At 44.6% G+C, this 57671-nt stretch carries 56 protein-coding genes and 1 other annotated feature (1 of these 57 running past the window's edge); of the genes, 10 read left to right on the forward strand and 46 right to left on the reverse strand.

Features of this window, described 5'->3' with window-relative positions:
• Nucleotides 1-193: 193 nt before the first annotated feature.
• The 5 genes from QFZ77_RS32525 to cymR all read right to left on the reverse strand — a co-directional run bounded on the left by QFZ77_RS32525 (nucleotide 194) and on the right by cymR (nucleotide 3762).
• Nucleotides 194-1264, reverse strand: coding sequence for an AI-2E family transporter (locus QFZ77_RS32525; protein ID WP_307446463.1), 1071 nt, complete (start codon nucleotides 1262-1264; stop codon nucleotides 194-196).
• 159 nt (nucleotides 1265-1423) lie between these two features.
• Nucleotides 1424-1627: a hypothetical protein gene (locus tag QFZ77_RS32530; RefSeq protein ID WP_047676263.1), complete on the reverse strand. Its 204-nt coding sequence runs from the start codon at nucleotides 1625-1627 to the stop codon at nucleotides 1424-1426.
• Between the two features lie 7 nt (nucleotides 1628-1634).
• Nucleotides 1635-2156 (reverse strand): PRC-barrel domain-containing protein, encoded by a 522-nt coding sequence (locus QFZ77_RS32535; RefSeq protein WP_307446465.1) that lies wholly within the window; start codon nucleotides 2154-2156, stop codon nucleotides 1635-1637.
• 28 nt (nucleotides 2157-2184) lie between these two features.
• Complete coding sequence (locus QFZ77_RS32540; protein WP_307446468.1) at nucleotides 2185-3333, reverse strand: cysteine desulfurase family protein; 1149 nt, start codon at nucleotides 3331-3333, stop codon at nucleotides 2185-2187.
• 9 nt (nucleotides 3334-3342) lie between these two features.
• Nucleotides 3343-3762, reverse strand: a complete 420-nt coding sequence (cymR, locus tag QFZ77_RS32545) for a cysteine metabolism transcriptional regulator CymR (RefSeq protein ID WP_307446471.1) — start codon at nucleotides 3760-3762, stop codon at nucleotides 3343-3345.
• Nucleotides 3763-4073: 311 nt separating this feature from the next.
• On the opposite strand from cymR, the gene mnmA reads away from it, so the two are divergent.
• From mnmA to QFZ77_RS32560, 3 genes are all read left to right on the forward strand, one after another.
• Nucleotides 4074-5162: a tRNA 2-thiouridine(34) synthase MnmA gene (gene mnmA / locus QFZ77_RS32550; RefSeq protein WP_307446474.1), complete on the forward strand. Its 1089-nt coding sequence runs from the start codon at nucleotides 4074-4076 to the stop codon at nucleotides 5160-5162.
• 48 nt (nucleotides 5163-5210) lie between these two features.
• On the forward strand, nucleotides 5211-5894 hold the full coding sequence (locus QFZ77_RS32555) for an AlkZ-related protein (protein ID WP_307450027.1): 684 nt from the start codon (nucleotides 5211-5213) through the stop codon (nucleotides 5892-5894).
• A 157-nt stretch (nucleotides 5895-6051) separates the two neighbouring features.
• The gene (locus tag QFZ77_RS32560; protein WP_307446476.1) at nucleotides 6052-6417 is read left to right on the forward strand and encodes a DUF3889 domain-containing protein; all 366 of its coding nucleotides are present in this window, start codon (nucleotides 6052-6054) and stop codon (nucleotides 6415-6417) included.
• Here QFZ77_RS32560 and QFZ77_RS32565 read toward each other — a convergent pair.
• The 7 genes from QFZ77_RS32565 to QFZ77_RS32595 form a co-directional block, all read right to left on the reverse strand.
• On the reverse strand, nucleotides 6412-7731 hold the full coding sequence (locus tag QFZ77_RS32565; protein WP_307446479.1) for a replication-associated recombination protein A: 1320 nt from the start codon (nucleotides 7729-7731) through the stop codon (nucleotides 6412-6414). The genes QFZ77_RS32560 and QFZ77_RS32565 overlap by 6 nt on opposite strands.
• Before the next feature lie 129 nt (nucleotides 7732-7860).
• Complete coding sequence (locus tag QFZ77_RS32570; protein ID WP_307446481.1) at nucleotides 7861-9396, reverse strand: MFS transporter; 1536 nt, start codon at nucleotides 9394-9396, stop codon at nucleotides 7861-7863.
• Nucleotides 9389-9943 (reverse strand): PadR family transcriptional regulator, encoded by a 555-nt coding sequence (locus QFZ77_RS32575; RefSeq protein WP_057306112.1) that lies wholly within the window; start codon nucleotides 9941-9943, stop codon nucleotides 9389-9391. The genes QFZ77_RS32570 and QFZ77_RS32575 overlap by 8 nt, the downstream gene beginning before the upstream one ends.
• A gap of 520 nt (nucleotides 9944-10463) precedes the next feature.
• Nucleotides 10464-11219 carry a tRNA threonylcarbamoyladenosine dehydratase gene (locus QFZ77_RS32580; protein ID WP_307446488.1) on the reverse strand — a complete coding sequence of 252 codons (756 nt, stop codon included), beginning with the start codon at nucleotides 11217-11219 and terminating at the stop codon, nucleotides 10464-10466.
• A gap of 24 nt (nucleotides 11220-11243) precedes the next feature.
• Nucleotides 11244-13025: an aspartate--tRNA ligase gene (gene aspS / locus QFZ77_RS32585; RefSeq protein WP_307446491.1), complete on the reverse strand. Its 1782-nt coding sequence runs from the start codon at nucleotides 13023-13025 to the stop codon at nucleotides 11244-11246.
• 434 nt (nucleotides 13026-13459) lie between these two features.
• Nucleotides 13460-14725 carry a histidine--tRNA ligase gene (hisS, locus tag QFZ77_RS32590; protein WP_307446494.1) on the reverse strand — a complete coding sequence of 422 codons (1266 nt, stop codon included), beginning with the start codon at nucleotides 14723-14725 and terminating at the stop codon, nucleotides 13460-13462.
• Nucleotides 14726-15173: 448 nt separating this feature from the next.
• Nucleotides 15174-15479: a winged helix-turn-helix transcriptional regulator gene (locus tag QFZ77_RS32595; RefSeq protein WP_029196913.1), complete on the reverse strand. Its 306-nt coding sequence runs from the start codon at nucleotides 15477-15479 to the stop codon at nucleotides 15174-15176.
• 122 nt (nucleotides 15480-15601) lie between these two features.
• On the opposite strand from QFZ77_RS32595, the gene QFZ77_RS32600 reads away from it, so the two are divergent.
• Together QFZ77_RS32600 and QFZ77_RS32605 are read left to right on the forward strand one after the other, a co-directional pair.
• Nucleotides 15602-15994: a DoxX family protein gene (locus QFZ77_RS32600; RefSeq protein ID WP_307446503.1), complete on the forward strand. Its 393-nt coding sequence runs from the start codon at nucleotides 15602-15604 to the stop codon at nucleotides 15992-15994.
• A 290-nt stretch (nucleotides 15995-16284) separates the two neighbouring features.
• On the forward strand, nucleotides 16285-16578 hold the full coding sequence (locus tag QFZ77_RS32605; RefSeq protein WP_307446506.1) for a hypothetical protein: 294 nt from the start codon (nucleotides 16285-16287) through the stop codon (nucleotides 16576-16578).
• 105 nt (nucleotides 16579-16683) lie between these two features.
• Here QFZ77_RS32605 and QFZ77_RS32610 read toward each other — a convergent pair whose 3' ends face one another.
• The 10 genes from QFZ77_RS32610 to QFZ77_RS32655 form a co-directional block, all read right to left on the reverse strand.
• Nucleotides 16684-18630 carry an FAD-dependent oxidoreductase gene (locus QFZ77_RS32610; RefSeq protein WP_307446509.1) on the reverse strand — a complete coding sequence of 649 codons (1947 nt, stop codon included), beginning with the start codon at nucleotides 18628-18630 and terminating at the stop codon, nucleotides 16684-16686.
• A 205-nt stretch (nucleotides 18631-18835) separates the two neighbouring features.
• The gene (locus QFZ77_RS32615) at nucleotides 18836-19009 is read right to left on the reverse strand and encodes a hypothetical protein (RefSeq protein ID WP_154669611.1); all 174 of its coding nucleotides are present in this window, start codon (nucleotides 19007-19009) and stop codon (nucleotides 18836-18838) included.
• A gap of 74 nt (nucleotides 19010-19083) precedes the next feature.
• Complete coding sequence (gene dtd / locus QFZ77_RS32620; protein ID WP_307446514.1) at nucleotides 19084-19524, reverse strand: D-aminoacyl-tRNA deacylase; 441 nt, start codon at nucleotides 19522-19524, stop codon at nucleotides 19084-19086.
• Between the two features lie 34 nt (nucleotides 19525-19558).
• A complete protein-coding gene (locus QFZ77_RS32625; protein WP_307446517.1) occupies nucleotides 19559-21745 on the reverse strand; it encodes a RelA/SpoT family protein in 2187 nt (728 codons plus the stop codon).
• A gap of 193 nt (nucleotides 21746-21938) precedes the next feature.
• Nucleotides 21939-22451, reverse strand: coding sequence for an adenine phosphoribosyltransferase (locus QFZ77_RS32630; RefSeq protein ID WP_307446522.1), 513 nt, complete (start codon nucleotides 22449-22451; stop codon nucleotides 21939-21941).
• Nucleotides 22448-24895 carry a single-stranded-DNA-specific exonuclease RecJ gene (recJ, locus tag QFZ77_RS32635; RefSeq protein ID WP_307446525.1) on the reverse strand — a complete coding sequence of 816 codons (2448 nt, stop codon included), beginning with the start codon at nucleotides 24893-24895 and terminating at the stop codon, nucleotides 22448-22450. The genes QFZ77_RS32630 and recJ overlap by 4 nt, the downstream gene beginning before the upstream one ends.
• 109 nt (nucleotides 24896-25004) lie before the next feature.
• Nucleotides 25005-25958, reverse strand: a complete 954-nt coding sequence (locus tag QFZ77_RS32640) for a cation diffusion facilitator family transporter (RefSeq protein ID WP_307446528.1) — start codon at nucleotides 25956-25958, stop codon at nucleotides 25005-25007.
• A 65-nt stretch (nucleotides 25959-26023) separates the two neighbouring features.
• On the reverse strand, nucleotides 26024-26950 hold the full coding sequence (gene secF / locus QFZ77_RS32645) for a protein translocase subunit SecF (RefSeq protein ID WP_307446533.1): 927 nt from the start codon (nucleotides 26948-26950) through the stop codon (nucleotides 26024-26026).
• Entirely contained in the window at nucleotides 26940-28172 is a 1233-nt protein-coding gene (gene secD / locus QFZ77_RS32650) for a protein translocase subunit SecD (protein WP_307450032.1), read from the reverse strand. The genes secF and secD overlap by 11 nt, the downstream gene beginning before the upstream one ends.
• A 99-nt stretch (nucleotides 28173-28271) precedes the next feature.
• Complete coding sequence (locus tag QFZ77_RS32655) at nucleotides 28272-28622, reverse strand: post-transcriptional regulator (protein WP_307446539.1); 351 nt, start codon at nucleotides 28620-28622, stop codon at nucleotides 28272-28274.
• Between the two features lie 165 nt (nucleotides 28623-28787).
• Here QFZ77_RS32655 and spoVB point away from each other — a divergent pair, with 165 nt between their 5' ends.
• On the forward strand, nucleotides 28788-30353 hold the full coding sequence (gene spoVB, locus QFZ77_RS32660) for a stage V sporulation protein B (protein ID WP_307446541.1): 1566 nt from the start codon (nucleotides 28788-28790) through the stop codon (nucleotides 30351-30353).
• 8 nt (nucleotides 30354-30361) lie between these two features.
• Here spoVB and QFZ77_RS32665 read toward each other — a convergent pair whose 3' ends face one another.
• Nucleotides 30362-31042 (reverse strand): DUF421 domain-containing protein, encoded by a 681-nt coding sequence (locus tag QFZ77_RS32665; protein ID WP_307446544.1) that lies wholly within the window; start codon nucleotides 31040-31042, stop codon nucleotides 30362-30364.
• 109 nt (nucleotides 31043-31151) lie between these two features.
• Nucleotides 31152-32492 carry an ArsB/NhaD family transporter gene (locus tag QFZ77_RS32670; RefSeq protein ID WP_307446547.1) on the reverse strand — a complete coding sequence of 447 codons (1341 nt, stop codon included), beginning with the start codon at nucleotides 32490-32492 and terminating at the stop codon, nucleotides 31152-31154.
• A 109-nt stretch (nucleotides 32493-32601) separates the two neighbouring features.
• Between QFZ77_RS32670 and QFZ77_RS32675 the strand changes: the two genes are divergently transcribed.
• Both QFZ77_RS32675 and QFZ77_RS32680 read left to right on the forward strand, forming a co-directional pair.
• Nucleotides 32602-32982: a TIGR04086 family membrane protein gene (locus tag QFZ77_RS32675; RefSeq protein ID WP_307446552.1), complete on the forward strand. Its 381-nt coding sequence runs from the start codon at nucleotides 32602-32604 to the stop codon at nucleotides 32980-32982.
• Nucleotides 32983-33077: 95 nt separating this feature from the next.
• A complete protein-coding gene (locus QFZ77_RS32680) occupies nucleotides 33078-33914 on the forward strand; it encodes a phosphatase PAP2 family protein (protein ID WP_307446555.1) in 837 nt (278 codons plus the stop codon).
• A 71-nt stretch (nucleotides 33915-33985) separates the two neighbouring features.
• Here the strand turns inward: QFZ77_RS32680 and yajC are convergent, their stop codons facing one another.
• The 8 genes from yajC to QFZ77_RS32720 form a co-directional block, all read right to left on the reverse strand.
• On the reverse strand, nucleotides 33986-34294 hold the full coding sequence (gene yajC / locus QFZ77_RS32685) for a preprotein translocase subunit YajC (RefSeq protein WP_307446558.1): 309 nt from the start codon (nucleotides 34292-34294) through the stop codon (nucleotides 33986-33988).
• Between the two features lie 15 nt (nucleotides 34295-34309).
• Complete coding sequence (tgt, locus tag QFZ77_RS32690; RefSeq protein ID WP_307446561.1) at nucleotides 34310-35449, reverse strand: tRNA guanosine(34) transglycosylase Tgt; 1140 nt, start codon at nucleotides 35447-35449, stop codon at nucleotides 34310-34312.
• A 42-nt stretch (nucleotides 35450-35491) separates the two neighbouring features.
• A complete protein-coding gene (queA, locus tag QFZ77_RS32695) occupies nucleotides 35492-36577 on the reverse strand; it encodes a tRNA preQ1(34) S-adenosylmethionine ribosyltransferase-isomerase QueA (RefSeq protein ID WP_307446564.1) in 1086 nt (361 codons plus the stop codon).
• Nucleotides 36578-36586: 9 nt separating this feature from the next.
• The gene (locus tag QFZ77_RS32700; RefSeq protein ID WP_307446568.1) at nucleotides 36587-38785 is read right to left on the reverse strand and encodes a SpoIID/LytB domain-containing protein; all 2199 of its coding nucleotides are present in this window, start codon (nucleotides 38783-38785) and stop codon (nucleotides 36587-36589) included.
• 683 nt (nucleotides 38786-39468) lie between these two features.
• Complete coding sequence (gene ruvB / locus QFZ77_RS32705) at nucleotides 39469-40476, reverse strand: Holliday junction branch migration DNA helicase RuvB (protein WP_307446573.1); 1008 nt, start codon at nucleotides 40474-40476, stop codon at nucleotides 39469-39471.
• Nucleotides 40477-40586: 110 nt separating this feature from the next.
• Nucleotides 40587-41216 (reverse strand): Holliday junction branch migration protein RuvA, encoded by a 630-nt coding sequence (gene ruvA / locus QFZ77_RS32710; protein WP_307446575.1) that lies wholly within the window; start codon nucleotides 41214-41216, stop codon nucleotides 40587-40589.
• Entirely contained in the window at nucleotides 41213-41716 is a 504-nt protein-coding gene (gene ruvC, locus QFZ77_RS32715) for a crossover junction endodeoxyribonuclease RuvC (RefSeq protein ID WP_307446577.1), read from the reverse strand. Before ruvC ends, ruvA begins: the two co-directional genes overlap by 4 nt.
• 122 nt (nucleotides 41717-41838) lie before the next feature.
• Nucleotides 41839-42519, reverse strand: coding sequence for a BofC C-terminal domain-containing protein (locus QFZ77_RS32720; protein WP_307446581.1), 681 nt, complete (start codon nucleotides 42517-42519; stop codon nucleotides 41839-41841).
• Nucleotides 42520-43151: 632 nt separating this feature from the next.
• Here QFZ77_RS32720 and sigW point away from each other — a divergent pair.
• Entirely contained in the window at nucleotides 43152-43763 is a 612-nt protein-coding gene (gene sigW / locus QFZ77_RS32725) for an RNA polymerase sigma factor SigW (RefSeq protein WP_060648579.1), read from the forward strand.
• A 72-nt stretch (nucleotides 43764-43835) separates the two neighbouring features.
• Here the strand turns inward: sigW and QFZ77_RS32730 are convergent, their stop codons facing one another.
• The 5 genes from QFZ77_RS32730 to QFZ77_RS32750 form a co-directional block, all read right to left on the reverse strand.
• Complete coding sequence (locus QFZ77_RS32730; RefSeq protein ID WP_307446586.1) at nucleotides 43836-45149, reverse strand: LysM peptidoglycan-binding domain-containing protein; 1314 nt, start codon at nucleotides 45147-45149, stop codon at nucleotides 43836-43838.
• 229 nt (nucleotides 45150-45378) lie between these two features.
• Nucleotides 45379-46242: a prephenate dehydratase gene (gene pheA, locus QFZ77_RS32735; protein WP_307446589.1), complete on the reverse strand. Its 864-nt coding sequence runs from the start codon at nucleotides 46240-46242 to the stop codon at nucleotides 45379-45381.
• Entirely contained in the window at nucleotides 46239-47216 is a 978-nt protein-coding gene (gene thrB, locus QFZ77_RS32740; RefSeq protein WP_307446593.1) for a homoserine kinase, read from the reverse strand. Before thrB ends, pheA begins: the two co-directional genes overlap by 4 nt.
• 27 nt (nucleotides 47217-47243) lie before the next feature.
• On the reverse strand, nucleotides 47244-48530 hold the full coding sequence (locus QFZ77_RS32745) for a homoserine dehydrogenase (protein WP_307446596.1): 1287 nt from the start codon (nucleotides 48528-48530) through the stop codon (nucleotides 47244-47246).
• Nucleotides 48531-48561: 31 nt separating this feature from the next.
• Nucleotides 48562-49044 (reverse strand): ACT domain-containing protein, encoded by a 483-nt coding sequence (locus QFZ77_RS32750; protein WP_307446599.1) that lies wholly within the window; start codon nucleotides 49042-49044, stop codon nucleotides 48562-48564.
• A 168-nt stretch (nucleotides 49045-49212) separates the two neighbouring features.
• On the opposite strand from QFZ77_RS32750, the gene QFZ77_RS32755 reads away from it, so the two are divergent.
• Entirely contained in the window at nucleotides 49213-49722 is a 510-nt protein-coding gene (locus QFZ77_RS32755) for an NUDIX domain-containing protein (protein WP_307446602.1), read from the forward strand.
• Nucleotides 49723-49782: 60 nt separating this feature from the next.
• Here QFZ77_RS32755 and QFZ77_RS32760 read toward each other — a convergent pair whose 3' ends face one another.
• The 9 genes from QFZ77_RS32760 to QFZ77_RS32800 all read right to left on the reverse strand — a co-directional run.
• Nucleotides 49783-50571 (reverse strand): C40 family peptidase, encoded by a 789-nt coding sequence (locus QFZ77_RS32760; RefSeq protein WP_307446605.1) that lies wholly within the window; start codon nucleotides 50569-50571, stop codon nucleotides 49783-49785.
• A 229-nt stretch (nucleotides 50572-50800) separates the two neighbouring features.
• Nucleotides 50801-51874 (reverse strand): anthranilate phosphoribosyltransferase, encoded by a 1074-nt coding sequence (locus tag QFZ77_RS32765; protein ID WP_307446608.1) that lies wholly within the window; start codon nucleotides 51872-51874, stop codon nucleotides 50801-50803.
• A gap of 419 nt (nucleotides 51875-52293) precedes the next feature.
• Complete coding sequence (gene obgE, locus QFZ77_RS32770) at nucleotides 52294-53595, reverse strand: GTPase ObgE (protein WP_307446612.1); 1302 nt, start codon at nucleotides 53593-53595, stop codon at nucleotides 52294-52296.
• Nucleotides 53596-53647: 52 nt separating this feature from the next.
• On the reverse strand, nucleotides 53648-54403 hold the full coding sequence (locus tag QFZ77_RS32775; RefSeq protein ID WP_307446615.1) for a Spo0B domain-containing protein: 756 nt from the start codon (nucleotides 54401-54403) through the stop codon (nucleotides 53648-53650).
• 189 nt (nucleotides 54404-54592) lie between these two features.
• Nucleotides 54593-54904: a 50S ribosomal protein L27 gene (gene rpmA / locus QFZ77_RS32780; protein ID WP_029194675.1), complete on the reverse strand. Its 312-nt coding sequence runs from the start codon at nucleotides 54902-54904 to the stop codon at nucleotides 54593-54595.
• A gap of 4 nt (nucleotides 54905-54908) precedes the next feature.
• On the reverse strand, nucleotides 54909-55262 hold the full coding sequence (locus QFZ77_RS32785) for a ribosomal-processing cysteine protease Prp (RefSeq protein ID WP_029194674.1): 354 nt from the start codon (nucleotides 55260-55262) through the stop codon (nucleotides 54909-54911).
• An 11-nt stretch (nucleotides 55263-55273) separates the two neighbouring features.
• Nucleotides 55274-55585 carry a 50S ribosomal protein L21 gene (gene rplU / locus QFZ77_RS32790; protein ID WP_307446622.1) on the reverse strand — a complete coding sequence of 104 codons (312 nt, stop codon included), beginning with the start codon at nucleotides 55583-55585 and terminating at the stop codon, nucleotides 55274-55276.
• A 12-nt stretch (nucleotides 55586-55597) separates the two neighbouring features.
• Nucleotides 55598-55686, reverse strand: a sequence feature (ribosomal protein L21 leader region).
• Nucleotides 55687-55738: 52 nt separating this feature from the next.
• Nucleotides 55739-56902 (reverse strand): Rne/Rng family ribonuclease, encoded by a 1164-nt coding sequence (locus QFZ77_RS32795; protein ID WP_307446625.1) that lies wholly within the window; start codon nucleotides 56900-56902, stop codon nucleotides 55739-55741.
• A gap of 23 nt (nucleotides 56903-56925) precedes the next feature.
• A protein-coding gene (locus QFZ77_RS32800; RefSeq protein ID WP_307446629.1) for a M50 family metallopeptidase crosses the window boundary here: on the reverse strand, nucleotides 56926-57671 show its 3' portion. It continues 130 nt past the right edge of the window; only the last 746 of its 876 coding nucleotides appear in the window; its start codon lies beyond the right edge, outside the window; the stop codon is at nucleotides 56926-56928.

Raw genomic sequence — 57671 nt, forward strand, 5'->3', positions numbered from 1 at the left:
AGTTTAATGATAATGATTTTCATTATCGCACTAAGACATATCGCAAGAATTCGTATACTTATTCCGTAGCCCATTCGATGGTTTACGCATGGCCACACCTTTCATATCCTCAACCCTCGTGCAGAACCCCTCTGAACCATGATCCCGCAAGTCATGGCTCAGAGGGGTTCTGTGCGTCCACACAAATGAAACCTCATGTCGTGGGCTTATGAACATAGTGAAGGAAAACATGTTGTATGATAACCTTCATGACCGCAAAGAAAGGTACAGCCAATATTAACCCCACAATACCTGCGACTTCCCCACCTACAAGTAACGCGAAAATAATAAACAACGGATGCATATGAAGCGTTCTTCCTACCACCTGAGGGGAAATGACGTTGCCTTCGAGAATTTGCACAGCTAAATTAACGAGTGCGACGAACAATAACATTTTCAAAGAGATCGTTGAAGCCATAATGATTGCGGGAGCTGCTCCAAAAAAAGGCCCCAAGTAAGGAATAATATTAAATACCGCCACAACGCTGGCGAGCAGCAAGGCATATGGCATCCCAATAAGCCAATACCCCAAATAGGCAAGAACTCCTATAATCACGCAGACTAACAGTTGGCCCCGGATATAATTGCCAAGAGCAGTGTCAATATCAATGAGCAATTTGATTGTTCTTTTACGATGCTCACGCGGCACAATAGCCAGTGCTGTTTTCTCAATAATTTGAAAATCCTTTAAGATATAAAATGCAACGAACGGTACGATAAAAGCGATGAACAGCATATTTATGGTATTTCCAATCTGATTCATGTAGTTCGAGATAGCCATGGAAATGCTGTTTTCCAGCTTCGTAAGTGAATGATTAAATCCATTGCGCACGCTGTCGGGCAGCAGTTGATTTTGATTAAAGCCGTCTACTATCGACTGTGCACGCATAGCCATTTGCGGCATATGCTCATTCAGTTCCGCAATTTGGGACACAAACATCGGTGTCATATTCATGATAATAACGGTCAGAGAGGAGAGAAAGACACTATAAATAAGCAGTACTGCAATGGTTCTTGGTACTTTCCGTTGGTTAAGAATATTCACGATCGGGTTTAAAATGTACGAAATAATCACAGCTATAAAAAATGGCGTTAAAATGGCTTTGATAAAGGTAAATACACTAAACATTATAGGCTTTATTTTCAGCAGCATATACAAGCTGGCCAGGACAAGTAGGAGGTATACCAACCCGACAAACCATTTATTTTTCCAAAAACGTTCCATTCTCTTCACCTCTGTTAATCCTTATAAACATATGCTCATACAGTATATGTACAACCCGTCCAAATTAACCCGTTAAATCATGAGCTAAACAATAAAAAAACGCTACTTTTTAAGCGCCGCTGCGCTCAAAAAATAACGTTTCGTAATGTGTATTAACGATTAATTTGCATGTTCGTGGACATGAGGAATTTCTTCCTCAAAAAATAAATCATCCAGAGAACTCAACGTACCGTCTTCCTCTACTTGATACACGGACATTTTGTCTCCGTTAACACTGAGTTCAATAAAGCAACCCCAGCAGTAGAATTGATGGGAACCGATTTTTCCAATATCTTTGGAATTACAGTTTGGACAACGCATAATGTTCACCCTATTCTTCTTTGGATACGAAGAGTTCTTCTACTTCCTGAGCGCAATGTACAGGCACTATGATGGCATCTTCCCCTTTGGTTGCCGCCACCGGCATGGGAAGCCATCTACGCCCTTCCTTTAAATCAGAAATAAACCCTTCGGACAATTCATAACCTACTATTTGTTTACCCCAATTCTGGTTTAAATAAACATCTTCTACCACGCCTAATTTGTGCCCTCCCACCGTAATGACGGGAAGACCTTTGATTTTGCGGCTTCCTTCAAGAAAAGCATGGCACTCTTCCACATGCTCAAACTCGCGAATGACACTTTCGTTCGGTATGGTAATGGCATCTTCTCCGGCAGCAACGATTCCCTCCCATGGTATGTAACGTAAGGAGGAGAACCAATTCTTCACTTCGAGCATGATACCTCGTATGTTCCAATCAGGGCCTACCAACAAATCTTTAACTTGACCTATTTGTTTACCGGAATCTACCGTTAGAACGGGAAGTCCGATCAAATCATGCGCTTTGCGCAAGTTTAATTCCTCCTAGAACCACCCGGTACTATGTAGTACGCAACCGCTTGACAATGGTTGCAATTTTCTGGGCAGCTGTTTCGATTTGTTCTTTAGAATTCCCCATTCCAAAACTAAATCGAACCGCGGAGGCTGTAACATTTTCTGGGAGCTTCATGGCTTGTAATACGTGCGATACTTCAAGTGAACCTGACGTACATGCAGAACCGCTTGCAGCAGCCACTTCTTCTAAATCAAGATTCATGAGAAGTGTTTCTGTTGAGATACCTGGGAAGCTGATGTTCAGAATATGCGGGATACACTGTTCCTTGTGGCCATTAATCATAAAGCTATCACAGCCTAATTGCTGCTCCAGTATACTTATCATAAGCCCGCGAAACTCTGTGACTTTGGATTGCATGTTGTCCATCATCGGGAGAGTTACTTCCACAGCTTTGGCAAAGCCTGCGATTGCTGCTACATTCTCCGTACCTGCGCGGCGCTTTCTCTCCTGAGCACCGCCAAAGACGTGAGGTGTTAACCTCGTGTTCTTCGATACAAATAATGCGCCTGCACCTTTGGGTCCGTATATCTTATGAGCTGAGAAACTCATTAAATCAACAGGAAGTTCACGAATATTCAGCGGTAATTTACCTAAAGCCTGCACAGCATCTACATGAAAAGGAATTTGCCGACTCCGCGCTAAATGACCTACTTGCTCGATCGGTTGAATCGTACCCACTTCATTATTTACATACATGATGGAAATGAGAGCAGTGTCAGGACGAATAGCCGCTTCCACATCTTCTATTTGAATAAGACCGGTCGGACCTACTGGAAGGTAGGTCACCTCAAATCCGAGGCTCTCCAATCGCTCACAGGGATGCAAAACAGCATGATGTTCGATTTCCGTCGTAATGATATGCTTCTTGCCATCCTTGTTCGCATTCATGATCCCAAAGATCGCCATGTTATTGCTTTCGGTCCCTCCGCTTGTAAAAATAAGCTCAGCAGGTAAACAGCCTAGCGACTTCGCCATAGCGTCACGAAACCGATTGAGTGCTGTTCTAGTGGCTCTGCCGAAGCTGTGTGTACTCGAAGGATTACCAAAAAAGGCTGTATAGAATGGAAGCATCGCTTCCATTACTTCAGGATGCACGGGTGTTGTTGCTGCATGATCAAGATAAATAGGATTCATAGGACACCCTTAAATGTAAAACATATAGTTGTCGTTCTTGCCTTGGTCTTCGAAAGAAATCAAGTTCGCAAGTGTAGTAGAATCTAGCACATCCGCAATACTATCGCGAATACGAATCCACAGATCACGCTTAGCCGGATCATCTTCCTCCGTAAAGTCGACAGGACTAATCGGTCCTTCTAATACACGAATAACCTCGCCTGCTGTTACTGTTTCAGCGGATTTTGAGAGAATATATCCACCGTAAGCACCACGAATACTTTTGACCAATCCTGCATTGCGAAGCGGAGCTACAAGTTGTTCCAGATAATGCTCGGAAAGCTGATGCTTTTCGGCAATACTTTTGAGTGAAGTCGGTCCTTCACCAAATCGATTGGCCAGCTCCATCATGATCGTCAAACCATAGCGGCCTTTTGTAGAAATTTTCAAAGTTACACCTCATTCAACATTATATGCCATCAAGGAGTCTGATCGATATTGCTAAAACTTCTGTTTGCCTACCATCTATTTTATCCACGTTCAGACACTATGGTCTTCCCTATCTTGGTACACAGCGTTTCCATTTTTCGCAAAAACATTCCTAAACATCCGTATATCGTATATATGGTATCATAAATTCCTTGTTCTGTGGGGGAAAAACAATGACATTCTCATGAAATATTTTAATTTTGAACAATAGAGAGGTATAATAGTAAGAGTTTTAAAAAAAGTCTCACAAGATAGAAAAGAGGTTCACAGCTATGAGTAAAAAAACACGTGTCATTTTGGGAATGTCCGGAGGTGTCGATTCTTCGGTTGCTGCGCTGTTGCTTAAGGAACAGGGCTACGAGGTTATTGGCATTTTCATGAAAAATTGGGACGATACCGATGAGTTTGGCCATTGCACCGCAGAAGAAGATGCAGAGGATGTTAGAAGAGTGTGCGATCAGCTCGACATCCCTTTCTATACAGTTAATTTCGAAAAGCAATATTACGACAAAGTTTTCGCCTATTTCTTGGACGAGTACACCAAGGGCCGCACGCCGAATCCGGATGTGATGTGTAACCGAGAAATTAAATTCGGGGAATTGCTTCAAAAGGTCATAGACTTAGGTGGGGATTATATTGCAACAGGTCACTACGCACAAGTAAAAGAGCAAGATGGTGAATATGTACTATTGCGTGGTAATGATGCCAACAAAGATCAAACGTACTTCCTTAATGTGCTCAATCAGCAGCAGTTGTCCAAAGCCATGTTCCCGATTGGCCACCTACCGAAACCAAAGGTTCGTGAAATTGCTGAAGCAGCTGGTCTTGCCACTGCTAAGAAGAAAGACAGTACCGGAATTTGCTTCATCGGCGAGCGAGACTTTAAACAGTTCCTCAGCCAATACTTGCCTGCAAAGCCCGGCAATATGGTCGATATTCGTAACGGTGAAGTCAAAGGACGTCACGACGGTTTGATGTACTATACCCTGGGTCAAAGACAAGGACTTGGTATTGGCGGTTCAGGCTCTGGCGAGCCGTGGTTCGTTGTTGATAAAGATTTGGAAAACAATCAATTGCTTGTTGTTCAAGGTGAGCAGTATCCAGGACTATATTCTAAGGGCTTAACAGCCACAGATGTGAACTGGATCTCATCGAGCAAACCGGTGGGCGCGTATGCCTGTACAGCCAAATTCCGTTACCGTCAGCCAGACCAAGGCGTAGTTCTTACTTTTATGGAGGATGGGACATGTGAAGTTGTCTTCGACAAACCGCAAAAAGCCGTGACGCCAGGGCAATCTGTCGTTTTCTATGATGGAGACGTGTGTTTAGGCGGCGGAGTTATTGATAAGGTTCATAAGTAAGTTTAATTCGCGGATATTGGAACAGGAAGGATGAACGTTTTGGTCAAAGTGAATGATATTAGTAGGAAAGCTGCTGCTTATGAGGATGTTACGAAAATCGTGAAAGAGGTCGGTATTCTCCCACTCTCTTCGTTCATACCAGATCATCCTTCCCTTGAATCTATAACTGTGCACGAACAATGGCATACGGGGCTAGAGACAGATCCTTGGTTATGGCGAGATCGTCTGCCTGGCGACGGCATTGCCGCTTATGGGCGCTTTTTTGCAAAGAAGCCTCTATTGATTTCTGCTGAGCTCTTTCCATTGATTAAGAATTTGTTAGACGAGCCTTATTCTGTAGAAGAGCGTTATGCTGATGGAGAGCTTCCAAAATCCGCTGTCGAGCTTTTTCAAGCTGTTGAAGAGAACGAAGGCATTGATGTTAAGGAGCTTCGCTCCAAAATCGGGATGAAAGCCAAGGAGTCGAAAAACGAATTCGACCGTGCACTGATAGAACTACAAAGTAAGACAGATATCGTCATAGCTGGTATAAGCGAACGCCTGAATGCCAATGGCACCAAGAACGGCTGGAACAGCACCTGCTATATGACCGCCAAGCATTGGATGGAGCTTCATGGGATTAAGGCGAATACACTTCCAACCCTGGAAGCGAAGAGTCAACTCAGAATGCTGCTTCAAGAACGATTTAGTGCTGCCGCGGGTGTTTATTTAGGGAAGGTTTTTAAATTATAGAAATGAACAAAAATAGGAGCCCTGAGGTCTCCTATTTTTGTTTTCAGCACTGTCGCCAGCTAACATATAATCCGGTATCTTGTAGAAATTTACCGTTTACCTTTCAAGTATGCAGGCTTAATTCTAAGCACAGGATAATCGCGAAAGGTGTGATCGAATGGGTAGAATCTTAGCCGTGCTTCTCATTATTTGTTTTGGTTGGTCCGGAAGTTTGCAAGCATGGGCAGAGGCAAGTACAGCAGAAATTATAGTAGAATATATGCCAGAACAAGACCCCGAGTATGCCAAATGGAGCCGTCTTGCCTTTCAGGAGGCCGGGAAACTATACACTTTATTAGATTATAAATATTTAGGGCGTTCAACTATCGCGCCAGGCGTTGTACAGCAGCAGTTTCGCTTCTGGGTAAGACATCATGGTGTCGAATTTCCGCTGATTGTTTCGATTCGATACGATCCTGTTACAGAGAAGGTTTTCACAATCGATATGGAGCAAGAAAAAAGAGGGAACCTACCGATTTTATAAACCTGTAGGTGTCCCTCTTCTTTTATGTTGATTGAGCTTCATCTTTTCTTCTGTTCCCTGTTCACTAGCTGTGAAAATAATCTCATTTCGAATTTCGTCAGGTAAGTACTGCTGCTTCACATAGTGTCCCGGATAATTATGTGGATACATATAGCCTTTATGTCCGAGCTGTTCAGCACCTTTATAGTGCGTATCACGCAGATGAAGCGGTACATTCGCAGATTTCACTTGATCCATCAACTGTTCCGCACGTGAGATGGCCATCGGTATCGAATTTGACTTTGGACTCTCCACAGCGAATAAAATTGCCTGGGAAATGATGTACTTTGATTCCGGCCAACCAATCTTATGATAGGCGTCCATGGCCGTCACGGACTGCACCATCGCCTGCGGATTGGCGAGGCCGATATCTTCGCTGCAGGCGACGATTAGACGCCGCAGGAACGTCATGGGATCCATGCCGAGCTTCTCGACGGCATACAGGAACCAGAACAGCGCGGCGTCACTGGAGCCGCGTACACTCTTGTGAAAAGCGGACAAGACGTCGTATTGCGTCGACTCGTCCGCTTTCACGATGGGGCGGCGGATCGACTCTTCCGCCACCTCGAGCGTTATCTGAACCGTTCCATCCGGTTCAGGTGAAGTCGTTAGCGCTGCAAGCTCCAGCGCATTAAGTGAACGGCGGATGTCGCCACCCGCCATCCGCGCGATGTGCTCCAGCGCCTCCTCGTCTACGTGGAGGCGCATGAAGCCGAGCCCCTTCACGGGGTCGGCGATGGCTCTTCGCATGGCGATGAGCGCATGCTCCGCCATGAGGGGCTCGAGCTGAAACAGCGTCGAGCGCGACAGCAGAGCCCCGTTCACATGGTGAAACGGGTTCTCTGTCGTCGCACCGATGAAGATGAGGATGCCCTGCTCTACCGCAGGGAGCAGCGCATCCTGCCGCGAGGTGTTAAAGCGATGCACCTCGTCCAAGAACAAGGTCGTCTTACGACCGTACATCGCTTTATTGGTCTTCGCTAGCTCGATAATCTCTCGCACATCTTTGACCGAAGCATCTACGGCGTTCAGCTTCATGAACTCACCCTGTGTTCGGTTCGCTATAATGTTGGCCAGTGTTGTTTTGCCTGTGCCCGGAGGTCCATAGAGCAAGATTGAGGTCACTTGATCGGCCTCAATCGCTCGTCTGAGCAGCTTGCCTTTTCCTACGATTTGCTCCTGACCAATATATTCATCCAACGTTGTTGGCCGCATACGATCAGCTAGAAGCTTTCCTGTTGGTTCTTGTGAAGAAGCATATGTAAACAAGTCCATAAGTGGGTTATCCTTTACTTTGCATTGAAAGATATAAACTCTATTATAACCCGCATACGAAATCATGTCATGTTTTGTCAGTAAAAGATCCCCCTGATACGAAACCAGGAGGATCATTCTTGATACCATTTATACAGACTGAGGAGTTGCATTGTCATTCTGCGGCTCTGGATGCTGGACAGGTACTGTGAAGCGAAGCGGCCCTGCGATAAATGTAGCTGTTAATCCGATAATACCGAACATGATACTTAAGATAAAACCGTGGTTAATCGCTGTTCCAAGTGAATCTCGGAGAAAATCCATCGTTTCCTTGGGTACTGCAGCACTCGCACGGATCAATTGATCAGGATTTGCTACGGTTGCTAGCTGATTGAGAGGCAAATTGTGCTCTGCTGCGCCAGCTTGAATAAGCCTGTTATAGTTATTATTGACGATAGTCGCCATAATCGAAGCCCCGAGAACCCCTCCTATATTACGCCAAAAACCAATGATGGAGGAGCTGACTCCTATATATTTGTGATCTACGCTGAGAGCAACGGCATTCTGAGCAACACTCATTAACGGACCAATCGCCCCTACGCCAAGTATAACCATCAGGGTAATCATATACAGATTACTTGCGTCATGACTGACTACACTCAACAAATAGCTAATGACAATACCCGTAATCATACTGGACGCGATAACCGCACGGAAGCTAAAGAAACGTTGAAGAATACCGAACAAAACAGCTCCAACCATTAATGAAAACATCATCGGGGTCAAAAGCACATTTGAATTCGCCCGACCGAGCACGGCAGTTGAGAAAATAGGCAAGTAAGCAATTGCCGAGAACATGATTGCTCCTTGGCAAAGACAAGCTAACATCATGCCGAGAACCATTCGGTTTTTGAATAAGGGTAAAGGCAGCATGGGTTCTTGAGCCCTGCGTTCAACCCTAATGAACAGAAAGCCTACAACAACGGCAACAGCTATCAGACTAATAATTTGCCAGGACGCCCAAGTATAATCTTTACCACCGAACTCTAATGCGAGCATGAGTGAGACGGTAGAGATAACGAGTAACAGTGTCCCTAAATAATCAATTTTCGGACGACGAGTCGATCGAGTTTCCTTAAGAGCAAAAAGCAAAACAAAGAATGAGAGTATACCCAGCGGTAAATTAACATAGAAACACCAGCGCCAACCCCAAGATTCGGCGAGTAATGTACCGATTTGCGGTCCCGCTACGGATGATAGACCGAATATCCCTGCGAATACCCCTGACAGCTTAGCCCCCTGTTTGGGATCTGAAAAAAGCGTATAAATAATGGTGAAACTAATGGGGAAAATAGCTCCTGAACCTATCCCCTGAATCGCTCTATATATGATCAGCTGTGTCATATCCTGGGCTGTACCACAGAGTGCCGAACCGATCAAAAATATAGAAATTCCAATCAAATAAAAGAGCTTTCTGCCAAACATATCCGACAGCTTTCCGAAAACAAGCATCGTGCTCGTAGATGCAAGCATATACGCTGTGAATACCCAACTGATTTTATCAAAACCATTAATGTCGCCTATTATGTGACTTATTGCAGCAGCCGTAATTGTATTATCTAACGCAGACATCAATAGCCCTAGAGCCATTGCCAGTATTATAAAACCTGTTTTTTTATTACCCACTATCGTTTTGCCCCTTTTCCATTTTCAAATTACTCAAACGTTCTATTCCGGCCATTAATGTTCGCAGCGTACTTTCCATATTTTCGATACCAATCTGAATACAAATTTCCTGTGTCTGAGACATTAATGAATTTGACTTACCGTTCTCATACATTTTCCTCAAACGTTCAAGATCATCTTTCGTACTCGATACGCCATATTCCAAATATTCAATAATGACCTCGACCTCAATAAATTCACCAAAAAACAAGCGAGTCATCGCATCAGACTTGAACTCATTGGCTTGCATGGGACTATACATGTAGGCTTTGAAATGCTTTTGGCCTTCCTCCGTTATGGAATAGACATTCTTATTCGGTCTTCCCTCCTGAATCACACTTTCTTTCGTGATGAGACCTTCCTTCTCCATCTTGCTAAGCGTAGGATAAATCGTGCCAAAACTTGCATTGTAAAAATAAGAAAATACCGTCTCAAACATATGCTTGATGTCGTATCCCGATAGACTGCGCTTCATTAAAATACCTAAAATGACATCCTGACTAGTCATGCTGTAAATCCTCCTTTTTCTTGATTGTGCTTCTTAATTAACAATTTATCAGATTATATATATCGAATCAATATATATATAAACGATATATACTTTTTCGATATATGGACAGGTTCATCGTGTTTGATTAACCCTCATAAACAAGGACTTTATAAGGTGTGGGTTTCTTACCAACCATCTAGAAGCCTGAAAGGGAACAACGATGCCTTATTTCCTCTAAAACTGCATATTTCACGTTTTCGCTGAACGTGGATCCTCTATTTCCCAGTTTCGAGGTCTATAAACTGCCAAAAAACACCCAAATAGCGCACACATGTTCCGCATACTGGCCCAACACTGACATATTAGCCGAAATAGCGAATCCTCGTTCCCTCTAGCCTTAAATTAGCAGCAAATTTTGCCGATTCCACTCCTGTGAATCCTTTTGCTTCGTCCGTACTCGTAGGAAGTGCATAAATAGGATGCTCCAACCATTAGGCAAATAAAAAACGGATGCCCGCTTTCGAGGGCATCCGTTGTTCTATTTCTTCTTCAAACCAATTTCCAATAGTTCTTTCACAGCCACACTCACCATGATCAATCCTGCCACAGGCGGAACGAAGGCATTGCTCGCCGGTGGTTGTTTTGCCTTGCGAATTTCAGGTGCGTTCGCGGGAACGATTTGCTGCGTTACATCTTCGCGTGGTTTCATCGGCTCTTCGGTCGAAAATACGACCTTCACGCCTTTTTTGATCCCTTCCTTGCGCAATTTTTGACGCACTACACGTGCAATAGGATCCATGCTCGTTTTGGAGATATCCGCTACTTTGAACTGTGACGGATCCATTTTGTTGGCTGCTCCCATGCTGGAAACGATTGGAATCTTCCGTTCTAGACACTGCTTGATCAGATGGATTTTATAGGAGATGGTATCACTTGCATCCAACACGTAATCAATTGGATATGAGAATACTTCCTCGTACGTTTCCTCTGTGTAAAACATCCGGAGGGCGATGACATCGCATTCTGGATTAATTAATTTGATTCGATCGCGCATCAGATCAGCCTTTGGCTGACCAACCGTTGTCGTGAGCGCATGAATCTGACGGTTAATATTCGTGATGTCGACAACATCTTTGTCGATCAGAATAAGACGTCCAACCCCTGTACGTGCTAGTGCTTCAGCAGCGATTGAACCTACACCGCCGATGCCTAGTACGGCAACCGTGCTATTCTTCATGATTTCAAGCCCCTCAGGGCCAATCGCTAGTTCAGTTCGTGAAAATTGGTGAAGCATAGAAACACTTCCTCTTCTATGTTCTTAGGCTTTAGCAGCGGGCTGCTTAAGCGCTAAGCGAATCGACAGTTGTTCAAGCTGTTTGTCATCTACGGTACCCGGTGCGTCGGTTAACAAGTCTGTTGCACTTGCCGTTTTCGGGAATGCAATCGTTTCTCTGAGGTTCGTGCGGCCTGTGATCAGCATCACCAAACGGTCGAAACCAAAAGCGAATCCGCCATGCGGAGGTGTTCCATATTCAAAGGCTTCAAGTAGAAAGCCGAATTTCTCAGCAGCTTCTTCTTTGGAGAAGCCAAGCGCACCGAACATTTTCTCCTGTACTTCACGTTGGTAAATACGCATCGAGCCGCCGCCCACTTCATATCCGTTCAAGACAAGATCGTATGCTTGTGCACGAATTTGACCTGGGTCTGTATCGAAGTAATGAACATCTTCTTCATTAGGACGCGTGAACGGATGATGCTCAGCTACATAACGTTTGGCTTCTTCGTCGTACCCAAGAAGTGGGAAGTCCACAACCCAAGCATATTTGAACTTCGAGTCATCGATAAGGCCAAGCTCACGACCGATTTTCAGACGAAGGTTACCAAGTACATCAGCAACAACTTTTTTCTTATCAGCAGAGAATAGAAGCAAATCCCCTTCTTCTGCGCCTAAACGCTCTGTTAATGCAGCGATTTCGGCCTCATTGAAGAATTTCACGATAGGCCCTTTGAATTCGCCGTCTTTCACTTGAATCCAAGCTAAGCCTTTGGCGCCGTAACGTGCTGCGAACGGTAAGAGGTCATCGATCTCTTTACGACTCCATGTGCCGCAACCTTTAGCATTCAAAGCTTTTACTTGACCGCCGCCTTTAACGACGTTTGCAAACACTTGAACACCAGAAGTTTCAACGATATCAGAAACATCTTCGAGTTCTAGACCAAAACGTAGATCCGGTTTATCCGAACCATATTTCGCCATGGCATCCGCATACGTAATACGTTGGAATGGACGCGGGATTTCAACTTGAGCTGTTTCTTGCATTAATTTGACTACGAGTTCTTCCAAGATCTCAAGCAGTTGATCCTGAGAAATGAAGGAAGTCTCAATGTCGACTTGTGTAAATTCAGGTTGACGGTCTGCACGAAGATCCTCATCGCGGAAACAGCGTGCGATTTGGTAGTAACGCTCCAAACCACTAACCATCAACAATTGTTTAAAGATTTGCGGTGACTGCGGAAGCGCGAAAAATTCGCCCGGATGCACGCGGCTTGGCACCAAATAATCGCGAGCGCCTTCCGGTGTGCTTTTCGTCAAAATCGGTGTTTCAACTTCAACAAATCCTTGATCATCTAAGAAATTACGGAATACTTTGGACGCTTTGGAGCGAAGCATTAATGTTTTTTGCATTTCCGGACGACGCAGATCCAGATAACGATATTTCAAACGAACGGCTTCATCCACATCTACGCCGTCTTCGATGAAGAACGGAGGTGTTTTGGCTGCATTCATAATTTCGATTTCAGTTACCTGAATCTCTATTTCACCCGTTGTAATATTTTTGTTAACCGTTTCGGCATCACGTTCTACAACTTTCCCTTTAACAGCAAGCACGTACTCATTACGAGCGCGGTCAGCAATGGCAAGTGCATCCCCTGAGAAGTCTGGGTTAAATACAGTCTGCACAAGCCCGCTGCGGTCCCGCAGATCGATGAATAGAACGCCACCTAAGTCACGTCTTCTTTGCACCCAACCGTTTAGTGTTACTGTCTGTCCTACCTGAGCTTTAGTAAGCTGCCCACAATGATGTGTTTTGAGCATCATGATTATATTTCCTCCTAATATAGGGATCTTTGAGCGGAGCTCAAAATCTCTCCTTTGTTGGGATCTTTGAGCGGAGCTCAAAGTCTCTCCTTTGTTGGGATCTTTGAGCGGAGCTCAAAGTCTCTCCTTTGTTGGGATCTTTGAGCGGAGCTCAAAGTCTCTCCTTTGTTGGGATCTTTGAGCGGAGCTCAAAGTCTCTCCTTTGTTGGGATCTTTGAGCGGAGCTCAAAGTCTCTCCTTTGTTGGGATCTTTGAGCGGAGCTCAAAGTCTCTCCTTTGTTGGGATCTTTGAGCGGAGCTCAAAGTCTCTCCTTTGTTGGGATCTTTGAGCGGAGCTCAAAGTCTCTCCTTTGTTGGGATCTTTGAGCGGAGCTCAAAGTCTCTCCTTTGTTGGGATCTTTGAGCGGAGCTCAAAGTCTCTCCTTGTTGTCTATCTATTCGAAAAGTGTCTTTGCAGCGTTCGAGGCAAGATCGGCTAAACTCACAGTCAATTGACTGCCTGTATCCATCTTCTTCAAAGTAATTTCGCCACGCACCAATTCGTCATCTCCAAGAATCGCCACATAGGTGGCCTGAAAGCGGTCAGCTGATTTCATTTGAGCTTTCATTTTACGGCTTTGGTAATCCTTCTCCGCCTTCAACCCTTGAACTCTAAGCTGGTGCAGCAGCTTCGTTACTTCCTTCTCCGCCGCGTCTCCTAGACCGATCAAATATACATCGAGCGGCTCTGGCTTCGGAATTTCGACACCTTGTGCCTGCAATACGAGCAGAATACGCTCAAGGCCAAGCCCCAAACCAACTCCCGGCTGATCGGTGCCACGGCCGCCAATCTGCTCAACTAGACCATTGTACCGTCCGCCTCCGCCAATCGTATCAATAGCGCCGATTCCGGCTGCTTTGTACTCAAAAGCAGTATGCGTGTAGTAATCAAGACCGCGAACGAGGCGCGGATTAATCCGATACGGGATTTCCATCGCTGTTAAATGCTCTTGAACTAGAGCGAAATGCGATGTACACTCCTCATCCAAGTAATCTAAAATTTCTGGAGCTCCTTCGCCATACTTTTGGTCCACTTTGCAATCAAGAATACGCATCGGATTACGATCAAATCGGGACTGACAATCCTTACAAAGCAAATGCTTCACAGGTGCGAAAAACTCCTGCAGTTTCTCACGGTAAACCGTTCTAACCGCTGGTGTACCAACGGAATTAATTTCAACGGTTACTTCCTTAAGACCAATTTCTTTATAAAACGTATAACCAAGCGCAATCACTTCAGCATCAATGCTTGGATCAACGGACCCGAAAGCTTCAATACCGAATTGATGGAACTGGCGATATCTCCCAGCTTGCGGCTGCTCATAGCGGAACATTGGTCCTACGTAATAAAGCTTCGTTAAATCGGGAATCCCGTAAAGCTTATTCTCTACATAAGCCCTAACAACACCGGCTGTGCCTTCGGGACGAAGCGTCATGCTGCGGTCACCTTTGTCGAGAAAGGTGTACATTTCTTTACCCACGATATCTGTCGTTTCACCGACGCCTCTAATGAACAGATCGGTTTCCTCAAATATCGGCGTACGAATCTCTTTGTAATTAAACCTTTGGCACAAGTCTCTCGCTTTGCTCTCTAGGTACTGCCACTTCTCCACCTCACCGGGAAGAAGATCTTGTGTGCCTTTTGGCTTTTGTATGCTCATGCGCTCAACCTCCTATTATCTGTCGTTCCAGTCAAATAACAACAAAAAAATCTCTCACCCCCGACTGACGTCAGGGACGAGAGATTTGATTAACAAATTCACCCGTGGTACCACCCACATTTCAGAAATGCTGCTATCGTTTGCCAGTGGCAACGAAACAGAATTCTGCTCTTTACGGATAACGCCCGCTACACGCACAGCTGCTACTAGGCAAGTTGACATCAGCCAATATGCATTTCCCAGCCGGTCCTCGGGGAGGTCTTTTCGTTCGCTCATCATTAGGAAGCTTGCAGCCTAGACTTCCTTCTCTGCTTATGTGGGGGCGACTTACTTTGTCCCTTCAACGGATCACAAAAGTATCGAATTACATTATTGTTTATTGTAAACATTGGTAGATACAAAGTCAAGAGACAGAGGTACTAATCCTCCTATATCTCCACTATATTAGTTAATGTAAGTCCGCCCATTTTTGCAACTCGTCCATAACGGGTTTTAGCCCTTTTCCTTTGGGGGTTAATTCATACTCAATCCGAACTGGCGTTTCTGGGTATACATGACGGATGATGATCTCTGCAGCCTCGAGCTCCTTGAATCTCTCCGAAAGCATGCGATCACTCATACTCGGGATGAGAACTGATATATCTTTAAAGCGCTTCGGTCCAGAAAGCAAGACATGAACAATAAGTCCTGTCCAACGCTTTCCTAGAAGTTCAAAAGCATTCTCGAATTTGGGACACAGTTGATAGTCTTCCATATAAATCATCTCCTTATAAACAATTTTAGCATAGTCGCTTGACAAAAGTAAGTGCTTCGTAATAATATACTAACATAAAGTAAGTTATTAAACAAAATATATTAAAAGAGGAGTTATTAGTAATGGCATTGGGTCTACTTATTATTCGTTTAGTGATCGGTTTATCATTCGCTGCGCACGGTTCACAAAAAGTATTTGGATGGTTCGGTGGCTATGGTCCCAAAGGTACGGGAGGTTTCTTCGATTCTATTGGAATCAAACCAGGTGTGCTCATGGCTGTTCTTGCAGGTTTAGCGGAAATTGTAGGTGGCCTGCTCTTCGCCGCGGGTCTTTGGACACCATTTGGTGCTGCTCTTATCGCACTGATTATGCTTGGTGCTATTATTAAAGTTCATGGCAAAAATGGTTACTGGGTAACTTCCAATGGTTATGAATACAATTTAACGCTGCTCGCTATCGCTGTTGGTGTTGCACTTATCGGAGCCGGTGAATTTTCCTTAGATGCTTTGATGTAAAAATGATGTTAAGCCGTCCAGCCCAAGCTGAGACGGTTTTTTTGTGTAAAGAAAATAGCCTGCAGCACAATGGCTGCAGGCCTCAAGTAAATATATTTTAAAGGGGGTCGACTATTATTATATCCGCTCTTGATTAAAGGGATATGAAAAATAAATTACAATTTCATTACAGCATTTTCTCCGTATTTTCAATCATTTTCATTTATTTTCACCGTATATTCAGACCATTTTCACATATACATGTACAACAAGGCAAATGGCCTTGAATTTATCATCAGGAGGCTGTAACAATGACAATACAAAACGAGTTTCAAGAGGAACGGCAAGATCTAGTGGTGCTCTTCTCTGAAGATTCCGAAACCGAAGCCGAAGTTGAAGATGAAGTAGCTGAAGAAACAGCCGAAGAAGAGGCCATTGAAGAGTCGGACGAAGCTGACGAAGCGGAAGAAGAAGCATCTGAGGAGGAAGAAATAGAAGCTGAGGATGTGTCCGAGGAGGATGCCGAAGCGGAAAGTGAAGAATCAGCCGAAGAAGATTCGGAAGATTCCGTGCAAGCAGAAGAGGATGCTGCTGACGCAGACTGATCCAAGTAAGAATGTAAGCGTAGTCACAAAAACTTCTTTAGCTTCGAGAAGTTAAGAGCCTTAATGCCACATCTACAAGCGGCACTAAGGCTCTTATTTGTTGTTCTATGGCTTACCTGTAACGCCAACTTTTAAATCTTTAATAAGCAAATACGTGTCGGCATTCGTTAACTTTTGCTTGTCGGCAATAAGTTTAACGGTCGTTTCTGTGAGCAGCTTATTCTCCAATAATTTGGATTGCGCTTCCGCAGATGCAGCTTTCAACCCTAAAGCTTGTGTGATTGTATAACTGGCCTGTTCTAGTGTCAGCGGTATTTTATCTGCGTTTTGCAGATTCGCAATAGCCTGATTGACATCGCCAACCCAGGCATCAGGTTTCATCTTCTTCGCTCCACCGACTAGATTAACCATCCGCTTGGGATTAGCCGCGTCATCCAAGTGAAAGTTATTGTCATAAGCACCTGAAGCTAAGCCCAGCATCAGAGCGGATTTCAAACCTTCATAGGATTTATGCTCCATAAAAGGTTGAGGCTTGAGCGCAATAGGCTGAAGCTCCATGCCTTGTTTAATCAAATGATCCTGCAATTTAGCAATAACTTCTTTTGATCCAGCTAACTGACGATATGTCATTTTTTCTTGCTTAGCGAACATAGCAGCAGCCCCTGCCGCTTCGCCTTCCGCCATCCCAGTTGGCATTACTCGAGCACTTCCATGCGGAAGCGTATCGTAACTAGCCGCTCTCCCGACAACAAGTAATCCATCCACTTTTTGTGGGACGATACTGCGGAAAGGAATAGCGTACTGCTTCGGTTTACAGACCACATTACCAGAGTCCGTAGGTGCTATCCTTTGAATATCTACGGGATAAGAACCAAATCCAATGCGGTCCCACTGATCATTGTTCGTACAAACATCAACAATGTTCAAGCGGTACTCCCCTTGCATATGGCGCGTTTCTCTCACATATAGTTCTGGTGCTGTTCCAGCAAGTTCGAGGCTCGCGAACTCTGGAAACGTCTTTTGCATATAGGCAACGACGTTGGGCAGTTCCTTTTTGCCGATCTCAAATGCTTCTTTCACAGATTCAGGATCAAACGTATCCACACCAAAAATTTGCAAGGAATTTATAAGTACCGTATTATCATTTTCTCTTCCCATATTGAGGCCTCTCATTTTGGCTCTATCTTTGTTCAGAGGTGGATAATTGCTCATTTCTTTATACCCGTACACGCTTACTTCGGTGACACCTGAACCATCATCATTATCGCCATTCAATCTTTTGGCCATTAAGTTCCACACTTCTGGTGTTACGTTTTTAAGACGAAACGCGAGTGTCACAGCCATTTTAGATTTTGGATCACCAATATCTTCATGCCCCATTGTGAACGGAACGCCCGCTGCTGCTGCGAAGTCTCCATCCTGAGTAGCGTCTATCACAGAGGTAGCCTTGACCACTTGCGTGCTGCCATTTTCAAGTGTAATCGTGGCACCTTGTACAACATTTTGACCTTGTGCAAGTAGTGGATCTATCTTTTTAGTTTTAAGCAATACGTCAATATTCTTCTCATTTTTAACTAGGTCATTGAAAACATTCGCAGCCGTATTGACATCGAACGAATCACCTTCAACTTTGGCATACCACTCTGAGAAAATTCCTTTATTAAACACATCGTCTTTCCCTAGGAGGTTTTTATTTGGCGAATAGTTCATATCAAGGGAATTAATCCAACCAAGCGTCATCAGCCCCCCTAGGATCTGACGATTCCGGCCGTCAACGAGCAACGTACTGAGTCCATTACGAGCAGCCGAAACAGCAGCAGCAACCCCTTCAGGGTCCGTACCCACTACAATGACATCGTATGCCTCTTTGGCTTTCTTTACTGATTTCACTTCTTGAATAGCTTGCTTAACTAAGCTATGTTCACCATGTGAAAGGTGTTTATATTGATAATACAGGGATGCTGCAGCTGCCAGCACCGCGAGTAGAATCAAAGTCACCATCAACCAAATCCATCCTTTGGATGTGGAGTTGTTACGATTCAAATTTGCCATTAGAACGAAAGCACCCACCTTGTCTTCTACTTTTCATACGGCTTACCGAATACAGGTTTTGATAAGCTTCTTTGAACCGATAATTAATTTCTAGCCAAAAAACATCACTTGTTAGTTTATCACATTTTAAACGTGTAGAGAAATATTGCGGCATTAACAAATAAAGCCGCGCATGGCTGAACGAACAGCACGCGTGGCTTTATGGTTACCGATAGGATTTTTTGGGAATGCTTTTCATCTTTTCTTGTTCGGATGTGAATTCTGCACTAATTTCTACATCAGCGAGCGCAGGTGCTTGACTCATCCGCTCAGCAAGTGTGGTATGGAGCAGTTGCTGCTCCGGTGCCGTCATGGCTCTGTGTTTGATCGATTGACGCATCTGGGTGCTCCTAACCGCTAGTATATACGCAATTAGTATAACCAGACAGCTAGTTTATTATCCTTCAGAGCAACCTATTTGCTGTCGATAACCAACGTAACAGGTCCCCAATTCGTCAAAGATACATCCATCATTTCACCAAAAGCACCCGTTTCCACATGTATGCCTCGAGACCTTAGCAGCTCATTAAACTTATCATATAGCGGCTCAGCAAGTTCTGGTCTTGCCGCTGACATGAAATTGGGGCGCTTCCCTTTACGGCAATCGCCATATAAAGTAAACTGCGAAACGGATAAAATTTGTCCTCCCGTCTCCAGGACGGAAAGATTCATTTTACCGGTTTCATCTTCAAAAATACGCAGCCCAGCCACTTTATCCGCCAAATACTTCGCATCCTGCTCTGTATCGTCATGGGTAATCCCGACTAGGAGCATCAACCCATGTTCAATACGACCAATGGTTACATCATTCACAGTTACATCGGAACGTTTACAACGTTGAACAACTACTCTCATTGCCTTCTGGATCTCCTTAGCATTGTAACATTGGCTAGCTTTGCATAATGCGCTGAACGGAATAAACATCTTTGACACGTTTAATTTTCTCAACAACGGACTGCAGATGGTCTATATTTTTGATTAAAATGGTCATATGAATCGTAGCCATCTTGTTCTTATCAGATCGCCCGGATACAGCTGAAATCATCGTTTTGCTTTCTGAAACAGCCTGGAGTACTTCGTTTAAGAATCCACGGCGGTCATGACCTGTGATTTCAATCTCTACATTGAAATTGGATTCTACAGCTTCTGCCCAATCGACCTCAATGACCCGTTCCTCTTCGCCCATACTCGAAGGAATGTTCGTGCAATCAGAACGATGCACAGACACGCCGCGCCCTCTCGTGATGTACCCAATAATCAGATCGCCTGGTACCGGATTACAGCAGCGTGCGAAGCGGACAAGCAGATTGTCGACGCCTTTAACACGGACACCGTTGGTTGGACGGCTTTTGCGCTCGGATGATGTCGGAGCTTTGACCTCCTTGACCTCACTAGTAAGCTTCAGCACCTGAGCTTCTTCGGCTTCCTTACGCAGCTTCTCTGTTAACTTCGTACATATTTGTGCAGCTGTAATACCGCCAAATCCGACGGCTGACAGCATATCTTCTATATCGCTAAAATTAAATTTCTTCGCGGCTTCAAGCATTTTATCGTCACTCATCAATGTCGGTGGATCGATCGCCAATCGTTTGAGCTCGCGCTCAATCATGTCTTTCCCTTTTTCGACGTTTTCTTCGCGCTTCTCTTTCTTAAACCACTGCTTGATCTTACTTCGAGCATGGGAGGACTGTGCGATTTTAATCCAATCCTGACTAGGTCCGTAAGAATGTTTAGAAGTCAGAATTTCAATAATATCCCCTGTTTTCAACTTGTGGTCCAAGGGAACGATCCGGGAATTTACTTTGGCACCAATTGTGCGATTACCGACTTCAGTGTGAATCCGATAAGCAAAATCTAGAGGCACAGAACCGGCAGGAAGCTCGATAACTTCCCCTTTTGGCGTAAAGACGAAAACAAGGTCTGAGAAGAAATCCATCTTCATGGATTCCATAAATTCTGAAGCGTCATTGGTCTCGTGCTGAAGCTCCAGAATTTCCCGGAACCAGCTCATTTTGTCCTCGAAAGTGCCTGAAGGTACAACAGAACCGCCTTCTTTGTAGGCCCAATGCGCAGCGATACCAAACTCTGACGTCCTGTGCATCTCCCATGTACGAATCTGTACTTCTAACGGCTCTCCCTTAGGACCTATTACCGTCGTGTGCAAAGACTGATACATATTCGGCTTCGGCATCGCAATATAATCTTTGAAACGTCCAGGCATTGGTTTCCACAAGGTATGAATAATACCTAAAGAAGCGTAACAGTCCTTGATGCCATCGACAATAACACGAAGCGCCATGAGATCGTAAATCTCATTGAATTGCTTACCGCGGGAGCTCATTTTTTTATAAATACTGTATAGGTGCTTAGGTCTTCCGGAAATATCTCCCTGAATGCCCATTTCATCCAGTTTTTCTTTAATGCTGTGAATAACGTCTTCAATATATTGCTCACGCTCTGTACGCTTCTTCTGCATGAGGTTAACGATCCGGTAATACTGCTGCGGATTCAAATAACGGAGAGCAATATCCTCCATTTCCCACTTAATCGTGGAAATACCGAGCCGGTGCGCAATAGGACAGAAAATCTCCAGCGTTTCCTCCGCAATACGGCGCTGGCTCTCTTCGGATTGGTACTTTAATGTACGCATATTGTGCAACCGGTCCGCCAGTTTAATGAGAATAACGCGAATATCCTGCGCCATCGCCACAAACATTTTGCGGTAATTCTCGTTCTGCTGCTCCTCTTTGGACTTGAACTTGATCCGTTCCAGCTTCGTCAAGCCATCCACAAGCATCGCGCAAGTTTTCCCGAATTTATCTAGAACAGTTTCCAGTGAAACTGTTGTATCTTCAACGACATCATGCAGAAGCGCAGCAATGATGGATGTGACATCCATCTGCATATTCACCAATATATCTGCAACAGCGAGTGGATGCAGAATATAGGGCTCACCCGATTTGCGTACTTGGCCATGATGGGCTTCATCCGCGAATTCATAGGCCTCCCGAATCCTCTGCAAATCATTCTCTTTCAGATAGGTGGCGGCCTTCTCCAGCAGCTGCTCTATACCCATGCATCTACCCATTCCCTTTAATCGATTTTTATTCATTATGCCTGCAAGGCAGGCTCCACGTCAACTGTTCGCTCCATGCATTCGACAAAAAGCAGCATTTTCTCTCAATTCACTTGAAAGTATTCCTGAAATTGTTAGCTTTCATTGTATAAAAAAGAATCGAACACTAACATTCGATTCTGGGTTTTTAATTTTAATATTGAACTAAGGAAACCACGTCAATCCCATTAAACTTACTTCTACCGTCTAAGTAGGATAACTCAATCAAGAATGCAGCCCCTACAACTTCTCCACCAAGCTGCGTAATCAAGTCAATCGATGTTTGTATCGTTCCGCCTGTTGCAAGTAAATCATCCGCAATCAGTACCTTTTGACCTGGTTTAATAGCATCTTTATGCATAGCTAACTTATCCTTGCCATATTCAAGAGCATAGTCAGCCTCAATCGTCTCACCAGGCAATTTGCCACTTTTACGAATTGGAATAAAGCCTACTCCAAGTGAATAAGCGAGCGGAGCGCCAATTACGAAGCCACGTGCTTCAGGACCCGCAATAACATCGATTTGTTTCTCTTTTATTAATGCTTTCATCTGATCGATAGCTTCTCTATAAACCGGCCCATTTTGTAATAACGTTGTGATGTCCTTGAAACGAATGCCTGGTTGTGGAAAGTCCGGGATGACGCGAATGTGTTCTTTGAAATTCATATAATTTCCTCCATAATGTGATTTTCTTGTTTTATTTGATCGGAAATCCATTCCTCCAGCTCTTTGGCCGAGGAGTACATGACAATGGATTCAACTTCCTGACGATGCAATCTATGTTGATACAAGCGGGATGCTGTTAGATCTCTCTTTGCCGGTGATGCATGCAGTTTAACGAGGCCGCCTTGTTTCTCAACAAAACCTAGCTCCTCAAAAACAGATAAAATAAATTGAATCATTGCAGGAGAAAGACCCGATCTTTTACTAAAAGAGGTCATTAATCGTACATCCTGAACATTCAGCGATCCTTCTTTTTGCAAAGTGCCATACAGCATTTTAAACATGTCTCGAGATGGCAGAGTACTGCCGCTGTCAGGCCCTAGCTCTGCAAATACTGGATAACAGCGCATCATTCCACTGGCTTGATGTAGCACACTCTGCAAGCTCGCAACGCTGCGTGGAATCGTGTACAAGATAATGTCCTGCATGTTAGCAAATTCCAATTGCTTGGCTGATTCATTACCCGGCCGTAATTGTTCACTATCTTGAATAACCCAGTAAGGCACTGAGCCACCTAACTGAAACGCTGTTGAAGTGAACAAGGCTGCATCTGCTTCGTCGAACAGAACGATAGCAGGAGTGAGTGTGCGGTTTCCATTCCCCGCAGCAATCGTGTTCTGAAGTACGCTAAGCTTAGTGCTCAATTGTCCCGCTCCACGCCAATCAAACAGCTGCATATGCGTTATACGAAGATCCTGCATCATGATTTGAGGCTTCCTTACACCGTTCCACTCGTTAATTGAAAGCTCTCCTAGCACATCTACCTTAGCGGCAGGCGCGATCAGACCAGCCAAGCTTCCTTTGCCGAAACCGACAGCTTCCACGGAGCAGCTTACTTCTTCTTTCATCTGGGAAAGGGCTAGCTTGAGATGCTGTTTATCCTTGCCCATCGTCCGGATATCGCCGAGCGATAAGTCGGTGAACATGAACCTCGGCGCAGGATTACCCATACCGAAGGGCGCGAGCTTCTCTAACTGCTCAATACTTGCAATCGGAACATCTGATAAGCTGCACGCCGCATCGGCTTTCAGAAGAGGAATGAAATCCTGTTCCGTTAGTGCAGCAGCTGCTAGTTCGTTCAGCTTATGAGCGAATGCCTCTAAATGACTGCTATTCAAACTCATACCCGCAGCCGCTTGATGGCCACCATAGTGGTCGAGCATCTCTTCACAAGCCGTCAGAGCTTTGTGTAAATCAAAGCCGGTAATCGAGCGAGCAGAACCTTTGGCCATACCCGTCTGTGGATCTATGCTTAACACTAAGGTCGGTCGGTAAAATTTCTCTACGATCTTAGATGCAACAATACCGACAACACCGACGTTCCATTGTTCCTTAGCGACAACTATCACTTTATCTAGACCTTTGGCTTGCTGCTGTTCGGCTAGAACAAAAGCTTCTTTCACCATGTCTTCTACGATAAGTTGACGTTCTTTATTCAGCATATCCAGTTCAAAGGCAATTTGCTCCGCTTCTTTTTCATCCGATGTTGTGAGCAGCTTCACCGCAATATCCGCAGCTTCCAATCGCCCGCTTGCATTAATTCTGGGTGCTAACGAGAAACCAATATGAGATGCGGTCACTTCCTTATTTTCAATACCGGATACACCAATGAGTGAACGAAATCCTGCGTAAGTAGAATCCTGCATTCGCAGCAGCCCCTGCTTCACGATTAAACGATTCTCCCCCGTGAGAGGCATTAAATCAGCAACCGTACCGAGCGCTGCAAACTCTAACAGTTCTTCAGGTAATCGATCAAGTATTGCATGTGCCAATTTAAAAGCAACGCCAACGCCTGCAAGATGTTTATAAGGGTAATGGCAACCTGGCTTCTTCGGATTAATGACGGCTAAAGCTTGAGGCAGTATCTCAGGAGGCTCATGATGATCCGTTACGATAACATCTAGGCCTAATTCCTGACAATAGGCTACTTCTTGAACGGCACTAATGCCTGTATCAACGGTGATTAATAGCGTGACGCCTTGCTCTTTGGCTAATTTGATCGCAGAGCGATTCAGCCCATAGCCTTCTCGAATGCGATGAGGGATATACGTATCGAAACGAGCGCCTAGGCCTTTTAACAAATGAGCCATCAATGAAGTGCTGCTTACACCATCTGCATCGTAATCACCATATACACGAATTAATTCATCGTTCTGAAGAGCCTTTCGGATGCGTTCTACAGCTGGGAGCATACCGTCAAGCAGATACGGGTCATTATAATAGTGGACTCCGCCATGCAAGAATTGTTCAGCATCTGGCACGGTGCGTATATCTCGAAGAACAAGCATCCTAGCAACGAGCGGGTCGATCTGCAGCTCGCGCACAAACGTTTCAACGAGCATTTCATCCGCATTTCCTATGCTCCATCTTGCCTTCGGTGCTAGCACTCGGTGTGTCCTCCTTAGAGTTTTGCTGTGCAAAACTTTCTTCGTAAGCATAGTCTTAGAGTTTTCCGTAGGGAAAACTTTCTTCGTAAGCATAGTTATTGCGGCTTATTTAATGAATAACGGATGGAAATTCATTTAACTCGGTATCCGTATTATTTTTGTAAGGATATCCTGCATCATAAGGGTTTACTTGAACAAAAACATCGGAAACATGATGGAATCGTTTCATCAACTGCTGCTTGATCTTTTTAGAGACTTCATGCCCTTCCCATACAGATACCCTTGGATTCACGCTAATTTTGATATCAACAACGACATAATGGCCATGTTCCCTTGCCTGCAAGTCATCGACGGTAATTACACCTTTTATCATCTGTACGGCAGCAATCAATTCAGCGGCATCTTCCTGCAGCAGGACATAATCCATTTTCGTATGTAAGGTTTCCTTAAGTAACGAATACCCCATCTTCAGCACCATTAGAGATATAAATAATCCCGCAAGTGAATCCAAATAATAAAGAAAAGATAGGTTTAGGTAATTGCCCATTAAAGCTCCTAGCACACCAAAAAGAGCTACAATAGAAGAGTATATATCGGAACGGTGTCCCCAGCTATTGGAAATTAATTCCTGTGATCCTAAACGCTTGCCCATCCTGTATGTATATTGAAACATAATCTCTTTTACCAAGAGAGAAATCACAATTGCAACAAGTGCGTACACCTTAGGAGCATGCTCGACGTCAACCCATATGGATTTGATGGTAGAGATGCCCAATTCAACACCTATGACTAGAATAACAATCGACAACAGAATAGATGTAATAGATACCTTCTTATCTTGACGATTGGGATAAGCTTCTTGAGGCGCTGCTTCAGCTGTTCTTAGTTTAATTAATGCATTAGCAGAACTTACTGCCTCAGATGCTGAATGTACCGCGTCAGCGAGAAGTGCTTTACTCTGCGACAGAAACCCAACAATAACCTTGAGACAGGCAAGAGCTACATTGCCGGCAATACCTACCCAGACAGTGAGTTCTGTCTTTTGAAAACGCTCATCATTCACGTTGACACTCCCCCTGAACGGATACAAAGGCCGCGCAACATTCACGCGGCCGGTTATTATGGTTATTACGCTGCAGCTTTCTTTTTAGAACTACGTAAAGATTTTCTTTTCAATAAATACCAGAGTGAACATGCAATGAAAATAGACGAATAAGCTCCACTTGTTAAACCGATTAATTTCGCAAGAGCGAAAAGTTTAATGGACTCACTACCGAAAATATACAAACAACCTGCGGCTAACAATACCACTAATACGGTATTGATATTACGCGCCATTGTCTGCCAGATACTATCGTTGACCAATGCAACGAGATCTTCGTCCGTTTTGAGTTTAGCAAATCGCAGATTTTCACGAATTCGGTCAAAAATAACGATTTTATCATTGATAGAATAACCGATTGTCGTCAAAACTGCCGCTAGAAACGGTAAGTTTACTTCAAAGCGGAAAATCGCAAACATAGCAATAACCATAAAAGCATCATGAAGTATAGCAATAATCGCTGCTAAGGCAAAGCGCCACTCGAAACGAATACTGACATACAAACAAATCAACACGCTGGAAATGGCAACAGCATATACCGCTTTCAGCAACAATTCCTTCGCTAATTGTGGATCAACTGTGTTGATTTCTTTGGAAACCTCAGTACCATAAGCGGTTGCGAATGCTTTTTGGATCTTATTTACCGTATCATCATTAAGAACATCATCGAATCGAATGGAGACACGATCACTGTTATTGCCGCCGATTGTTGGATCCGCAAAGTTCGATTTTACATCGCCATTCGTTGTAAGAGTATGCAATATCTCTTCAACCTTGGCCTTGTCTAGCTGTTTGCCAACGACAAGATCAATATTCGTTCCTGCTTTGAAATCAACACCGAAATTCATGCCAGAAAACAGCATAACGGACAGACCAATAACAAGAAGAGCAATCGAAATAATGAAAAACTTATTGCGATTTTTCACAAAATCATACTGTTTCTTAAAGCCCACGGATATCTGCCTCCTTCACACCGAAATAACTTGGCTTTTTCAGCAAGTTGCCCCGTATGATAAGATGCAGCAGCCATCTGGAGAACAATACGTTCGTTAAGATACTGATAATAATACTCATCATCGTAATAACCGCGAATCCGCGAATAGCGCCGTTTCCGACGTAGTACAGAACAATACCAGCAATTAAATTCGTTACGTTAGCATCCATAATCGTACGGAAAGAATGTTTCGAGCCTGATTTCAAAGATGAAAGAATGCTCTTACCGGCACGTATTTCCTCACGGATTCTTTCATAAGTAATAATGTTCGCATCGACCGCCATACCTGCTCCTAAGACGAGGGCCGCAATACCTGGCAGCGTAAGTGTTGCATTCATAAAGTCGAATATGGCCAACAATACCCATACATAAGTAATCAGTGTAAAGGCAGCCACAAGACCCGGTGCGCGGTAGTATAGTACCATGAAGATAAAGATTAAGATCGAAGCAATCAAACCAGCTCTAGCTGTTTGGTGCAGCGATGCTTTACCTAAAGTGGCATCCACACGCTGAATATATTTCTCTGTTAATTTCAATGGCATTGCACCCAAGTTAATCATCTTGGCTACTTTAGTTGCTTCCGTTACACTTGTTTGTGTAATGATTGCTGAATCACTGTCAATTGGGAAATTAACCGATGCTGTCGACTGCACTTCATCATCTAAGAAAATGGACAAGGTACTGCCAACTAGCTTAGTCGTAACTTCTTTAAATTTCTCTCTGCTTTTCATCTTGATTTCGACAATCGGTTGCTTCGTATTCGGATCGTAGCTTAATTTAGCCGCGTTTTCTACGAAATCTGTTCCGTTCATATAAACCGTTCCATCCGGACCTCTAAAGGTAAGAACTGAAGGCTTAGACATTAAGGCCCTAACTTCTTCCTCATTTTCCACACCCGCAAGTCGCACACGAATGCGATCAGATCCTTCTGTATAAACCTCAGGTTCGGTTACACCAAGGGAGTCAGCTCGTTTCGCAAGACTTTCTGCTGCTTGCGTAAGCGTTTCCTTCGTCAATGGTTGACCTGCTGCCAAGGGCTCTGCGGTGTACAAAATTTCAAACCCGCCTTTTAAATCCAATCCAAGCTTAATTCGTTCTACAAGACTAGGGCTTGTTGCTCCGATTGCTCCGAGAACAATAACTACCGTTAGAAAAAAGAACGATATTCTTTTCCAATCCACCATCTCTTGCTTGTCTCCCTTCCATACTCAATATGCCTATTATACTCAGGTCTGAAAATCGAGTCAATTTAAGTCGTTTCATGAAAAATAAGCCCATTCTTAGAATTGGGCTCCTTTATACATACTAATCGTCATCCAGTTCATGAATGCCGTTGATTTGAGCGACAAAATGTCATTTACAATTTGATGAAGCGAAGGGACACCCGTTTTGCGGTATTTGTCGCTAACACAATCCCATATATCTTTACCACTCACGTGTTCGTAGCCAAGCATAACAAATTCTTCAACTTTGCTTAAACATAAACTTTCGATAAGATCGTTAAGTTCTATATCCGTAAGGGAAACCTCTTCTTCCTCAGAGTCTATGGATGCTGTCTCGCTAGCCTCTGCCTGTTCATTCTTCTTGTCCTCAGGATGATGAGGTACTTGATCGTTATCTTCTCCGTTCATTGGGAGAACCTCCTAAGGTGTGATTTACCTTTACTCATTAGAATAATTCGATGTACATCCACCATTTTCCTGCCAAACTGTGACCTGTCCACAAAATGTTAGCATGAGCTTGGCCAGCCTTCGCATAGTCATAGGATATGACACGTATCGGAAGAGGGAATGGCAGTGACCAAGCAGTCGTTTATTAGAGGCACGATGATCCTGTTAGCCGCAGGCATTTTGAACCGTATTCTTGGCTTCATACCTAGAATTACTTTACCGCGTGTCATCGGTGCTGAAGGTATCGGTATTTATCATATGGGCTGGCCATTCTTGTCCGTCATCTTAACCATTATAACAGGCGGAATACCTGTCGCCATTGCCAAGTTGATAGCAGAAGCAGAAGCTGAACACAACGAAACGAGAATCCGCAGCATTCTAAAAATTTCGTTAGCCATTACCATCTGTCTCAGTGTCGTATTTACGATCGCTTGTGTCGTAGGAGCTTCGTGGATTACATCACATTTATTAACAGACTCACGAGTTTACTACACTTTTCTGTGTATGAGTCCAATGATCCCGATCATCGGAATCTCTGCTGTTTATCGCGGCTATTTTCAAGGAAGACAGAATATGATCCCTACCGCTACATCTCAAATTATGGAGACACTCATCCGAATTGTCATGGTTCTCGTTTGTTCGTATGTAATGATCCCTTATGGGATCGAATATGCAGCAGCCGGTGCAATGATGGGTGTCCTAGCGGGAGAAATTGGCGGCCTGGTCGTCTTAGCCATTCATTTTAAGTACGACAAAAAAACATCTCCAAAAGCCCCTATCGCACAAATTGGTACGAATAAAACGAATGGCAGACTTTCTAATTTTCGTAGAATTATGCGAATAGCAATCCCTATAACAGGAAGTAAATTGATTGGGGCAAGCTCCTACCTGCTGGAATCCATTCTGATTGCACAAAGTCTAGCGATAGCGGGTATCTCAACTTCATTGGCTACAGCCCAATACGGCGCCTTACAAGGGATGATTATCCCCATCATACTTCTGCCTAGTGCTCTTACGATGTCATTGTCGGTCTCGCTCGTACCCTCCTTAAGCGAAGCCCTTGCCCGCAAAGATATCAAAACGATTCACATGCGGCTGCATCAATCCTTGAAGTTGGCTTTAGTAACCGGTGCTCCGTTCGCTGTCCTTATGTTCGTTCTTGCTGAACCGATTTGTACTTACATGTACAATCAACCAGATGTAGGGGTCATGCTGAAAATGATGGCTCCTATCGCCATATTTATTTACTTTCAAGCTCCGTTGCAGTCCGCCTTGCAGGCTTTGAATAAACCAGGAGCCGCTTTAATCAATACCTTGATTGGCTCATCTGTTAAGCTTATTCTCATATATTGGCTAGCCAGCAAGCCGGAAATGGGTATTCACGGAGCTGTTTTCGCAATCAATGTGAACATCGTCTTAGTAACGCTTCTGCATTGGAATAGTGTTGTACGCCTGCTAAAATTCCGTATGGAAGGCAGTGATTTTGGTAAAATAGGAGCGGCTATGGCGCTTTCCGGGCTTTGCAGTTATTTCGTCATGTATACGTCTTGGACTTCAACCGATTGGCTTCGTTTTGTAACCTCTTTTCTCATTGGATTTATTGTATATTTATTGTTCATTACTGTATTTCGTCTGATTAGCTTAAAGGATATAACCCGGCTTATGAACATGGGCAAAAAAATCATACGCTGATGAGCAGCTTATCTTTTACGATCCAAAAACATTCGCCCTCTATGATCAATAGAGCAATAAAACACCTCTTTAAAATCGCGGGCTCCTTTAACTTGAAGTTGATTTTTCAGCCAAAATCTAGTTTTTCCTATTTTCTCCAAATTCTCATCCTGTACTTTACCATCCATAATGAGAGGCAGCGGAAGACCTTCATAGCGAATCGTCCCCTTCATTCCATCATTGACTTCGGCTGTCTCTTTGACTTCTCTCTCCACTACACTTAATTTCCCTGAAGGTTCTAACACTGCGAACTCCACGTCTGCCACATTCATAATCTTATTTTGTCTCAGCTGCAGCATCAAATCATCTAAATTATATCGATGTTTCTTCATTTCCTCTCGGTCAATCATTCCCTTGTTGATTAAGACGCTCGGCTTTCCGTCAAAGAGAATTCGAACCGCTCTACTTTTTAACGTAATAAACGCAATGAAGATTTGGATCAATACCAGCGTTACCATCGGGACAAGCCCATCCATAAGTGGTTTGTTGGAATCCTCAAGAACAAAGACCGCAATTTCTGCAATCATAATTGAGATCACAAGATCAAACAGCGAAAGTTTACCAATTTCACGTTTCCCCATGATCCTTAACATGAGAAAAACGACAAAGTAGATCAGCACAGTACGTAAAAAAATGGTCAGAATATCCATTGTTAGCCTCCCCTGATCTAAGCTCTTGCTTGTTCTCGGAGTTCAATGGTATTCTGACCGCTCATGCACTTCATCATGCAGAATTTACGTATTCAATTGTTGCCAATTCCTACAGAAATAACTTGAAATAAATTGTAGCTGCTATGAATAAAAGCAGGGATATCGGAGCTGCCACGATAATATATCCACGTTGAGTTAGCCCTCCCCCCTCCTGATCAGAAAGGCCAGCTGCATACATGCTAGTCATAGAACTAAGTAGAGTTACCCCGCTGCCAATGGCAGTTCCAACGATTAAGGACCACCATAATGTAGAAACTGTTGAGATACCGGCTGTATTTTGCAGCGTGCTACCCATATGCTCTACGACTGGAATCATGGCAGCTGTATAAGGAATGTAGTCCATCATGGCAGAGCCAAAGCCAGTAAGCCATAGCAGAAGAATGGATAAGAAAGGGATGTTTCCTTGACTGATTTCTAAACCTTTGACTGCAATAAATCCGCTAATCCCGGCATATGTTAAACCACCAGTCATGATGAATAATCCAAAGAAAAATAGCAATTGTGTTTCTCTTACGCCTTGCCATACAGAAAGATAGTCTCTTCGTTTCACCAGTTGGACTAGTTCTTTGTAGTTTATTGCCAATAATGTCACTGCCCCACATACAGCAATATACGAGGCTTTCCATCCAAGAACACCTTGAAGCAACAACGCCAACAGCGTAAGTCCGGTGATTAAACAGCTCCCAGTAAGAAATCCTCGATCTGAAGCTAAATAGGAGGCGGGTTGTAAAGTAAGCAGCTCTCTTTTATACGATTCTGCTACGATCATCTTCTTCCCGTAAATTAACCATATCACGAGATATACAATGACCAGCAAGATGATTACAAGAGGCCCAAGCTTTATTAGCATTTCCCCAATTGATATGTTCTCTGCAACTCCAATCATTCGGTTAGGCAAATTCCCCATGAGCGTTGCAGCTCCGCCAATATTCACGGATAAGAGAATGCTAATCAGAAAAGGAACTGGAGATAATTTCATCATTTTTGTCGTCTTCAGCAAGATGGGTACCAGCACAGCTATTGCTAGCAAACCGTCCAGAAGCGCTGATACTATCGCTGCAAGGACTGACAAACTAAGTAGAATCGTAATTGGTTGTATTCGAAATTTCCGAAGGATATGAGCAGCCGAATAAGCGATAATTCCTGTTTTCTGAAAAACGCCAGAAATAACAAATAAGCTAGTGATTAGTAAAAGAACATGCCAGTTCGCGTAACTTGTAACTGCCTTGCCAAGAGGAACAATCCCCATAATGATCATCAGAAGGGCTCCACCTAATGCTGTATATATCCGATCCCATTTCTCAATCAAGATACAAACATAAGCCGCGGCAAAAATGATCAAGGCAACGATAGCTTGCCATAAAGCTGGACCTTGAGAAAATTCCGTCATAATTATCCCCTTCCCTTTGAACAGTCTGTACTAATTCTATGTGCTTGGCCATACAATGATGTTAATGAAAAGAACGAATATACGAAAGGATTGGTGGCCTGTGAACCCTATGAAAACGGTCAGTCAGGTTCGAATAACGTCTCCTTTATTTTCCGGACTTGTTTATTCATTAAGTATGATGACAATTGGAACAATAGTGACGTCATTATTTCTTCTTTTAACCAGCACACAAGAAAGCTCTCTGCATATGTTAACTACGATTATTCATGCAGTTTCTCTATTTATTGGAGGCTGGGTTTCAGGCAAGAGAGCTGGAAACCGCGGCTGGTATCACGGGGGTATTGTAGGCTTAGTCTATTTTATCCTCATTTTTTTGGTTGGTTTTCTTGCTTTCGATGCAGGTTTGAATCTTCAATCCCTTCAATTACTTAGCATTCTATTCGTGTCAGGAGCATTGGGCGGAATACTCGGCGTTAACACGCAAAAATAAGACGTTTCCGTGAAGATATCACTTTCCCCCTTTGATTGTGGTATAATATCATAGTTATTGCCGCAAATAATTTCCAATATTAGGGGGAAAACACCATGAGCCCTTTTCATTCTATGACACATGCAACGGTCTATATAGTCATTACTGTTTTATTTTTTCTGATCGCTGCGACACGTAAAAGTCCATTTAATATTGCTGGAAGCTTTGTTCAAGAAATATTTACTTCTCGTAAGTATCTCCTTCACTTTGTGGCACTGATTACCATCCTATTTTTTAATAAAGTCGAAATGTGGGTTGAAAAAGGGATCGATATCAAAACCGATTTCACCAAGTCAATCTATGGCATTGAAGGCAACTTTGTTTCAGCCATTCAGCACTTTTTCCATAATGATACTTTGACTTTAGTTAGCAGTTATTTTTATGTGGTCGTTTTTCCTGCTGTAATGATAACATCGATTGCGCTTTATACGTACCAGAAAAATTATAGACTCTTTTACGCCATTTGCTACGCACTCATGTTCAACTATATGATCGCTATTCCATTCTATCTGTTTTTCCCAGTTAACGAGGTTTGGTCGTTTCATCCTAATGTTAAGCTTTTGATACTAGATGTGTTCCCAACCTTTGAGCAAGATTATCGACCACTTTCCGGACTTGATAATTGTTTCCCAAGCTTGCATACATCGATCTCGGTTTCGATGGCTGTAATTGCAGTGAAGAGCCGCAGTACGTTTTGGAAAATATTTGTACCCTGTTCTTCGGCCTTCATCATCTTCACGATCTTTTATCTGGGCATCCACTGGTTATCTGACATGTGCGCAGGTGTTGTGCTTGGTGTAGTAGCAGCCAGAGTGGGCTTACGTATTTCCGATGGCCGTCTCGTTCTTGGCGAACAAGTTCTGCTGAAACGGTTAAAGAATAATGAACTATAATCCTAGCTTTATCTCCTTGTAGAAAACCAAATAAAAAGCGAGAACCTGATTGAAGGATCTCGCTTTTTTATTTATTCTTTTGCTGTAGTTTGAGAAACAGCATTGATAGCAGAACGATCAAATGTCATTTTCGTCGCATCGTTGACACGAAGTACACAAATGTCATCTGTGATTTCCATAATCGTTCCGTGAAGCCCACCAATCGTAACGACCTTATCCCCTTTTTTCAATCCTCCAAGCATTTGATTACGGTTTTTCTGTCTTTTCTGCTGTGGACGAATAAGTAGGAAGTAAAGAACGACAAACATGAGCACTAAAGGTCCGTATGTATACAAATACCCAACTGCACCTGTATTCGTAGTGTCTGCTGATAGTAACATAGGTATCCTCCTTTCTTAAAATCCTCTTTCATTATCATTCAGCCCATAAGCGGCAAAGAATTCATCACGGAAATCAAGTAAACGATCTTCCTGGATGGCTCCTCTTACATCACGCATGAGCTGTAGTAGAAAGTGAAGGTTATGAATCGTAGTCAATCTGATTCCGAAGGTCTCATCCGCTTTTATTAAATGACGAATATAAGCCCGGCTGTAGTTTGTACAAGTATAACAGGTACATTTGGGATCCAGCGGACCAAAGTCGGTCGCATGCTTAGCATTACGAATAACAAGCCGGCCTTCGCTAGTCATACATGTCCCATTCCTGGCTATCCTTGTTGGTAGTACGCAATCGAACATATCGATACCGCGGATAGAACCTTCAATTAGAGCATCCGGGGAACCTACACCCATCAAATAGCGAGGTTTGTTCGCAGGCATCAGAGGTGTTGTGTAATCAAGCACATCATACATCAAATGCTTAGGCTCTCCAACACTCAGTCCACCAATAGCATACCCCGGGAAATCCATGGAAGTCAACTGCTCGGCACTCAACCTCCGAAGATCTTCATGCATGCCTCCTTGAATAATGGCGAACAATCCTTGATCATTCGGTCTACTATGACTTTGCAGACAGCGCTCAGCCCAGCGCGTCGTACGCTCCAGTGATTTCTTCACATAATCGTACTCTGCCGGGAAAGGCGGACATTCGTCAAAAGCCATCATAATATCAGAACCAAGCGCATTCTGAATCTCCATTGCCTTCTCTGGGGAGAGAAACAGCTTGTCCCCATTCAAGTGGGATTTAAACTGGACGCCTTCTTCTGTAATCTTACGCATGTTACTTAGACTGAATACTTGAAACCCGCCGCTGTCTGTCAAAATAGGTCGGTCCCAATTCATGAATTTGTGCAAACCGCCAGCGGCTTTCACAATATCATGACCCGGCCTGATGAAGAGATGATAAGTATTACTTAAAATAATATGAGCATCCATCGTTTTTAATTCTTCAGGGCTCATCGTCTTCACTGTCGCTTGTGTGCCAACTGGCATAAAGGCAGGCGTCTCAATGACACCGTGAGGTGTGTGAACGCGTCCAAGACGTGCTCCGGATTGTTTACATGTTTTGATTGGTTCGTAAGTAACTGCTGCTGCCAATACATCCACTTCCTATTCTAAGCGTCTTTCTGACTACTGATCTTAGTAAATTAACATAGCATCTCCAAAACTAAAAAAGCGATATTGCTCTCGAACAGCTTCTTCATAAGCTTGCAACACATTCGTTCGCCCAGCCATTGCGCTTATGAGCATAAGCAGGGTTGACTTAGGTAAGTGGAAATTGGTTAACAAGGAATCCACCACACCAAACGTATACCCCGGATAAATAAAAATTGAAGTCCAGCCCTGGGAAGGCTGAATAACTAATTTTTCGTTAGCGTCGTTACCTGCGTGCTTACGGCTCAAGCCCGCTGCCGTTTCTAACGTACGTGCAGATGTAGTCCCCACAGCAATCACACGCTTACCATTCATTTTGGTTTCATTAATTAGTGCTGCCGTTTCAGCTGACAGCATGTAATACTCCTCGTGCATTTGGTGTTCTTCAATGGTGTCCACAGATACAGGACGGAATGTCCCGAGCCCGACATGCAAGGTGACAAATGCAAGACGAACACCCTTAGCTTGCAGTTTATCCAAGTAGGCTTCGGTAAAGTGCAGCCCTGCCGTTGGTGCAGCAGCTGAGCCTTCATGCTTTGCATATACGGTTTGATAGCGTTCCCGCTCGGACAACTGCTCCTTAATATAAGGAGGAAGCGGCATCTCGCCCAATCGGTCTAGAATCTCATTGAAAATGCCTGTATAACTAAATTGGAGTACACGACCACCCATATCTCCAACTTCCACAACTTCCGCCGTCAACAAAGGTTGTTCACCACCGGTTGAGTTTGCGTTCACGCCGAAAACCGCCACGGCACCTAATTGCATGCGTTTCCCAGGTTTTACCAAGGCCTCCCAGCGATCCTCGCCCAGGGGTTTCAGGAGCAAAATCTCCACTTTGGCGCCGGTGTCTTTCTTCGCACCAAAAAGCCGCGCTGGAATGACTCGTGTGTCATTCATCACGAGTAAATCCCCGGCTTCTACATAATCAATTAGCTGCTCAAAAGTCCGGTGATGTATCTCACCTGATTCTTTGTTCAGCGTAAGCAGTCTAGACGCCGTGCGATCAAGCAGCGGCGTCTGGGCAATCAATGATTCAGGTAGTTCAAAATCGAAAGCTTGTACATCCATGTTGTGTATTCATTCCTTAGTTATGTTGACTCCAGCATAATAAGACTGAAGTATTTTCTTATAATCGTAACCTAATTCGGCATAGCCTCTTGCACCCCATTGAGACATGCCAAGTCCGTGTCCAAAGCCTGTTCCACGGAAAATGAACTGATTGCCTTGACCTGATGTTTGTGGATTAGGAGGAGTCACAGGGGTTACTAGAGAAGACGTCGGCTTCGACTGTCCCGCTGTGCCTAGAGCAGTTAAATCGGTTATCTTCAAGGCTGTAGGCTGTGATTGACCACCCGACAGCACATAGACCGAATCAGAGCCAGCGTTACTTGTCTCACTACTTCCTGCACCAGCAATCGCTAGGCCAATAGGATTTGGGGTATTACCAGTATAACTTCCTGCTTGTACAATTTCAAACCGGGTGCTGGGTAATCCTCCGAGTGCCGCACGTAATGCATCGGGATAAGGCACCTTCACCACAACTCCGTTCGCTTTAAGTTCGGTCACCCTCCCCGAAGGTCCTCGCTTCGATATTTCAAGTGATTGCAGATCTCCGCTTACAATTACATTTGCTGCCGCTAATTTACTTTTGATCTCATTACCTGTGTAAGGACCTCTAATCCAAGAATAGGCATTCGATTCTTTTTCTTGGCCCAGCACTAACACTTTCTCTTTATTGGAAAGCTGAGCGATCGAAGGATTAGCTGTATTATCTACATAAGGTGCTGTCCGGACATTTACACCTTGTTCCGTTGCCTCGTAGTAGGAAGCGCCCTCTTTACCCTTCTGTCCACTGTCTTTGAGATACATGCTGTGTACGTAGCCCGTTCGACCATCGGTTAACTGAATGCGATACCAGATGGCTTTCCCTTTTTCAGCACCATCATCCGGACTTGGTACACTACGCAAATAAGCTAATGGATTCCCCCACACTTCAGAGGGATCCGCAGTCATCCCGCCTGAATTCGAAGAAAATACAGGTGAAATCAGTCCATTTTTATCTGATAATACTTCATCTTTCGTCGCATCAACAGCTTGTATTCCAGCAGCAAATTCCTTTTGTATCCCAAAGTAAACCTGATCTAACGTTGTATCCGTAACTTGTGCTATCTCATACTTATTTCCCTGTTTGATTGCAAACGTACGGGCAGCTACAGCTTGTGCCTTCAACGCTTCTGTTGGCCAACCGGAACTAAGTTCAGAGCCTACGACAGCATATAAATATTGCTCCATCGGTACTTCATTCACCAAGGCTAACTTACCATGATACGTACTTATTTCCATGTCTCCGCGGTAACTGAGGTTAGCCCGCTCCTTGATTGCAATTCCCTGACTCTTCGGATGGATCACCGTCTTTTGATCACCTGCTGCCGCGGCATAATGAAGCACCGAAGCGGAGCCATTCGAGGAAGCCGTCACATCCGACCTGCGAAGTAAATAGGATGATTTCGTATTCACGGGTTGTAAAGGCAAGTTGGGGGCTGCGCGTAACGCCGCCTGTTTTACTGCTTCTAACTGTCCTGTAGTAGCTTCATTACCTACCCATACGCTATAGGTTAGTTTACCTGCCACATCTTCTTGCAGCGCAATATCTGCCTCGAGTCCCGTTTGGTTAAACACAAGCAACTGCTGCAAAGCAGAAGCCTCATCAGCAAACGTACCCGCATTCCAATGCAGTGGACCTTTAGATACAGGAAGAGCCGATTTCGTTAACGTCGAAACAGTTGTATCTTTAAGCGCCTGCGCCGCAGCGCCCTCGGCTTCTTCCTTAGAAGGGAAGCTGCCGTAATAAACTTGGTACACCGTTCTGCCTTGTTTCACTCTACTTAACACATAGCTATCTTCGGGCATCGCAGCTAATTTAGCATATAAGGCTTTGGCTGCTATATAGTCTATCGTTTCGAGCATAATTACACTAAACTGATCAATTGATAGTCGAATCGAAGCATCCGGAATCGAGGCCCACGGTTTAGCAGCAGTCCCGGCTGAATTACGCACAGCAATATCCAGACCGCCAGATGCAGTAAGGGTAACTACGGGTTCTACTTTCTTATATTTGGTTGAATCTATCAAAAGTGCAACACGAATCTGATCCAAATGTTTGATCCCCTCTGCATTTGCATGGGGCACCAGCGCAGGGAATGTTCCAAAAATCAAAGCAGCCGTCGTTATCAAAGCAATTCTCTTAGGGATAAGCAGCTTATTTTTCCAATTCATTCGACACAATTTCCTTTCTTTCGCAGCATTCTACTAAGTTAGACTCTAGAAATTGGAAGAAGTTTTGGTTGATAGAATTTTACATAGGCAAAAAACAATCATGATCCAAACTATCTTATGTATTTAAACTCCTATGCGATAAAATCTATAGCTACGCCTTAGAGGACCTCGATTGTTGCAGAAAGTACAACATTTCGTCCGGATTTCCGCCATTCTCCTCCTCATGTTGTAAAAAATACAACAATTTTCACTGTTGAAGACTAAATGGGGAGGTGTTGGCCTTAAACTATTGTACTTTGTACAACAATCGCTGAGTAAAACCATATTAAGCCCCGAAATTGTTGCAGAATGTACAACATAGCTCTAAATTGCGCTTGGGCTTCAGAGATTCCCTCTCTTACACCTCCAATTTGTGGAAAGGGCAATCAGCTTTCTAGTACCAGAACACTCTAATGAAACAAAAAACTTTCTTGTACTGCAATGCTCAACTGAACACAAAAAACTTTCTAGTACCAGCAAAGCTCTACTGAGAACAAAAAACTTTCTTGTACCTCTACTCTCGAGTAATTCAAAGAAACTACTTGTATCACTAAGCTCGACTGAAAAAAACACTCACTAGCACCAACTAGACCGAAACAAAAAAATCTTTTGCCCGCCTTACAGCTGCGGCAAAAGATCGCGAATTACCGTTGTTCCGGCACCGGTAAACCTAAATGATGATAGGCCTGAGGCGTTACCATCCGGCCTCTTGGGGTACGCTGCAAGAATCCAATTTGCAGCAAATAAGGCTCGTAGACGTCTTCGATCGTCTGACTCTCTTCGCCGATGGTGGCGGCAATCGTTTCGAGCCCTACTGGGCCGCCCTGGAAGCTTTGAATGATGGCGCGCAGCATCTTATGATCAATCTCATCAAGCCCTAGGTCATCGACCTGTATAAGCTTGAGTGCCTCTTTGGCGATGTTCAGCGTGATAATGCCATCGCCCTTCACTTGCGCGAAGTCGCGCACCCGCTTCAGCAAGCGGTTCGCGATTCGCGGTGTTCCCCGTGAGCGCATGCCGATCTCGCGCGCAGCTTCACCGACGATGCCGACCTGTAGGATGTCGGCCGTTCGGCTGACGATGTAGGTGAGCTCCTCCACCGTATAAAACTCCAGCCGACTGACGACCCCGAAACGGTCGCGCAGCGGCGCAGAAAGCAATCCGACGCGTGTCGTCGCGCCGATCAAGGTAAACGCCGGCAAGTCTAGACGCACCGAGCGTGCGCTCGGCCCCTTGCCGATGATAATATCAAGGGCAAAGTCCTCCATCGCCGGATACAGCACCTCTTCCACCGTACGGTGGAGGCGGTGAATTTCGTCGATGAAGAGCACATCGCCCTCCTGCAAATTCGTCAGGATGGCAGCTAAATCGCCCGGCCGCTCGATAGCAGGGCCGGAGGTTGTTCTTATGTTCACGCCAAGCTCGTTGGCGATGATGTTGGACAGCGTCGTTTTGCCGAGCCCAGGCGGTCCATACAGCAGCACATGATCAAGCGCTTCCTTACGCAGCTTGGCAGCTTCAATATAGATCTTGAGGTTCTCCTTCGCCTGCTTCTGGCCGATATATTCGGCCAAATAACGAGGACGTAGGCTGTACTCAATCGTGTTGTCCTCCATCATTAAATTAGCCGATATAATCCGGTCATTGTCCATGTTGATCCTCCTAAGAGTTTTGCTTTAGCAAAACTGACTTCGTAAGCATTCGCTGAGTTTTGCTTTAGTAAAACTGACTTCGTAAGCATTAGCTGAGTTTTGTTCTTCCACTACATCGAATACAAAGCTTGCAGCGCAAGCTTCATCAACACATCAACAGAGTCCGACACATTCGCTTTTGGCTTCACTTGCAACCAAGCACGATCAGCTTCAGCTTCCGTATAGCCAAGCGTCATCAATGCTTCCTTCGCTTCGCTCCAGGCATGACCGCCATCGCTCAGCTGAGCCGATCCAACCACGCTTAAAGCTACCGCAGCTTCCGGGCTTGAGAAGCTTACCGAGCCCAATTTGTCCTTCAGATCCAATATAATACGCTGCGCTGTCTTCTTTCCGATGCCGGGGAGCTTCGTCAAGAACGCTAGATTCTCCTGGCTAATTGCCAGAATCACAGCCTCCGGTCTTCCGCCCGCAGCAAGAATGCCCAGCGCCACCTTTGGCCCAATACCCGTTACATCAAGCAATAAGCGGAACAAGGACTGCTCATCCCGTGAAATAAAACCAAATAGCAAATGAGCATCTTCACGCACATGATAATGAATGAACATCGTCACTGCTTCATCTTCCTTATGCGGCAGCGCATAGGGATTCGGGCAGAATACACGATACCCTACGCCATTCACATCCAGCACAGCATAATCGCTCTCACGCTGTGCAACTTTTCCTCTTAAGAAATCTATCATCGTTTCACGACCTCGTTTATCCTGGATTGTAGAGAGGAGGAATGGGCATGGCAAATAGCAATAGCAAGCGCATCGGCCACATCATCAGGCTTAGGCACTTGGGACAGTTTAAGTAATATTTTGACCATTTCCTGTACTTGGTGTTTCTCAGCTTTCCCGTAGCCAACAACGGATTGTTTGACTTGAAGCGGAGTATATTCAGCAATCGACAACCCAGCCTGAACACCCGCAAGAATCATGACACCCCGCGCTTGTCCTACTGTAAATGCCGTCGTCACATTCCGATTAAAGAACAATTTCTCTATCGACATCGCGTCCGGTTTATACTTCTCTATTAATTGCGTCGTAGCATCATAGACATCTTTCAGCCTGATCCCAGGGTCCGTATGCGCTTCGGTTTGAATTGAACCATACTGCACAGGAATGAGCTTACTTCCGATCTTATCAATAAAGCCAAAACCAACAATCGCGATCCCCGGATCAATACCCAGAATACGCACAGCAATCTTCTCCCATCTTTAAAAAAGCGAACATATGTAGTCATTTCATTATAGCAGATAACAAAAAAAAGAGATAGACTCAGGAATCTCCCGATCTACCTCTTCATCCTGCTATCACTTAATTAAGGTCTTGTCATTGCCCGTTCAGTCTCTTGTGGCGGCATGGCATAATCGCTGAAAGTTGATAATACGCTATTATACTCCTCTAAATCAGTGACGCGGATCCCCTCATGGAGCTGCTCCACCGTTTCGCGTGGAAGACTGCTTTCTAAATGCTTAATATTCAATTGAAAAAATGTTCGAATCACATTATCCTTGGCCGGCGTTCCATTAAATAGGGACAGATTGCTGCTGCCGTCGATGCCGAATACCGCCTTTTCCTTGCATGCCGGCGACAAATCATCAATATTTTCGGTAAAAGTGACCTCTCCATTCGCCCCTATGCTCAGCAACCAGTTAGGGTGCTTCATTTGCATTTTCAATAATTCTTGAGGGGGCTGCAGGCCCAACTGACTGCGCTCTTCGCCACAAACATAAGTCTTAAGCAAATAGCTCTCCCTGCTATCCGTTATACTTTTCAGCGTTGTCGTCGCTTCTTGAAGACGTTGATCGTCTACCGGTGTAAGACCAGCAAAGGTCGATCTAACCGCTCCTCCTGGGCTATCACCAGCACTTGGAAGGCTCCCAGTTGCATATAATATATAGCTAACTAGAACGACGGCAAAGAACATTCCTAAAGTCAACCAACTACGTTTCCAACGCAGCTTTCTTTTCAAATGCTTCAAAAATAGTTGTACATTCACCGATATCCCCTTCTATTCTCGTTTTTCCGTATTGTTTCCATTTGCATGAGACACTATACATCATTTACCATAGAGGGAGAGTATGAAACCAATCAAGACGGACGGTGAAGCCCAATCATGAACGGTAGAAAACGAATCAAACGTACAACACTCCTAATTATAGGAGTTGTCCTGTTATGGGGGGCAGTCGCTATTTGGAATGAAGTACAAAAAAGTGAATCAGGTGTAACCTCACCGCGTTCAACTTCAGCCTCATATCCATCTCCAGCTCAGAAAAGTCACCAAACATCCATGAATTCGGTAACAAATGGGTATAAATTGAGCTCTCCCTAGCTTTAAAATTTGACTGTAGCCACAGAAATGATATAGTCAGAAGTAGATGAAATATTCTCATACTTATCCAGGGAAACCGATATATATTTGAAAAGGCAAATGCTAAAGTTTGATACCAGTTTTCTTACGAAAACTATAACGGTGAGACTTTGAGCTACGCTCAAAGATCCCAAAGCAGAGAGACTTTGAGCTACGCTCAAAGATCCCAAAGCAGAGAGACTTTGAGCTACGCTCAAAGATCCCAAAGCAGAGAGACTTTGAGCTACGCTCAAAGATCCCTATATTAGGAGGGGAACAGCATGAATGTGGCAGAACTTCAATTAATTCAATTATCCAGACGGGGCGACCGCAACGCTTTCGTGGAGCTAGTCGAGTTATACCGTAACAAAATACAGAAACTTGCTTTTCGTATGCTGCATAACAGACCTGATTCAGAGGACATTGTTCAAGAAACATTTATTCGTGTTTATTTGAACTTAAACCACTTTGATGAAAGTCAGAACTTCTCTACTTGGATTTATCGAATTGGTAAAAATGTCGCCATCGACTTGCTGCGCAAAAAAAGACCCGTACAATCCTTAGATGCCGAGCTGAACGATTATGACGATGACTACAGCTATTACAGTAAGCTTGCAAGTCAAGATCAATCGCCTGAGCACGTTGTTCTCCAAACAGAAGTTCAAGAGCATATGCATACATCCATTAATAAATTAGCTGATAAATATAGAAGTATCATTACGCTATACTATCTGGAAGAGCTCTCTCTTCAGGAAATAAGTGATAAACTGAATTTACCGATTACAACGGTGAAAACTCGTTTACACCGCGGTCGTGAACTGCTTCGCAAAAAATGGGGCATGAATTTCGTTGTCGGCTTAATGACCTTTTTCACGCTGGGTATGATTGCCTAATCCTTAGCATATCGAAACTAAGAAGCCTCCTATTCCACAAATCCTGTGGTTTAGGAGGCTTCTTATTCATTTTCAGAAGTTAATCCAAGGTGCATTTTGCTTGGCATCCTGCTTTTCAGCAGCCCTCTGCTGCCGTTTCAAGAAAGCATTGAGTGCTGCTGTTCCTGACAATCTCGCTTTTTTTGAAGAACTGCCGCTACTTGACCTATCTGCCTTTTTATCCGAACGGATGTCAATTTCAACAATTTCTTCTGTATCAGTCTCTTTCGTAAGCTCATGCGTGTGGACTTGTGGCATCATAGGCGACTCATAAGGAGCTTGGTAATGAGCTCCAGCATAAGGAATCCCATAAGGTGCCTGCTGGTAGTCATATGGATTATGTGAAGTCTGTTGCATATCATAAGGAACCTGCTGATAGTCATACGGATTATGTGCAGTCTGTTGCATATCATAGGGAGAAGTTGGTGGATATAACCCTGGAATTGTAGGAAATCCATGCTGATATCCATCCCACGGACTTTCAACGGTTCCGGTTGGATAACCCGCCGGGAATGTCGTCCACGGCTGTTCGATCATCGAATGGCCTCCACAGCCACAGCCATCTTGACTCATCGGATAGGAGGTTGGCTCTGCATGATACGGAAATTGCTCATAGGGAGACTGCTGATACGGTGAAAAAGCTGGATATGTTGGCACCTCTTGTTGCTCAGAACCTGGATAGGCAAATACCTCAGTCGCTGAAATGTGAAACTGTTGGAAGGGATGAACCGCTTGCTGCTCATACGGTGCATTGAGACCAATAACCCCAGGCTCAGGTGCAGGAATGACTGGCGCAGAGGCCATCGGCGAAGGTACAAACGGTTGTTCAGCCAACGGCATTGATTCTACATAAGGCGCGGGCTGCACTTGACTTATCGGTTCTTCTGCAATGGGCATAAATGGTTGCTGATACGATTCTGCAACAGTCCATGGCTGATCTGAAGGGACTGGAGCAAATGGTTCTGTCGATGGTTTAGACATCGATAATGGCTTAACTCCTACGTGCTCATGATGCATCTTGGGCACATAAACAATTTCTCCCGTCATAAGGACATTGGGATTCTTCAGATGAGGATTCGCTTTAATCATCTCTTGAAGGGGGACATCCCAAGCTTTACCGAGCTTCCATAAGCTATCCCCCTGCTCCACAACGTGTTTATAGACGTAATCTGAAGCAGGTGGATCAACTGGCTTCGGTTTGGAAGGTATTTTCACCTTCATCCCGATGTCAAGATGATCCGGTTGTGCAATTTGCGGATTAAGTGCGATGACTTCGTCCAACGTAGTTTGATATTTTTTTGCAAGCTCGTACAGGGTGTCGCCCTTTTTGACAATGTGGATTTTCAACACCATACCTCCTTAGAGTTTTCGTTAGAGAACTTACTTCGTAAGCACAAACTCGAGTTTTCGTTAGAAAACTTGCTTTGTAAGCATAATCTCGAGTTCTCGCAAGAAAACTTGCTTCGTAAGCATTCGCTTAGTCACAATGATATTACAGTTTATGCAGGTTCCTAGGCTTTTGCCCCTTTTGGACAAAAAAAATCCCTCGCGTTATGAACGCAAGGGAAGAATGGTATTAACTCGTGTACGAATAACTCGGATAACAACCCAAAATTCGAACCTGACAACCAATCGCCTCAATCTCTTGAATGGCAGATGGCAGGAGAACGGAATCCAGGGAACCAGCAATATCGATATAGAAATAATAAGTACCAAGTTTCTTCTTCGTCGGCTTAGATTCAATCTTCGAAAGATTAATTCTGCGCCACGCGAAGGCAGAGAGCACCTGATGCAGGGCACCTGGGTAATCTTCAGGCAGTGTGACAAGAATAGTTGTTTTCATGTCTTCCGAGGACTTCAGTTCTGACGCCTCAGTACCAACCAGCAAAAACCGGGTCATGTTGTCTTTATGATCCTGTATTTCCCTTTGCAGCATAGGAACACCATAGTTTGTAGATGCAATTGCCGTTCCGATAGCAGCCACGGTCTGATCCTGAAGCGTCGATACAATACGTACTCCCTCTGCCGTGGAGCTTACTTGCTCAAACTCTGCTTCGCTCAAATACTGCTTCATAAATCTACTGCACTGTGCAGGGACGACCTGATGAGATAATACCTTACGAATATGTCCATATGGATTCGAAGCATCTGTTTGTCCGGCAGGATTCGGATACCCTATGAGATTCATATCAATGGGAAAAACCCACTCTGCCCGAATGGGCAGATCAACCTCGTGAACGAGCCAGTCGACATGCAAATGAACGGAACCTTCAAGCGTATTTTCAATGGGAATAACACCTAATTCTGTTTCGCCTGACGCTGTCGCATTGAACACTTCAGAAATTAGCTTATATGAAACGTAAGTAAAGTCTTCACCCAAAAAATGACGGGTGGCTTCTTCCGAAAAGGTACTTGGTCCTAGGATGGCAACCCGCTTCATGCAAGAACCTCCCCTTCAACGAAGGATAACAGATCCCCGTCACCTTCTTGCAGCAGAATGGCCGCCACGCCTTCTCCACTCGGCCTTAACCATAGCGTCTGCGCTTCAATTCCTTCCTTAGCAAGCGTGTCTTTCAGGAATGACTCCAGCTCCTCTTTCTGGCTGCTTCGTGCATCCACTAGCGCAAGCATCGTCGGTCCGGCTCCGCTGAGTGCAACCCCTAGCGCACCATGGTTCTCCGCTTGCTCGAGCAGCGTCTTCATGCCCGGAATGAGCTCTGCACGGTAAGGCTGATGCAGCGCGTCCTTCATGGCATGGCGGATCATTCCCAGGTTGCCTGTGCTTAGCGCGGCAACAAGCAAAGATGAATGGCTGAGGTTGAACACCGCATCCTTCATGGCTACTTGCTTCGGCATGACGCTTCTCGCCTTCTCTGTAGAAAGCTGGAACGCTGGTATCGCCACCAGCACTTCCAAATTAGCGTCCGGCTCTATTCGAATAGATTCGGCTTTCTCGCCGTCCCAGAACGCAACCACGATCCCTCCGAACAAGCTGGCCCCGACATTGTCCGGGTGCTTCTCGAGGCGGCTCGCGATTTGGAACAGCTCATATTGCGTGAGCTTGTTCCCGATTAAGGCATTGGCGCCAGCAAGCGCACCTACAATGGCTGACGCGCTGCTGCCTAGACCGCGTGTGAGAGGAATATCGCTGTACATAGTAATGTCCAGTTCAGGGTGAGAAACGTCCGCCTGTTCAAATACCATTTGCGCGACTTTATAAATTAAATTGGACTTGTCCGTTGGAATTCCATTCATCTGATCACCGATTAAATGAATCGTCGTTTGATCCGAGATCGCCATGTCAATCCAGGCATATAAGTTCAAGGCCATCCCCAGTGAGTCAAAGCCAGGACCTAAGTTTGCCGTGCTTGCCGGCACTTTCACTCTTACCTTTTGCACTGCCTTATAACTCATTTCGAAATTGCGCCTCTTTTCAATAATTTAGCCTTCTACGCGATAAACGCTTTTGATGGCGTGAATAACATCCATAGATTCGAATTGTCTCAGCACATTTTTCATACTGGCTTGGTTCGCATCATGTGTGATAATAATAATTTCAGCCTTCGGATTGGACTGGTTCGGGTGCTGGAACACAGACTCCAAACTAACTTCGTGCTGAGCAAAAATTTGCGTAATTTGTGCAAGTACACCCGCTTTATCTTCAACGTGCAGAAGAATAAAGTTTTTGGAAGCAATCTGTTCGTCCGTCTTCAGCTTCATTTCTTTATAAGGTGCTAGCACCGTACGTCCATTCACGCCCAGCCTCAAGTTGCGCACAACGGCAACCAAATCTGCTACGACGGACGTTGCCGTCGGCAGCTCGCCTGCTCCAGCACCGTAGAACATCGTTTCACCTACCGCTTCGCCTGTTACATACACAGCATTGAATACACCATTCACAGAAGCAAGCGGATGCGAGTTTTTCACCATAGTAGGCTGTACACTCACAGAGATATGACCATCATGATTTTCAGCAATACCAAGCAGCTTCACTTCGTAGCCTAATTTTTTGCCATATTGAATATCTTCTTTGGATACTTTCGAAATGCCCTTCACTTCAACATCACTCAGAGCAACATTGGCGTGGAAGCCAAGTGTTGATAAAATGGTCATTTTACGAGCAGCATCCAGCCCCTCAACATCAGATGTTGGGTCTGCTTCTGCGTAGCCAAGATCCTGTGCTTCTTTCAAAACATCGGCATAAGCAGCGCCTTCTTGACTCATTTTAGTCAAAATGTAATTGGTTGTACCGTTCACGATGCCCATAATCTTCGTAATGCGGTCAGAGGAGAAGCCCTCCACGAGTGCACGAATGATCGGAATGCCGCCGGCAACACTAGCTTCGTAAAATACGTCGCAGCCATGTTCAGCTGCTTTTGCCAAGATTTCAGCGCCATGCATCGCCATAAGATCCTTATTCGCCGTCACAATGTGCTTGCCGTTGCCTAGCGCAGTTAATATATGCTCTTTGGTAGCCGCAACGCCGCCCATAACTTCAACGACAACATCTATCTCACTATCACCAATAACGTCCCATACTTGTTCAGTCAGTTTATTTGCGTCTACTGAGATGTTACGAAGCTTAGATTTATCTTGTACTAAAATTTTTGAGATTTCAATGGACGAGCCTGTTTGACGCTGTAAATCCTCTTGATGTCCTTCAATAATGCGGACTACACCTGTTCCTACTGTACCTAATCCGAGCAAACCAACCTTGATGGGTTTCATGTATTGTTACCTCCTGAATATTTTTTCTATCTTAACTGCCTTGACCGATGACCATGGCACGCTTAACTCCTTCTTGCGCTTGAAGTCGATTAATCATTTGACGGATCTCTTCCCCCATTGAGGAGGTCTCTACCGAAATGACGACATTTGCCATACCCTGCAGAGGGATTGTCTGATGTATCGTTAATACATTCCCATCCAAATTAGCAATGAGTGCCAGTACACGAGACAGAATCCCGGACCGATGCTCCAAATCCATGGATATTGTGATAATGCGCTCTCGTTCCAATTTGCTGAGCGGGTGAATACCATCCTTATACTTATAGAAAGCGCTGCGGCTGAGTCCGACTTGTTCAACGGCATCGTGAATCGTTTTCACTTCACCCCGTGCAAGCAGCTCCTTAGCTTGAGCTGTCTTGAGTACTCCTTCTGGCAATATATCTTCCCGGACTAAGTAGTACCTCTCAGGACCGGTGTGCTTGATCGTTTGTAAAAACTCTTTGCTTTCCGGCACTTCACCACCGTCCTCTCTGGAAAGACCAATGTTCCTCTATAGAGGACATTATATCGAATCGCAAGGTTTGAAGCAATAGGCAATTCACATCTTATTCTTTTCATCTTTTGCAGCACCTAACTTCACTATGATAAGCTGATAGTACTAGATTAGAAAGGGATCGCCTCCATGATTACATTACGCATGATGTCTACGGCTCTCCTATGGAATAGCCAGAACGAATTACTAATGATGAAACGCTCCTTAACGCGTTCGCTATCACCAGGATTATGGGCAGCTATTGGCGGTCACCTGGAGCCAAGTGAATTGAATAACCCGCGGGCAGCCTGTTTGCGCGAAGTGTGGGAGGAGACTGGCATTGAGCATGATGAAATCCAAGGGCTGCGCATGCAGTATGTTTTACTTCGATTGAATGGACATGAAGTTCGCCAGCAATTTTTTTATATCGGAACGACGGATGTGAACCCGCGAATCGTCACACCTGAAGGGGATCTACATTGGATTCCTAAAGAGCTTGTGTTAGAGCGCCCAATCCCTTATATTTTCCACAGCTTGCTTGAACATTATTTCACCGTAGGCCTTACTGAGCACCCATGGGTAGGCTCAGCAGGAATTCACATGGACACAGGTAAACCTACTATTCACTGGAACCCATTAGTAGATCCCCTGCAAATTTAATAAGAATAGCAAAAAAAGGCAGACATCGATTTCTCGAGTTCTGCCTTTTTGAACTGCTAGTTATAACGCACTGCCTCCAAATAAGAAACGATACTCCCAATGGCGATTGTCGATGGAATCAATTCGAACACCACCACTGTCTTTGGAGTATGTTGACAAGATTTGTCCATTTCCTAAGTACATCGCCACGTGCGTAATGGTCTGTGTAGACTTATTAATACCGCTGTAATTCGATTGGCTTGTCCCTTTGTAAGACATGAAGAACATAAGATCGCCAGGCTTCAGATCGTGCCAATTTGTTTTGGCATGCCCGAGAGATTTCACATAACTCCCTTGGCCTCTAGAGTCACTTGGCAGCTTCTTTCCAATGCCATCCAAGAAAGCTTGTCGGACAAAGTCTGAACAATCAAACGTTCTTGTATTATCACGACTTGATCCATATTCATAAGGCGTGCCTATATACTTTTTACCCGCAGCAATAATTTTTTGAACATTGGCACTTGTTGAACCTCCAGAACCACTGCCGGAACCACCATTCGTGTTGGAATCGCCAGGCGATGTAACACCTGATGCTTGTATGTATTTCGCGCTTGTGCTTATGTAACCCTCACGGCCGTCAGAAGCTTTCACTTTGTACCACCAACTATTCACTTTGGACAGGATGGTAACTTTCTCGCCTTCCTTCAAGTACCGGATACGCGCAGAATTCTCATCTGCACTTTGGCGAAGACTGACACTGTTTATAATTCGACCTGTTGATGCAGCCGAAGCTTCTTTAGGTAAAGGAATTGTCACAGCGCCAAAGATAAGGGCTGGAACAAGAACGAGGGTCAGCAGTTGTTTTTTCATGATGTTGGCCTCCTAGCATTTTTGTGTTGCAGAACGAGAATCATTAGCATCTTCTTCCATTACGCAGACTATCTGGTTCGAAAGCTGCTATCCTTCATATCCATTCGTAATATAGGCCTTCTTTTAGTGGGTAGGAGCACAATTAATTGGCAATATACCTCTAACTTCTCAAGTTGATGGAAATAAAAAAGCCTTCCCTTAGCTGAAAATACAGCACACAGGAAAGACTTTATCCAATTTTGGCGGAGGAATCACGGATTTTCGGATGATCTTGAAGCGTAAAGTGATGACTCTGATCCACCCATCGCTGCATGACTTTGTGGGCTTCTTTCCTTTGCAGCAGCGATTCCGCTAGTTGAAAGCCTTCTTCATAACTGCCCACTTTATCAAACCAAGTCAATCGAAGTCCCGTATTAAAAATGACATGATCGCGTTCCCGTTTCAATTCCTCTGTATCTTCTCCAGCAATAATGCGCCGTACCATGGCAACCTGATCATCTTTACTTAAAGGCAGCAAGGGCTCACTCAGAAAGCCAAACTTTTGCGGTTCAACCACTCGCGACTCATCTCCCCAAGGGGTTACGATCCTTATTGTACTGTTCTGGTAGATCGGCAAATCCTCAGATCCTTCAATCCCATTGACAATATACACATTTTGAAAGCCAGATCGGATAGATATAGGAATCAGAGATTCCATCGCTTTTCGCTGATTGACGCCTATAATCATATTCATTGAACGTACGGGATTTATGACTTTCTCAACGATATTCATCACTGTTCGCAATCCTAACTGCTCGCGAACCTGTTTCAGCTTCCCTAGCGGCGGACAAAGCTGTTCGGTGTGAAGAAATCCAATATGCAGGTGAAACAACATCGTTTCCCATGCTTTAACTGACAAATCTATCGCAACACCGAAGCTTTCTAATAGTTCTTTCATTGCGGTCCCCTGTCTCGGCGGAAGCGAATCACCTCCATGCAGTACCTGGGAGAAACCCACTGAAGCAAGAAGGAGGCTAACTGGCAGTGTGATAGGAAAATATTGGCGGCCTTCCGTTGGTCCCGCACAATTGAGTGAATCCGCAAAAGTGTGATAATTCAAAGAGTAGCTGCGGAAAACATCAATAAATGCCATCAGCTCTTCGTCAGCTTCCCCTTTCATACATAGGGCCATTAAGAAAGCTGCACATTGAGCATCTGTGGAATCTCCTCTGGCCATCTCATGTGCTGCTTCCACAGCTTCCTCATAAGATAAATCACGTGATCCTTGCATTCCGGTTCCCATCGCTTGAATCCATCTTTTCATCAAAATTCCTCCTTCCTCATCTCGTTACACTTCATTTAGTGTTATATTTATTGACATAAAATTATGTTTATTAGTAAAATCGTAATCTTTTTCTTTATATGTGTCAAGTTTTATGACATTAATCAGCGTTTGAACGCAAAAAGAACGACTTACGCCGTCCTTAGGTGATAGTATTTATACAGGTTGAAGCCCACAAACCAGAAACCAGAAAACAGAAATCAAAACACATAATAACCGAATACAGAAAAACATAGTTATTTACCGAAACATTATGCAACTATCCTTAATCTCATCAGCTCAGCAAAATCTATAACCATGCTAAATAAGGAGTAAGCCCTGCCCCCCTAACCCCCCCAAAAAAAATTTAACTTCTTAAACGCAAAAAAACACTCATCCTTAGGACAAGTGTTTCTATCGTTCTAATGCTTCTCATCAAATTCGAAGTCAAAATCACCAATTTGGATCGTCTGCCCATGGACAGCTCCACGTTTACGCAATTCGTCATCGATTCCTATACTACGCAAAATACGAGCAAAACGAGCGATGCCGTCCTGTGTGCTGAAGTTCGTTCGTTTGATCAACTTCTCAATGGAAGGACTTTCAACAATGAATACATCGTTCTCTCGACGAATCGTGTAATCATTCTCCTCGCGCTTCTCGAAGCGATACACTTTTCGTTCTTCTTTATCAGCTACACCCTCTACTTCAGGAGCATTCGGGATACTTTCTACAATATCCGAGATCTTGTAGAGAAGCTCCTGTACGCCACCTCGCGTCAAAGCAGAGATTGGATAAACCTCAAACTCTTTGCCATCTGCCGCCATCTGCTCCTTGAATAAAGTCAGATTGTCCTCTGATTCCGGCATGTCCATCTTGTTGGCAACAACAATTTGCGGACGCTGTTCCAGCTTGGCATTATAGAGCTTAATTTCCTCATTAATCTTGAGGAAATCTTCGTAAGGATCACGGCCGTCTGCAGCAGACATGTCCACGACATGCACAATCACTCGCGTCCGTTCTACGTGACGCAGGAACTCATGACCGAGTCCCACGCCCTCGTGGGCCCCTTCAATAAGACCGGGAAGGTCCGCCATAACGAAGCTGCGTCCATCACCAACATCCACAACCCCGAGGTTCGGGGTAAGGGTTGTAAAGTGGTACGCCGCAATTTTTGGTTTTGCGGCAGAAACAACCGACAATAGCGTGGATTTCCCAACGCTTGGGAAGCCTACTAAACCGACGTCGGCCATGACCTTCATCTCTAGCACAACCCAACGCTCCACGCCTTCTTCGCCGTTCTCAGCAATTTCTGGCGCTGTTACGCGTGCTGTTGCGAAGCGTGTGTTGCCTCGGCCGCCTCGGCCACCCTTAGCCACAACAACCTCTTGACCATGACGCGTCAAATCGGCGATAACCTCTTGCGTATCATCATCGATGATGGTTGTGCCCGGCGGGATGCGAACAACCATGTCCTCTGCGTTAGCGCCATGCATCGACTTGTTACGACCCTTCTCGCCGCGCTCCGCTTTAAAGTGCTTCTGATAACGGAAATCCATCAATGTACGCAGACCCTCGTCTACACGGAATACAACATCGCCGCCGTTTCCACCGTCGCCACCTGCTGGACCGCCCTCTGGTACATATTTCTCACGGCGGAAAGCAACTAAACCGTCGCCACCGTCGCCACCTTTAACAAATATCTTCGCTTTATCAACAAACATTTCTACACCTCAACTAAGGAGAGACTTTGGTCTTGGACCAAAGAGCCCTTTATTATGTACGAAACGGTAACCGCAATGTGATGACCGCTTCTTCCTCTTGCCAATCATTATGCTCCAGTGAATAAGAATTTACTTTCGAAAGGAGGGTTTCCTTCACGGATTTTTCAAGTTGCTCCCGGTTATAGGGGCCTTGATATACAAAATCAAGCAGTAAGCCATCTTCTTGAACATCAAATTCCAAGCTGAGTGTACCACTTTCACCGTCACTTGCCGCAGCATGCTCTTGAACGCATTCCACGGTTTGACGTACCAATCTTTCGATGAGGCCGTCATGCAGAGGAAGTTGTCCAAGATTGATTTCTTGATCTAATTCAACCTCCAGCTCTAATGATTTCGACTGGACGCGAAACAGCAGTAAGAAAGCAATTAACGATGGAATACCTAACTTGGAGAGATTACTTTCCTGCTGCATAGTCATTTTTATTTTTTCCATATAGGGCTGTAAATTATCAAACTTCTTTAATTGAATATAACCAAACAAAATTTGGGTATCGTTCATCCAATCGTGACGTAGGCGATTTATGACCTGAATTAACTTCAGTTGAGACAGTTGTTCCTGTTGACGGAGCTCTTGGCTCCATTTCTCTTCCAATCTACTCGCTTCCAACTTGAAGGCGGTATAACCGCAAAAGACTATGATCAATAGTAATGCGCCCCTGACAATCCAGGGTTCCACAAACATCATTCCCGTTAATCCTATGAGCACAAGTGCTAATAAATAAACTTGCGTACTGCCCGCTCGCTTCATTCCCCGTTCGCTCCGTTCTCCCTGCTTTGTAACCGTTCATCCAGTATATCATGATGTACTAGCAAACTTCACCAAACAAATGAGAAAACCTCTGCCCTCGGCCATTCGAGATGAGTGACCGCGTTTAGAGGTTTGTTCGTACTAGGAAAAAAATCCCTGGGCGGGCTTATCGCTCGCCAGGGATTCAAATTATGCTTCTAAAGCTGCAGCCACAGGAGCTACATCAACTGGGTATACGCTCACTTTTTTGCGATCGCGGCCCCAACGCTCGAATTTCACTACGCCTTGTACCAAAGCGAAAAGCGTATCATCCGAACCGATGCCTACATTCGTTCCTGGGTGAATTTTCGTACCGCGTTGGCGGTAGAGAATGCTTCCAGCAGTAACGGTTTGACCGTCAGCACGTTTAGCGCCAAGGCGCTTAGAGTGTGAGTCACGTCCGTTCTTTGTGGAACCCACCCCTTTTTTGGAAGCGAAAAACTGGAGATCCAATTTCAACATGGTGTTATCCTCCTTTGTGATAGATTGTTTCAATCGTTATATAGTCACCGTAATTGTCTGCAATGGTTTGTAGCATGACGACCATTGATTCTAGAATCAATTGGACCTTATTCCATGTCTCCGGAACAGATCGTGTACTTTCTGGGATTGTAACATCCATCAAGCCTCGTTCCATCTCGTGAATGGGAATCACGCCCGTCAGTGATTCAATCGAATTATAAGTACCAAACGTTACCGCCGATACTGCAGCGCAGACTAGGTCTTTGCCGGGTACGTCATATTCAGCATGGCCTTCCACTACAAAAGATGAGATCTGAGGTGAATCCGGTGCAAGACGCTCTATGGTCACATAGATCATAAGGCTGCCTCTTACGCTTGGATTTTCTCAACTACTACTCTTGTATACGGTTGACGATGACCTTGCTTTTTGTGATAGTTCTTTTTCGGCTTGTACTTATAAACGATGACTTTAGCGCCTTTGCCGTGTTTCTCCACTTTCGCGGAAACTGTAGCACCAGCAACCAACGGAGCACCTACTACTAAGCCACTCTCTTTGGAAACCAAGAACACACGATCAAAAGAAACAACTTCACCTTCAGCTGCGTTCAATTTCTCGATGTAAAGAACATCGCCCTCTTGAACTTTGTACTGTTTACCACCTGTTTCAATAATTGCGTACATTTTCATTACCTCCTCATGTCTCAGACTCGCCTTGTCCAGGTGACGGTTAGGATAAAATCCAAATCCGTGCTTAGACCCGATTCGTGCGGTTACAGCATGCCTAAACAACACACTCCGAGTATTATATCACAGAAACATTTTGTAATGCAATTGTTATTTCCGTTTACGCGTCATCTCAAGCAGGCCTAGCTTGGTCCAACCGACAATGATCGTTTTGGAGCGATCCTTACGCACGGCTTGTGTGATGTTCTCCATCACGGCTGTTCGATTCATTTCCGAACTCATGTCTATAAAATCAACAATAATAATGCCTCTAATATTACGTAGACGCAGCAGCCTTGGAATTTCACTCGCCGCTTCTCGATTGATATCAGTGACTGTCTGTTCTAAATCAATGGATCCAGTGTACCTTCCCGTATTCACATCAATCACGGTAAGTGCTTCGGTTTGATCAAATATTAAATATCCGCCGCTAGGCAGCCAAATTTTACGCCTAAAGCTCTGATTCAGCTCTTCCGTAACACCAAATTGATCAAACAACGGTATCTTGCGGTCATAATAAGCTACGCGTCCACGCCAACTCGGCTGCTGCTTACGGAGTAACTGTTTCATCTCTTCATACACTTTGGCGTCATTTAGCCAAACTTCATGAACGTCATCCGTGATGACATCTCGGGCTAATCTAGGCAGGAGATCAAGATCCTGATATAGCTGCGCTGGCGCATGTGCCTCTTCCATTTTTGACACAATGGCACTCCATAATTCTCGTAAATTTTGCAAATCATCACGAATGGCTTCTTCGCTTTGACCAATAGCACCCGTTCTTACAATAACACCTTCACCAGGAAGCAAGCTGCCTTCAGCAAGCTGTTTGAGGCGCTGCCGTTCTGCGTCTAAATCAATTTTACGGGATATAGCAATATAATCGGCGTCTGGCATATAAACAATCCAGCGGCCAGGAATGGAAACATGCGTTGTTACTCTTGCGCCTTTAGTACCTTGCGGATCCTTCGTCACCTGCACCATCAGCGTCTGACCGACTTCGGCGAGCTCCGTTATTGAGGGTTTAATCTTAGGCTGTTTATCCAAGTGGACGGGTAGGAGGTCGTCTATATATAGAAAGGCATTCTTCGCAAGACCGATATCGACGAATGCCGCCTGCATGCCGGGAAGGACGTTGACGATGCGACCCATGTAGATGCTGCCTGCTCTCTGAGAATCAAGCGGATACTGCGTATCATACTCAACAAGACGACTTTCTTCAAGCAATGCCGCTTGTGTAAGATCAGGTGCGCAGTGAATTATAAGTTGCTTCATACACGTTCACCTCAACAGTTATTTTACATGAAAAGATCGGAAACTGCACTCCCCGGTTTTTTCCCATCCAAATAACCGCTGACTAATTGTTGCTCCGGCAATACGGCTTGTATGCGCCCTGTTTCTCCTACGACATAGATTAAATGATATTTTTCCCGCATAAAAAGTTTCAGTGTTTCCGCCATTGTGCGGTGTCTTGTAATGACAATTGGCTGTGCTAATGTCCCGCGGCTCAATAGCTGACTCATTCGGTTCCCGCGACCAATAAGAAAGCGAAAAAAGTGGTAGGGCAGCTGCCGATAGGCAAACCAATTGGATACAAGTAAGAAAATACCAATGACCAATATATTGAGCGGGAGGTGTCCGCTGATCAGTTGGATAATGGCTATTACAATAATAGCCAGACTTAAGATCATACTGATCCATGCTGTATATAAAATCGTGTTATGGTAGGACAATAAATACCCTAACAATGACTGCATCACTTTGCCGCCATCGAGCGGCATGACGGGAATGAGATTAAATAAACCAATCATCAAATTAGCTTCAATGAAGTAATCCCACCAGCTGCTTGCGCCCACATCCACCCATTTCATCAGCAGCGCAACGAGAATCATCCATACGTGCTGAAGCGGCCCAGCTAGGGAGACAATGAGCTCTTCACGCGTCGGAGCCGTTCCAAGCTCATCAACGATCAAGACTCCGCCAAAAGGCAGAAACTGCACTTCCCGCACCCTCCACCCAAAGCCGTTGGCAGCAGCCAAATGAC

This window comes from Paenibacillus sp. V4I3 (genome assembly GCF_030817215.1).
In the GTDB taxonomy this organism is placed as follows: Bacteria; Bacillota; Bacilli; order Paenibacillales; family NBRC-103111; genus Paenibacillus_E.

Coding starts and splice junctions, on each gene's coding strand:
- QFZ77_RS32525 (WP_307446463.1), bottom strand. CDS start 1,264: ATGGAACGTTTTTGGAAAAATAAATGGTTTGTCGGGTTGGTATACCTC.
- QFZ77_RS32540 (WP_307446468.1), bottom strand. CDS start 3,333: ATGAATCCTATTTATCTTGATCATGCAGCAACAACACCCGTGCATCCT.
- mnmA (WP_307446474.1), top strand. CDS start 4,074: ATGAGTAAAAAAACACGTGTCATTTTGGGAATGTCCGGAGGTGTCGAT.
- QFZ77_RS32560 (WP_307446476.1), top strand. CDS start 6,052: ATGGGTAGAATCTTAGCCGTGCTTCTCATTATTTGTTTTGGTTGGTCC.
- QFZ77_RS32565 (WP_307446479.1), bottom strand. CDS start 7,731: ATGGACTTGTTTACATATGCTTCTTCACAAGAACCAACAGGAAAGCTT.
- QFZ77_RS32575 (WP_057306112.1), bottom strand. CDS start 9,943: ATGACTAGTCAGGATGTCATTTTAGGTATTTTAATGAAGCGCAGTCTA.
- QFZ77_RS32580 (WP_307446488.1), bottom strand. CDS start 11,219: ATGCTTCACCAATTTTCACGAACTGAACTAGCGATTGGCCCTGAGGGG.
- aspS (WP_307446491.1), bottom strand. CDS start 13,025: ATGATGCTCAAAACACATCATTGTGGGCAGCTTACTAAAGCTCAGGTA.
- hisS (WP_307446494.1), bottom strand. CDS start 14,725: ATGAGCATACAAAAGCCAAAAGGCACACAAGATCTTCTTCCCGGTGAG.
- QFZ77_RS32595 (WP_029196913.1), bottom strand. CDS start 15,479: ATGGAAGACTATCAACTGTGTCCCAAATTCGAGAATGCTTTTGAACTT.
- QFZ77_RS32600 (WP_307446503.1), top strand. CDS start 15,602: ATGGCATTGGGTCTACTTATTATTCGTTTAGTGATCGGTTTATCATTC.
- QFZ77_RS32605 (WP_307446506.1), top strand. CDS start 16,285: ATGACAATACAAAACGAGTTTCAAGAGGAACGGCAAGATCTAGTGGTG.
- QFZ77_RS32610 (WP_307446509.1), bottom strand. CDS start 18,630: ATGGCAAATTTGAATCGTAACAACTCCACATCCAAAGGATGGATTTGG.
- QFZ77_RS32615 (WP_154669611.1), bottom strand. CDS start 19,009: ATGCGTCAATCGATCAAACACAGAGCCATGACGGCACCGGAGCAGCAA.
- dtd (WP_307446514.1), bottom strand. CDS start 19,524: ATGAGAGTAGTTGTTCAACGTTGTAAACGTTCCGATGTAACTGTGAAT.
- QFZ77_RS32625 (WP_307446517.1), bottom strand. CDS start 21,745: ATGGGTATAGAGCAGCTGCTGGAGAAGGCCGCCACCTATCTGAAAGAG.
- QFZ77_RS32630 (WP_307446522.1), bottom strand. CDS start 22,451: ATGAATTTCAAAGAACACATTCGCGTCATCCCGGACTTTCCACAACCA.
- QFZ77_RS32655 (WP_307446539.1), bottom strand. CDS start 28,622: ATGAACGGAGAAGATAACGATCAAGTACCTCATCATCCTGAGGACAAG.
- QFZ77_RS32665 (WP_307446544.1), bottom strand. CDS start 31,042: ATGGATATTCTGACCATTTTTTTACGTACTGTGCTGATCTACTTTGTC.
- QFZ77_RS32670 (WP_307446547.1), bottom strand. CDS start 32,492: ATGACGGAATTTTCTCAAGGTCCAGCTTTATGGCAAGCTATCGTTGCC.
- QFZ77_RS32675 (WP_307446552.1), top strand. CDS start 32,602: ATGAAAACGGTCAGTCAGGTTCGAATAACGTCTCCTTTATTTTCCGGA.
- QFZ77_RS32680 (WP_307446555.1), top strand. CDS start 33,078: ATGAGCCCTTTTCATTCTATGACACATGCAACGGTCTATATAGTCATT.
- yajC (WP_307446558.1), bottom strand. CDS start 34,294: ATGTTACTATCAGCAGACACTACGAATACAGGTGCAGTTGGGTATTTG.
- queA (WP_307446564.1), bottom strand. CDS start 36,577: ATGGATGTACAAGCTTTCGATTTTGAACTACCTGAATCATTGATTGCC.
- QFZ77_RS32700 (WP_307446568.1), bottom strand. CDS start 38,785: ATGAATTGGAAAAATAAGCTGCTTATCCCTAAGAGAATTGCTTTGATA.
- ruvB (WP_307446573.1), bottom strand. CDS start 40,476: ATGGACAATGACCGGATTATATCGGCTAATTTAATGATGGAGGACAAC.
- ruvA (WP_307446575.1), bottom strand. CDS start 41,216: ATGATAGATTTCTTAAGAGGAAAAGTTGCACAGCGTGAGAGCGATTAT.
- sigW (WP_060648579.1), top strand. CDS start 43,152: ATGAATGTGGCAGAACTTCAATTAATTCAATTATCCAGACGGGGCGAC.
- pheA (WP_307446589.1), bottom strand. CDS start 46,242: ATGAAGCGGGTTGCCATCCTAGGACCAAGTACCTTTTCGGAAGAAGCC.
- thrB (WP_307446593.1), bottom strand. CDS start 47,216: ATGAGTTATAAGGCAGTGCAAAAGGTAAGAGTGAAAGTGCCGGCAAGC.
- QFZ77_RS32745 (WP_307446596.1), bottom strand. CDS start 48,530: ATGAAACCCATCAAGGTTGGTTTGCTCGGATTAGGTACAGTAGGAACA.
- QFZ77_RS32755 (WP_307446602.1), top strand. CDS start 49,213: ATGATTACATTACGCATGATGTCTACGGCTCTCCTATGGAATAGCCAG.
- QFZ77_RS32760 (WP_307446605.1), bottom strand. CDS start 50,571: ATGAAAAAACAACTGCTGACCCTCGTTCTTGTTCCAGCCCTTATCTTT.
- QFZ77_RS32765 (WP_307446608.1), bottom strand. CDS start 51,874: ATGAAAAGATGGATTCAAGCGATGGGAACCGGAATGCAAGGATCACGT.
- obgE (WP_307446612.1), bottom strand. CDS start 53,595: ATGTTTGTTGATAAAGCGAAGATATTTGTTAAAGGTGGCGACGGTGGC.
- QFZ77_RS32775 (WP_307446615.1), bottom strand. CDS start 54,403: ATGAAGCGAGCGGGCAGTACGCAAGTTTATTTATTAGCACTTGTGCTC.
- rpmA (WP_029194675.1), bottom strand. CDS start 54,904: ATGTTGAAATTGGATCTCCAGTTTTTCGCTTCCAAAAAAGGGGTGGGT.
- QFZ77_RS32785 (WP_029194674.1), bottom strand. CDS start 55,262: ATGATCTATGTGACCATAGAGCGTCTTGCACCGGATTCACCTCAGATC.
- rplU (WP_307446622.1), bottom strand. CDS start 55,585: ATGTACGCAATTATTGAAACAGGTGGTAAACAGTACAAAGTTCAAGAG.
- QFZ77_RS32795 (WP_307446625.1), bottom strand. CDS start 56,902: ATGAAGCAACTTATAATTCACTGCGCACCTGATCTTACACAAGCGGCA.